The 48,706-nt window shown below is 58.2% G+C and carries 49 protein-coding genes (1 of these 49 running past the window's edge); 44 read left to right on the top strand and 5 right to left on the bottom strand.

The genetic code is table 11. The features are described from left to right. The 18 genes from EII11_RS10525 to EII11_RS07115 form a co-directional block, all read left to right on the top strand. A partial coding sequence (locus EII11_RS10525) for a hypothetical protein (protein ID WP_205649263.1) occupies positions 1-257 on the top strand: 257 nt, incomplete at its 5' end. 57 nt (positions 258-314) lie between these two features. Then, positions 315-830 carry a DUF6630 family protein gene (locus EII11_RS07195; RefSeq protein ID WP_420820447.1) on the top strand — a complete coding sequence of 172 codons (516 nt, stop codon included), beginning with the start codon at positions 315-317 and terminating at the stop codon, positions 828-830. 94 nt (positions 831-924) lie between these two features. Beyond that, positions 925-1,674: an SDR family oxidoreductase gene (locus EII11_RS07190; RefSeq protein ID WP_124870779.1), complete on the top strand. Its 750-nt coding sequence runs from the start codon at positions 925-927 to the stop codon at positions 1,672-1,674. Positions 1,675-1,803: 129 nt separating this feature from the next. Further along, positions 1,804-2,790, top strand: a complete 987-nt coding sequence (locus EII11_RS07185; RefSeq protein WP_124870776.1) for a DUF4349 domain-containing protein — start codon at positions 1,804-1,806, stop codon at positions 2,788-2,790. A gap of 401 nt (positions 2,791-3,191) precedes the next feature. Beyond that, on the top strand, positions 3,192-6,446 hold the full coding sequence (gene ileS / locus EII11_RS07180; protein ID WP_124870773.1) for an isoleucine--tRNA ligase: 3,255 nt from the start codon (positions 3,192-3,194) through the stop codon (positions 6,444-6,446). 261 nt (positions 6,447-6,707) lie between these two features. Continuing rightward, positions 6,708-8,387, top strand: a complete 1,680-nt coding sequence (locus EII11_RS07175; RefSeq protein ID WP_124870771.1) for a bifunctional folylpolyglutamate synthase/dihydrofolate synthase — start codon at positions 6,708-6,710, stop codon at positions 8,385-8,387. 101 nt (positions 8,388-8,488) lie between these two features. Next, the gene (gene dhaK / locus EII11_RS07170; protein WP_124870769.1) at positions 8,489-9,481 is read left to right on the top strand and encodes a dihydroxyacetone kinase subunit DhaK; all 993 of its coding nucleotides are present in this window, start codon (positions 8,489-8,491) and stop codon (positions 9,479-9,481) included. A gap of 8 nt (positions 9,482-9,489) precedes the next feature. Then, the gene (dhaL, locus tag EII11_RS07165; RefSeq protein ID WP_124870766.1) at positions 9,490-10,125 is read left to right on the top strand and encodes a dihydroxyacetone kinase subunit DhaL; all 636 of its coding nucleotides are present in this window, start codon (positions 9,490-9,492) and stop codon (positions 10,123-10,125) included. Then, positions 10,125-10,853 (top strand): dihydroxyacetone kinase phosphoryl donor subunit DhaM, encoded by a 729-nt coding sequence (gene dhaM, locus EII11_RS07160; protein ID WP_124870763.1) that lies wholly within the window; start codon positions 10,125-10,127, stop codon positions 10,851-10,853. The genes dhaL and dhaM overlap by 1 nt, the downstream gene beginning before the upstream one ends. 188 nt (positions 10,854-11,041) lie before the next feature. Continuing rightward, positions 11,042-11,500, top strand: a complete 459-nt coding sequence (gene ndk, locus EII11_RS07155) for a nucleoside-diphosphate kinase (protein ID WP_124870760.1) — start codon at positions 11,042-11,044, stop codon at positions 11,498-11,500. 109 nt (positions 11,501-11,609) lie between these two features. Next, positions 11,610-15,254, top strand: coding sequence for a chromosome segregation protein SMC (gene smc / locus EII11_RS07150; protein WP_124870756.1), 3,645 nt, complete (start codon positions 11,610-11,612; stop codon positions 15,252-15,254). A gap of 94 nt (positions 15,255-15,348) precedes the next feature. Then, entirely contained in the window at positions 15,349-15,669 is a 321-nt protein-coding gene (locus EII11_RS07145) for a hypothetical protein (RefSeq protein ID WP_124870753.1), read from the top strand. Between the two features lie 8 nt (positions 15,670-15,677). Then, positions 15,678-16,940, top strand: a complete 1,263-nt coding sequence (ftsY, locus tag EII11_RS07140) for a signal recognition particle-docking protein FtsY (protein ID WP_124870750.1) — start codon at positions 15,678-15,680, stop codon at positions 16,938-16,940. Between the two features lie 165 nt (positions 16,941-17,105). Further along, positions 17,106-18,698 carry a signal recognition particle protein gene (ffh, locus tag EII11_RS07135; protein WP_124870747.1) on the top strand — a complete coding sequence of 531 codons (1,593 nt, stop codon included), beginning with the start codon at positions 17,106-17,108 and terminating at the stop codon, positions 18,696-18,698. A gap of 6 nt (positions 18,699-18,704) precedes the next feature. Further along, positions 18,705-19,799, top strand: a complete 1,095-nt coding sequence (locus tag EII11_RS07130) for an amidohydrolase family protein (RefSeq protein WP_124870745.1) — start codon at positions 18,705-18,707, stop codon at positions 19,797-19,799. 383 nt (positions 19,800-20,182) lie between these two features. After that, positions 20,183-21,202: a helix-turn-helix domain-containing protein gene (locus tag EII11_RS07125; protein ID WP_124870742.1), complete on the top strand. Its 1,020-nt coding sequence runs from the start codon at positions 20,183-20,185 to the stop codon at positions 21,200-21,202. Between the two features lie 49 nt (positions 21,203-21,251). After that, positions 21,252-21,794 carry a ClbS/DfsB family four-helix bundle protein gene (locus tag EII11_RS07120; protein ID WP_124870739.1) on the top strand — a complete coding sequence of 181 codons (543 nt, stop codon included), beginning with the start codon at positions 21,252-21,254 and terminating at the stop codon, positions 21,792-21,794. Positions 21,795-21,919: 125 nt separating this feature from the next. Then, on the top strand, positions 21,920-22,312 hold the full coding sequence (locus EII11_RS07115; RefSeq protein ID WP_124870736.1) for a hypothetical protein: 393 nt from the start codon (positions 21,920-21,922) through the stop codon (positions 22,310-22,312). A 130-nt stretch (positions 22,313-22,442) separates the two neighbouring features. Here the strand turns inward: EII11_RS07115 and EII11_RS10520 are convergent, their stop codons facing one another. Beyond that, positions 22,443-22,610: a hypothetical protein gene (locus tag EII11_RS10520; RefSeq protein ID WP_165867096.1), complete on the bottom strand. Its 168-nt coding sequence runs from the start codon at positions 22,608-22,610 to the stop codon at positions 22,443-22,445. An 88-nt stretch (positions 22,611-22,698) separates the two neighbouring features. Between EII11_RS10520 and EII11_RS07110 the strand changes: the two genes are divergently transcribed. After that, the gene (locus EII11_RS07110; RefSeq protein ID WP_124870732.1) at positions 22,699-23,040 is read left to right on the top strand and encodes a hypothetical protein; all 342 of its coding nucleotides are present in this window, start codon (positions 22,699-22,701) and stop codon (positions 23,038-23,040) included. 45 nt (positions 23,041-23,085) lie between these two features. Here EII11_RS07110 and EII11_RS07105 read toward each other — a convergent pair whose 3' ends face one another. Together EII11_RS07105 and EII11_RS07100 are read right to left on the bottom strand one after the other, a co-directional pair. Beyond that, positions 23,086-23,766: a siderophore-interacting protein gene (locus EII11_RS07105; protein WP_165867095.1), complete on the bottom strand. Its 681-nt coding sequence runs from the start codon at positions 23,764-23,766 to the stop codon at positions 23,086-23,088. 441 nt (positions 23,767-24,207) lie between these two features. After that, the gene (locus EII11_RS07100) at positions 24,208-25,134 is read right to left on the bottom strand and encodes an inositol monophosphatase family protein (protein ID WP_124870726.1); all 927 of its coding nucleotides are present in this window, start codon (positions 25,132-25,134) and stop codon (positions 24,208-24,210) included. Positions 25,135-25,436: 302 nt separating this feature from the next. On the opposite strand from EII11_RS07100, the gene rpsP reads away from it, so the two are divergent. The 13 genes from rpsP (at position 25,437) to EII11_RS07040 (ending at position 35,176) form a co-directional block, all read left to right on the top strand. Further along, the gene (gene rpsP, locus EII11_RS07095; protein ID WP_124870723.1) at positions 25,437-25,913 is read left to right on the top strand and encodes a 30S ribosomal protein S16; all 477 of its coding nucleotides are present in this window, start codon (positions 25,437-25,439) and stop codon (positions 25,911-25,913) included. Between the two features lie 2 nt (positions 25,914-25,915). Next, the gene (locus tag EII11_RS07090) at positions 25,916-26,155 is read left to right on the top strand and encodes an RNA-binding protein (protein WP_124870720.1); all 240 of its coding nucleotides are present in this window, start codon (positions 25,916-25,918) and stop codon (positions 26,153-26,155) included. Positions 26,156-26,352: 197 nt separating this feature from the next. Continuing rightward, on the top strand, positions 26,353-26,862 hold the full coding sequence (rimM, locus tag EII11_RS07085) for a ribosome maturation factor RimM (RefSeq protein ID WP_124870716.1): 510 nt from the start codon (positions 26,353-26,355) through the stop codon (positions 26,860-26,862). 14 nt (positions 26,863-26,876) lie between these two features. Next, positions 26,877-28,292 carry a tRNA (guanosine(37)-N1)-methyltransferase TrmD gene (gene trmD / locus EII11_RS07080; protein WP_124870713.1) on the top strand — a complete coding sequence of 472 codons (1,416 nt, stop codon included), beginning with the start codon at positions 26,877-26,879 and terminating at the stop codon, positions 28,290-28,292. A gap of 35 nt (positions 28,293-28,327) precedes the next feature. After that, positions 28,328-28,459, top strand: coding sequence for a hypothetical protein (locus tag EII11_RS10905; protein ID WP_276310957.1), 132 nt, complete (start codon positions 28,328-28,330; stop codon positions 28,457-28,459). Between the two features lie 9 nt (positions 28,460-28,468). Further along, a complete protein-coding gene (gene rplS / locus EII11_RS07075) occupies positions 28,469-28,816 on the top strand; it encodes a 50S ribosomal protein L19 (RefSeq protein ID WP_124870710.1) in 348 nt (115 codons plus the stop codon). A gap of 110 nt (positions 28,817-28,926) precedes the next feature. Continuing rightward, positions 28,927-29,667: a signal peptidase I gene (gene lepB, locus EII11_RS07070; RefSeq protein ID WP_124870707.1), complete on the top strand. Its 741-nt coding sequence runs from the start codon at positions 28,927-28,929 to the stop codon at positions 29,665-29,667. Then, complete coding sequence (locus EII11_RS07065) at positions 29,664-30,365, top strand: ribonuclease HII (RefSeq protein WP_124870704.1); 702 nt, start codon at positions 29,664-29,666, stop codon at positions 30,363-30,365. The genes lepB and EII11_RS07065 overlap by 4 nt, the downstream gene beginning before the upstream one ends. A 103-nt stretch (positions 30,366-30,468) precedes the next feature. Beyond that, on the top strand, positions 30,469-30,771 hold the full coding sequence (locus tag EII11_RS07060; protein ID WP_124870701.1) for a DUF2469 domain-containing protein: 303 nt from the start codon (positions 30,469-30,471) through the stop codon (positions 30,769-30,771). Between the two features lie 129 nt (positions 30,772-30,900). Continuing rightward, a complete protein-coding gene (locus EII11_RS07055) occupies positions 30,901-31,380 on the top strand; it encodes a YraN family protein (RefSeq protein WP_124870698.1) in 480 nt (159 codons plus the stop codon). Beyond that, positions 31,377-32,936 carry a YifB family Mg chelatase-like AAA ATPase gene (locus EII11_RS07050; protein WP_124870695.1) on the top strand — a complete coding sequence of 520 codons (1,560 nt, stop codon included), beginning with the start codon at positions 31,377-31,379 and terminating at the stop codon, positions 32,934-32,936. The genes EII11_RS07055 and EII11_RS07050 overlap by 4 nt, the downstream gene beginning before the upstream one ends. Further along, positions 32,929-34,083 carry a DNA-processing protein DprA gene (gene dprA, locus EII11_RS07045; protein ID WP_124870692.1) on the top strand — a complete coding sequence of 385 codons (1,155 nt, stop codon included), beginning with the start codon at positions 32,929-32,931 and terminating at the stop codon, positions 34,081-34,083. Before EII11_RS07050 ends, dprA begins: the two co-directional genes overlap by 8 nt. Positions 34,084-34,111: 28 nt before the next feature. After that, positions 34,112-35,176 carry a tyrosine recombinase XerC gene (locus EII11_RS07040; RefSeq protein WP_240623097.1) on the top strand — a complete coding sequence of 355 codons (1,065 nt, stop codon included), beginning with the start codon at positions 34,112-34,114 and terminating at the stop codon, positions 35,174-35,176. A gap of 43 nt (positions 35,177-35,219) precedes the next feature. On the opposite strand, the gene EII11_RS07035 is transcribed toward EII11_RS07040, so the two are convergent. Further along, positions 35,220-35,759: a M23 family metallopeptidase gene (locus tag EII11_RS07035; protein WP_124870689.1), complete on the bottom strand. Its 540-nt coding sequence runs from the start codon at positions 35,757-35,759 to the stop codon at positions 35,220-35,222. Positions 35,760-36,170: 411 nt separating this feature from the next. On the opposite strand from EII11_RS07035, the gene rpsB reads away from it, so the two are divergent. The 9 genes from rpsB (at position 36,171) to EII11_RS06990 (ending at position 44,656) form a co-directional block, all read left to right on the top strand. After that, a complete protein-coding gene (gene rpsB, locus EII11_RS07030) occupies positions 36,171-36,995 on the top strand; it encodes a 30S ribosomal protein S2 (protein ID WP_124870686.1) in 825 nt (274 codons plus the stop codon). A gap of 29 nt (positions 36,996-37,024) precedes the next feature. Further along, a complete protein-coding gene (gene tsf, locus EII11_RS07025) occupies positions 37,025-37,855 on the top strand; it encodes a translation elongation factor Ts (protein ID WP_124870683.1) in 831 nt (276 codons plus the stop codon). Between the two features lie 177 nt (positions 37,856-38,032). Continuing rightward, entirely contained in the window at positions 38,033-38,776 is a 744-nt protein-coding gene (gene pyrH / locus EII11_RS07020) for a UMP kinase (protein ID WP_124870680.1), read from the top strand. Then, entirely contained in the window at positions 38,773-39,330 is a 558-nt protein-coding gene (frr, locus tag EII11_RS07015; protein ID WP_124870677.1) for a ribosome recycling factor, read from the top strand. The genes pyrH and frr overlap by 4 nt, the downstream gene beginning before the upstream one ends. Next, positions 39,330-40,220 (top strand): phosphatidate cytidylyltransferase, encoded by an 891-nt coding sequence (locus EII11_RS07010; RefSeq protein ID WP_124870675.1) that lies wholly within the window; start codon positions 39,330-39,332, stop codon positions 40,218-40,220. Before frr ends, EII11_RS07010 begins: the two co-directional genes overlap by 1 nt. Position 40,221: 1 nt before the next feature. Continuing rightward, on the top strand, positions 40,222-41,517 hold the full coding sequence (gene rlmN / locus EII11_RS07005) for a dual-specificity RNA methyltransferase RlmN (protein WP_124870672.1): 1,296 nt from the start codon (positions 40,222-40,224) through the stop codon (positions 41,515-41,517). Continuing rightward, positions 41,514-42,065: a DivIVA domain-containing protein gene (locus tag EII11_RS07000; protein WP_124870669.1), complete on the top strand. Its 552-nt coding sequence runs from the start codon at positions 41,514-41,516 to the stop codon at positions 42,063-42,065. Before rlmN ends, EII11_RS07000 begins: the two co-directional genes overlap by 4 nt. Position 42,066: 1 nt before the next feature. Then, complete coding sequence (dxr, locus tag EII11_RS06995; protein ID WP_124870665.1) at positions 42,067-43,308, top strand: 1-deoxy-D-xylulose-5-phosphate reductoisomerase; 1,242 nt, start codon at positions 42,067-42,069, stop codon at positions 43,306-43,308. Between the two features lie 109 nt (positions 43,309-43,417). After that, positions 43,418-44,656: a M50 family metallopeptidase gene (locus tag EII11_RS06990; RefSeq protein WP_124870662.1), complete on the top strand. Its 1,239-nt coding sequence runs from the start codon at positions 43,418-43,420 to the stop codon at positions 44,654-44,656. 94 nt (positions 44,657-44,750) lie between these two features. Here EII11_RS06990 and EII11_RS06985 read toward each other — a convergent pair whose 3' ends face one another. After that, entirely contained in the window at positions 44,751-45,743 is a 993-nt protein-coding gene (locus EII11_RS06985; RefSeq protein ID WP_124870659.1) for an aldo/keto reductase, read from the bottom strand. A 149-nt stretch (positions 45,744-45,892) separates the two neighbouring features. Between EII11_RS06985 and ispG the strand changes: the two genes are divergently transcribed. From ispG to EII11_RS06970, 3 genes are all read left to right on the top strand, one after another. Further along, the gene (gene ispG / locus EII11_RS06980) at positions 45,893-47,065 is read left to right on the top strand and encodes a flavodoxin-dependent (E)-4-hydroxy-3-methylbut-2-enyl-diphosphate synthase (protein ID WP_124870656.1); all 1,173 of its coding nucleotides are present in this window, start codon (positions 45,893-45,895) and stop codon (positions 47,063-47,065) included. Positions 47,066-47,113: 48 nt separating this feature from the next. Then, positions 47,114-47,632, top strand: coding sequence for a hypothetical protein (locus EII11_RS06975; RefSeq protein ID WP_124870653.1), 519 nt, complete (start codon positions 47,114-47,116; stop codon positions 47,630-47,632). A 216-nt stretch (positions 47,633-47,848) separates the two neighbouring features. Further along, positions 47,849-48,706, top strand: partial view of a proline--tRNA ligase gene (locus EII11_RS06970; protein ID WP_124870650.1) — the 5' end (the start) only. 957 nt of this gene lie beyond the right edge of the window; only the first 858 of its 1,815 coding nucleotides appear in the window; its start codon is at positions 47,849-47,851; the stop codon falls past the right edge of the window.

Raw genomic sequence — 48,706 nt, 5'->3', positions numbered from 1 at the left:
AGTTGTATGCCGATTTTGAGGATCGTGGGGCGTATGAGTCGCGTCGGGTGGTGGATCGTTTTACTCCGGCAATGTTGGTTGAGTATTGTGCCGCTCTTGGTTTACGTCCTTTTGATGAGGATTTTTATGCCGACGAGTGTTACCGGATTGTGAAGGTTGCGAAGGGGTGGGAGTCTCCCCGTCCTATTCGGCGGAGCTTCCATGAGGAGCAGTACCGCCGGGGCTTTACGGATGTGAAGCCTGACTCCATAATCTGAGGCTGCGCTTCCTTATTCGTTGTGAAGAACCGGGAAAAAGAAAGGGGAAAGGAAGAGATGGATCATAGTGGAAAGACAAATCCCTATCTCGCGATAGCTGCTGTTATCGCTGGGAAAGAAGCATCCGTTACCGACGAACTTAAGAGTTTTCTTAATGACAGGAAGTGTATGGGTGATCTTTTTACCCAGCGATACTGTGACGTACACTCCCTATCGGATAGTGAATACGCATGGTTTGCTCTGACCTACCTACTTGAACGACATGCGTTGCTCATCCGGGTTACGCCCACCATGTACATCTCCGATGCTAGGGCGAAACTTCGAACGCTCCCTCTACTCGCTGATGCTTCCGACCTTCCCACATTTGAGGACTACGGTGCTGACGAAGACGATTGCATTGATGAGTGGCTGAGCATATATAACGAAGGACTTGAAGAGCGCGGATACTCTCTTGTAGAGCTCGTTGACGATGAGACCGAAGAGATGCACCTTGTCTGTGTTCCCCTTTGTGTCACTGAAGAGCTTGCTTGTCTTGCACGCAGTGCTGGTCAGGAAATCTCACGCTACGAATGAGACAACACACATGTTGCTCAGCCCTTCAAAACGGACAATATGTACTGGGTAGCTGGGTCACTTCCTCCAGCCTCGCACCACGAAAGAGGAAAATATGAATGCATCTATTTCCCGCCGCGCTGTCGTCACTGGTGCTTCCACCGGCATTGGTGAGGCCACCGTCCGCCTCCTACGCGCACACGGCTGGCAGGTGGTTGCTCTGGCTAGGCGTGCTGACCGTTTGCAGGCGTTGGCTGAAGAAACTGGCTGCGAGTGGGCTTCCATTGACCTGCGTGACGAGGATGCCGTGCGCGCCCTAGCTGCACGCCTTGAAGAAAGTGGCCCCATTGATGCCCTCGTGAATAACGCGGGCGGTGCGCTGGGTGCAGAAAGTGTGGCTGACGCTGATCCTGACAAGTGGCTGGCCATGTTTGATCGCAATGTCATGACCGCCCTGCACACCACCCGCGCTTTCTTGCCCGCCATGCGTGAACGCGGCGGCGACCTCGTATTCCTTACCTCCACGGCGGCGCACGACACCTACCCTGGTGGAGGCGGATACGTGGCTGCCAAGCACGCCGAGCGCATTATCGCCAACACTTTGCGCCAAGAGCTTGTGGGTGAGCCTGTGCGCGTCATGGAGCTCGCTCCTGGCATGGTGAAAACCGAAGAATTTGCCCTCAATCGATTGGGGAGCAGTGAAGCTGCAGCAAAGGTGTACGAGGGTGTTGCAGAACCACTCGTTGCCGAAGACGTGGCCGAAGCGATCGTGTGGATGTTGGAGCGCCCGCGCCACGTCAATATTGACTCGATGATTATTCGGCCTCGGGCTCAGGCGACGAACACTCTCATCGCGCGCGGCTGAGTGAACGCTGAGTGAGCGTCATGCGTTGAAGTTACGCACGTATTGCGTGATGGTTACGACTTTATTGCTCTTTGAGGTGAATGTAGCGAAGCTGTTGCTAACGCATGACGCCTACTGCATGCTCGATATATGGCTACTCTCACCGCAATGAAGCGCCCCCGGTCGACCCTATCCGCACTGGCAGGAAGTGCGGTGGCCCTCGCCCTTGCACTGTCGTTGAGCGCATGTTCAAGCTCGCCAACAGCGGCTTCCCACTCAGAAGCAGAACCTGCTATCGGCAGGTTCATGGAGTCTCGAAACTCGGCCTCCGCACAAGACGCTGAGGCTGCTGCTCCCATGGCAGCGGACACGGCCAAAGAAGCGGGGCTGGAAGCGACAATTCACTCGGTGAAACAGTCGGTCATTAAGACCGGCACTGCTCGACTGGTGGCCGACAACCCCGAAGAAACTTTTGCCACGATGTCCGCTGATGTCATCGGGCTTGGCGGGAGTATCCAGGCATCAAGCATTAACCCGCTTGATTCAGGTCCCTCCGTCTGGGCAACCCTGCGCATCCCTTCAGCAAAATATGATGCCTTCGTTGGCACTCTTGCCACCTATGGTTCGCTGAAAGAAATCTCCACCTCAACCGAGGACGTTGGCGCTGCAATCGTCGACTTAGACGCGCGCACTCAAGCCCTAGAAAGCTCTATTGCCCGCCTGCGTGAGCTGATGAATAAGGCAGAGAGCACCGCTGACCTTCTTGAAGCTGAATCTCAGATGACCAGCCGTCAGGCAGAACTTGATGGGATCAAGGCGCAGCGCACTTGGTATGCCGATCAGGTAGAAATGTCGACCCTGGATGTGACGATCACCAGCCCGCTGTCCTTTAGAAGCGAGCCAGGGTCAGTGTGGGAGCAGTCCTGGCAGGGCTTTGTTGAGGGAGTGACAACCATCGTGGTGGGAATTGTCTGGCTGCTGCCGTGGGCAATCCTCCTGGCCCTCATCCTCACGCCCCTGCTTATCTGGCGAGGCCGTCGCCGCCGCGCAAAGCTGGCGCGTAGTGCCCAGTCAGAAGGGATCACCACCACTGAAGTACAGCCGCAGCACACCCCCGCGCCCTCCGAGAATCCCTGAGAGGCGTCGCCTTCGGCTCATCCCTAGGAATCTGCGCGGCCAGAAGGCTTGAAGGAACAGTTGTGGCGTGTTCAGGCTAACAGCATTTGACGTCGTAGTGTTGTGACAATATGAGCTAGCATGAACCATGCGTTGAACCAGCCCTTGTGCAGGGGTATCACTGGGGAGCATCCGGAAGAACAGAGAATGACGCATGGCAGACTCCCATTAGACCCGGACGGGTAAGCCCGACATAGCTGCAATGAGCGGCGAACGCTCGCCCCGCGTTGACCTCGTCAAATGCCCGTGAGGCTAAGGAACGAGGGATCAACTGGGGGAGTGGTCGCAAGCGGGGTGGTACCGCGGGAGTCAGCACACGCTGAACCTCGTCCCTGTGGACAATGAACGACGCAGAGGACACCATGACTAAGCACGGGTTCTACCCCCGCCACCGCGCCACCGAGGTTGAAGCATCCGTCTCCTTCCCTCAGCTTGAAGGCGAAACCCTCGCATACTGGCGCGAAAACGGGACTTTCCAAAAGTCCGTCGACATGCGCCCCGCAGGCGAAAACGGTAATAACGAGTTCGTTTTCTACGACGGCCCTCCCTTCGCTAACGGCCTGCCCCACTACGGCCACCTGCTGACCGGTTATGTGAAGGACGTTGTCGGCCGCTACCAGACCATGCGTGGACACCGCGTGGAGCGCCGCTTCGGGTGGGACACCCACGGTCTGCCCGCAGAACTTGAGGCGCAGCGCCTGCTCGGCATCGACGACATCTCCGAAGTCACGCGTGAAGGCGGCATCGGCATCGAAAAATTCAACGAGGAATGCCGCTCCTCCGTGCTGCGTTACACGAAGGAATGGGAAGACTACGTCACCTGCCAGGCACGCTGGGTCGACTTCGACAACGACTACAAGACCCTGGACATGACCTACATGGAGTCCGTCCTGTGGGCTTTCAAGACCCTCTATGACAAGGGCCTGGCCTACGAGGGACACCGCGTGCTGCCCTACTGCTGGAACGACCGCACGCCCCTGTCCAACCATGAGCTTAAGATGGACGACGAGGTCTACCAGACCCGCACCGACCAGACTGTGACCGTTGGTGTCCGCCTCGAAACAGGCGAACTGGCCCTTATCTGGACCACCACCCCGTGGACCCTACCCTCCAACCTTGCCATCGCCGTTGGCCCCACGGTCACCTACGTCACCGTGGAACCCACTGAAGGGGAGCTTGCAGGAGAAAAGGTCATCCTCGCTAAGGACTTGCTTGCCTCCTACGCGAAGGAATTGGGCGAAGAACCCACCGTTGTCGCTGAAACCCTGGGTGCTGACCTGCTGGGTCGCCGCTACACGCCGATCTTCGACTACTTCGACAATGACGAAGCCCGCTCAGAAAACGGCGCCCCCGGCCCCAACGCGTGGACGATCATCCCCGCCGACTTCGTCACCACCGAGGACGGTACCGGCCTTGTCCACATGGCCTCCGCTTTCGGTGAAGACGATATGATCGCAGCCCTCGCCGCGGGTATCCGCACCGTCATCCCCGTTGATGATGGCGGCTGCTTCACCTCCGAGGTGCACGACTATGAAGGCATGCAGGTTTTCGAGTCTAACCGTCACATCATCGCTGATCTGCGTGACGGCACCGGCCCCATGGCCCGCCGTGACAAGGCCGTGCGCGCCGTCCTCGTGCGCCAGGCCTCCTACGCGCACTCCTACCCTCACTGCTGGCGCTGCCGTCAGCCCCTCATCTACAAGGCTGTGTCGTCGTGGTTTGTGAAGGTGTCGGAGTTCCGTGATCGCATGGTGGAGCTCAACCAGCAGATCACCTGGGTGCCCGCCCACACCAAGGACGGCATCTTCGGTAACTGGCTGGCCAACGCTCGTGACTGGTCGATCTCGCGTAACCGCTTCTGGGGCGCCCCCATCCCCGTGTGGGTTTCGGATAACCCCGAATACCCGCGCGTGGATGTCTACGGCTCCATCGCGGATCTTGAGGCTGACTTTGGCGTGCCTGTCACCGACCTGCACCGCCCCTTCATCGACACTCTTGTGCGTCCCAACCCGGACGATCCCACGGGAGAGTCAATGATGCGCCGCATCCCCGATGTTCTTGACTGCTGGTTTGAATCCGGCTCGATGCCTTTCGCTCAGGTGCACTATCCCTTCGAGAACCGTGACTGGTTCGAGAACCACTACCCGGGCGATTTCATCGTCGAGTACATCGGCCAAACCCGCGGCTGGTTCTACACCCTGCACGTCCTGGCAACCGCGCTCTTTGACCGTCCTGCCTTCACCAACTGTGTCTCCCACGGCATCGTCCTCGGTGATGACGGACGCAAGATGTCCAAGTCGCTGCGTAACTACCCTGACGTGTCAACGGTGTTTGCCTCGCACGGTTCGGACGCTATGAGGTGGTTCCTCATGAGCTCACCCGTGGTGCGCGGCGGCAACCTCATGGTGGCTGAAGAAGGTATCCGTGACACGGTGCGTCAAACGCTCCTGCCCCTGTGGAATACCTACTACTTCTTCACCCTGTACGCTGGCGCTGCCAATAAGGGCGAAGGCTTTGAAGCCACCCGAGTGTCACTGGCTGACCCTGCTGGCGTTGCTGAACTGGGTGTCATGGACCGCTACTTGCTGGCGCACACTGCAACGCTGGCAGAGCAGGTTCGTGAGAACCTGGACGTGTACGACATTGTCTCGGCCACGGAGCGCGTGCGCGCCTACCTGGATGTGCTGACGAACTGGTACGTGCGCACCCAGCGCCAACGCTTCTGGGATGAGGATCCCGCTGCGTTCAATACCCTCTACACCGCTTTGGTGACCCTCTGCGAGGTGGCAGCGCCCTTGCTGCCGCTGCTGACGGAGGAAATCTGGCGAGGCCTGACCGGTGGCGAGTCCGTCCACCTGGCTGACTGGCCGACCGTTGACCTTGGCGTAGTGGACGCGGAACTGGTGGCGGCAATGGACGAGGTGCGCGATGTTGTCTCGGCTGCTCACGCCCTGCGTAAGACGAACTCCTTGCGTGTGCGTCAGCCGCTGGCTTCTCTGCGTGTCGTGTCGGATCAGGCTGCTGGCTTGATGCCCTTCGCTGACCTAGTGGGCTCTGAAGTGAACGTGAAGGACGTTATTGTCCAAATGCCGGTTGAGTGTGGCCTTGAGGTGAACACGGTTCTCAACCTCAATCCGCGCGCATTCTCCCCTGAAATCCGCAAGGTGACGTCTGGCCTGTTTGCAGCGCAGAAGGCAGGTGCCTGGGAACTGGTTGACGAGGGCGCTGCCGTCGTATTCCCTGGCGTTGAGGTTGAGGGTACTCCGGTGCGTCTGGAGGGCGATCAATTCTCGGTGACGACCTCAGTGAATGCTGCTGACGGTCAGGTGGCAACCGTCTTGGGCAATGGCACCTTCGTTGTGCTTGACACGGAGCTCACCGACGAACTGGTGGCAGAGGGCTACGCTCGTGACCTCATCCGTTCCATCCAGGATGAGCGCAAGAACGCTGGTCTGCACATCGCTGACCGCATCAACCTGACGCTGGCCGTTCCTGCTGATCGCGTGGAAGCCGCCCAGGCGTGGAGCGAGATGATCGCTCGTGAAACCTTGGCGACCTCTATCGAGATCTCAGCATCACAAGACGGTGCCGTCACTATCGAGTGCGTGAAGGCCTGATTAGCGCGGTGAAAGCACAGTTGGGGGTGTTTCCCGGTAGGGGAGCACCCCCAACATCGCTCAGGGATGAAGAAAATCGCCATGTGGACGAGGAGACATCGCCCATGAGCGAACACTCGCACCGTCTCAAGGCATGGTGACGCGCCTGTTCCTATACTTAAGAGCCGCAGGCGCGCGCCTGCGACAACATTTTTCGCTCTGCGGGGCTCCTGTCGAGCTACTGGTGGACGCTTTCCTTATTTACCTGTGGAGGTCACTTTCGTGGGCAATGATCATGCAGCATTCTTTGGTCACGACACTGAAGAAACGCGCGGAATCCCCGCCGACCTGTTGCCTTACTTGGAGGCAGCCGACGAAGTAGAGGCCGATAACATCACTACTGGAGTTGCCCTGGTTAATGAGGAAGAAGCCGCCGAGGAAGAACGTGCAGCAGTACTGCGCGCCCTCGTGGAAAACTCCCTTCTGCTTGGCCCTGATCCGTCGATCCTTGCCGAACTCGGTCTTGATGAGGACGATGACTACTGGGAGGGCGAGGAGGACTCAGCAGCGCAGACGGCCTCCCATGAAGATGCTCTTGACGCGGCAGAGCAAGATTTGCGTGAACGCGACAGCGTTGAGGCTATCTACCAGAGCATTATTGCCCGCGCACCCGAGCACGATATTCAGCCCTCTTTGGATCGCGTGCGCGCCGTCCTCGACATCCTGGGGGACCCACAACATACCTATCCCAGCGTGCATATCACCGGTACTAACGGAAAAACCTCGACAGCCCGCATGACTGATTCGCTGCTGAGCGCAATGGGGATGAGGGTTGGCCGTTTTACTTCGCCTCACCTGAGCGACGTGCGTGAGCGTATCAGCCTGGAGGGTGAGCCGATCTCACGCGCTGGATTCATCCGCGCCTGGGAGGATATCGCGCCCTACATACAGATGGTTGATGAGCGTTCAACCAGCGAGGGCGGCCCCGTATTGTCTTTCTTTGAGGTATTTACCGTCATGGCCCTGGCGGCGTTTGCTGACTATCCGGTGGATGCTGCAGTGGTTGAGGTGGGTCTGGGCGGTCGCTGGGATGCAACCAATGTCCTTGATGGAGACGTCGCCATTATTACCCCCATCGGTTTGGATCACACCGCATGGTTAGGGCCCACGCTCGAAGACATTGCCCGTGAAAAGACTGGCATCATTAAACCCCGTCAGACGGTGGTGATCGCCAAGCAACCCAGCGCTGAGGTGCTCGATATTCTGCTGGAACGTGCCCGTGAATGTGACGCGACAGTGCGCGTGGAAGGTAGGGATTGGGAGGTGCTCTCCGCTCAGATCGCAGTTGGGGGGCAGATGATCACCGTTCGCACCCCGTCGGCCATTTACGAAGATCTTTTTATTCCCCTGCATGGCGAGCACCAGGCCCACAATGCGGCTGCCGCTCTTGTTGCCGCTGAAGCGTTCATTGGTGGACGTGCCATTGATGGGCAGATCGTGGAATGTGGGTTTGCTTCCTCGTCGTCTCCGGGCCGACTGGAGGTTGTGCGCACATCTCCAACAATTATTGTTGATGCCGCACATAATCCCGCTGGGGCCCGCGTCCTCGCAGACGCCATCGGAGCAAGCTTCGACTTCACCCGCATTGTGGCAGTGTTCTCTGCCATGAAGGACAAGGATGTTGAATCAGTCCTTTCCGAGGTCGAACCGCATATTGACCACCTCGTGGTTACGGCAATGGACGGGCAACGAGCCATGTCCATAGGCGAACTTGAACGGCTTGCGAATGATGTCTTTGGTGAAGAGCGCGTGACGGTCGCAGAAAATCTTGCCGACGCGATCGAAGTGGCTGTTCATGACGCTGAGGCAACCAGTGATCCCACGACGTCGACAGGAGTCGTTGTCTTTGGATCGGTCGTTCTTGCCGGTCAGACTCGCGACCTGTTACGACCGGCGCGTTAAACGGCAAAAACTCTCGCAATCATGGCAGAGGAATGGCACCATTGAAGCGGGAATAGTTTCCATTCCGGATCAAACCCGCTCCCATGATGCAAGGAGGCACCATGAAAAAGCTTGTCAATGACGTTCATTCCGTTGTGCGTGAATCCCTTGAGGGGTTCGCCTTGGCACACGCTGACCTCATTGAGGTTCATTTTGACCCCGATTTCGTGACCCGTCGCACGCCGAAAGCTCACGGAAAAGTGGGGATCATCTCCGGTGGCGGATCAGGGCATGAACCCCTTCACGCCGGCTACGTCGGTGAAGGCATGTTGGATGCCGCCGTACCTGGTGCTGTCTTTACCTCGCCTACCCCAGACCCCATCCTTGAAGCAACTAAAGCGGCCGATCGCGGTGCAGGTGTGGTTCACATCGTCAAGAACTACACCGGCGACGTATTGAACTTCGAAACCGCCGCTGAAATGGCCGAAATGGAGGACATCGAGGTCACGACGGTTCTCATCAATGACGATGTCGCCGTTGAGGATTCCCTCTACACCGCTGGGCGACGAGGCGTGGCAGGCACTGTCCTTGTCGAAAAGATTGCGGGCGCTTCGGCAGAACGCGGGGACGACCTGGCCACCGTAACCGCCATCGCGACGACAGTGAATGAACAGATGCGTTCTATGGGCCTGGCTCTTGGCCCCTGCACGGTGCCCCACGCTGGAAAACCCTCCTTTGATCTTGGCGAGGATGAGATTGAACTGGGTATCGGTATCCACGGCGAACCCGGCTACCGGCGCGGTTCTATGGAAAGCGCAGACGCCCTCGTTGAAGAGCTCTACACCAAGGTGCGCGACGACCTTGCGCTCACTGCGGGCGAACGCGTCATCACCTTGGTCAATGGGATGGGCGGGACGCCGTCCGTTGAGTTGTACATCTGCCATCGTCGTCTGGCTCAACTTCTTGAGGCTGACGGCGTTGATATTGCTCGAAGCATGGTGGGTAACTACGTCACCAGCCTGGAAATGCCGGGTGTATCTATTACGCTGCTACGAGTAGACGACGACATGTTGGAGCTTTTTGACGCTCCTGCATGCACACCTGCATGGAAGTGAGAGACACAATGACATGTGACGTTGCATGGGCACTGGCCTGGATGGCATCAGCTCGACAGGTCATCGCAGACAACCGTGAACTGCTGATTGACCTTGACCGGCAGATTGGTGATGGCGATCACGGCGAGAACATGGATCGAGGCTTTGCTGCGGTTGTTGATGCCCTTGCAGGTCAGGAGTGTGCGACGGTTGCTGATGTCCTCAAGAGCGTTGCCAAGACGCTCATGTCGACAGTTGGCGGCGCGGCTGGCCCCCTCTACGGCACGGCCTTTTTGCGCGCAGCAAAAGCTGCGCCATCTGCGGAGCTGAGCAGCGCAGAGGTTGTTGCCCTTATCGCTGGAGCTCTGGAGGGTATTCAGGCCAGGGGCAAGGCAGAACGTGGTGAAAAAACCATGGTCGATGCGTGGGGGCCAGCGCTTGATGCTGCTCAGTCCGCGTGCGATGCGGGTGCTGACCCAGCCGCTGTGTATGAGGCTGCTGTTGCTGCCGCCTACGAGGGCGCTCTGGTAACTGAGCCCATGCAGGCGACGAAAGGTCGCGCCTCCTACCTTGGGGAGCGCTCCATCGGGCACATTGATCCGGGGGCATTATCCTCTGCCCTGATTCTCAAGGCTGGTTTGGATGCCATGGGAGAGGATCGTTAATGCCTGACGTTGCATTCGTCATTGTCTCCCATTCGGAGAGTCTTGCTCGGGGTGTGTGCGAGTTGGCCGCTCAAATGGCTCCCGATGTTCATTTTGAGGCAGCCGGTGGTACAGACCCGCTTCCGGGTGAGACTCATGCCGCTTTGGGCACTTCCTACGACAAGGTTGAGGCCGCCCTTGGTCGCGCTCTTGACGTAGCCCCCGGCGGCGCTGTCCTTGTCAGTGATCTTGGTTCGGCCACAATGACCATCGAGTCGGTGGTGGAATTCGCTGACGAGCCTGAACGAGTCCGCTTCGTTGATGCGCCTTTAGTTGAAGGCACCGTGGCTGCGGCGGTAAGGGCGCAGCTCGGGGATCCTCTTGAAGCTGTCGCCCAAGCCGCCATTGACGCTGGGCTTCGCTATGCGCAGGTTCATGCCCCCGCCCTTACAGGGGAGCAAGCATATGAACGCTCCGCTGGAGACAGCGTACTTCGCGTGAAGGGGATCGCCACTATTGCCGATCCTGTTGGACTGCATGCACGGCCAGCCGCAGTGCTGGCAAGGGTTGCTTCGCGTTTTGACGCAGAGGTAACGATCGAGGATGCGGATGCAACCTCCGTTTTGGAACTCATGGCTTTGGGTGTGTCCCAGGGGCAGGACGTGACGGTAGCTGCCGAGGGGCCTGAGGCTGTCGAGGCTCTTGCCGCTGTGATCGCCACCTTGGAGGATCCAGAACCGTCAGCGTAGTGCTGAGGTTTCAATTCGCGAAGGCGGCCGGTAATCCGTGAAACGCTCACTGGGTGAGTGTGAAGGGAAAACTGGCCGCCTTCGCTCGTAATGTAGAGAAATCTAGGCCTAAGGGCCTATTATTGTCTTCACATGTATTTGAGACTATTCCGCGTCCTGCGGATGGTGATGCCAACGAAGGATTACCTATGCCCAGTCCCGACCTGCTCAACCCCAACAAGCAGCACACGCTCGTTCTTATCAAGCCCGATGGTTACACCCGTGGTTTGACCGGCGAAGTTCTTCGCCGCATTGAAGCCAAGGGCTACAAGCTCGTTGGCTTGAAGATTAAGAAGGCTTCGCCGGAGCTTCTCGCTGAGCACTACATTGAGCATCAAGGTAAGCACTTCTTCAATGATCTTGTGGCCGTCATGTCTGCCGCGCCCCTGGTCGCTGTCGTCGTTGAAGGCGACCGGGTCATTGAAGGCGTCCGCACCATGATGGGTGCTACCAACCCCACTCTTGCCGCTCCTGGCACCATCCGCGGTGACCTCGGCCGCGACTGGGACACCCCTGCCGTTCAGAACATTGTCCACGGTTCTGACTCGCCGACTTCGGCTGATCGTGAGATCGCCCTGTGGTTCCCTGAACTGGTTTTCCACGACTGATCGTAGCGGGCATGATTCGCGGTAAAACCGCTGAAGTAACACGCTGACACGATTCCTCATACGGGCTGCAGGCGCCACGAAGCGCCTGCAGCCCGTATATTCTTAAAGCGTGCACCTTAAAACCCTGACTCTACGAGGCTTCAAGTCCTTCGCGAGCGCAACCACGCTCAGCCTTGAGCCAGGGATCACCTGTGTCGTTGGACCGAATGGCTCTGGCAAATCAAATGTCGTTGACGCCCTGGCATGGGTCATGGGGGAGCAGGGCGCGAAAAACCTGCGTGGCGGCCAAATGGCCGACGTCATCTTCGCGGGAACAACCGGCCGTGCAGCACTGGGACGAGCTCAAGTTGACCTCGTGATCGACAATAGCGACGCTGCGTTACCTATCGACTACTCCGAGGTGACCATCAGCCGTACCCTCTTTCGGGGCGGCGGCTCGGAATACTCCATTAACGGCGCTCCCGCCCGCCTTCTTGATGTGCAAGAACTGCTCTCTGACACCGGCATGGGGCGGCAAATGCACGTCATCGTTGGGCAGGGGCAACTGGACGCCATTTTGTCGTCAACACCAGAGGAACGCCGAGGCTTCATTGAAGAAGCAGCCGGCGTCCTGAAACATCGCAGACGTAAAGAACGCGCCCTGAAGAAACTGGCTGACATGGATGCGAACCTGGTGCGCGTCCTTGACCTTACGAATGAACTTCACCGCCAGCTCAAACCTCTTGCTCGCCAAGCGAAAGCCGCACGAAAAGCGGGCCTTATTCAAGCGAGGGTACGAGACGCGCAGGCGCGCTTGCTCGCTGATGACCTCGTGCGGGCGCGGGAGCGTCTGGCAGCACAGAGTGACAATGACGAGGCCTTAGCGAGGCGAAAGAGCGCCATTGAGGACACGATCGGACAACTACGCACCCACATTGCCGCCCTCGAAAGTGAATATGCGGCTGACTCTCCGCGAGTAGAGGCAGCCGCACAGGCGTGGAGAGAAGCCACCGCAATCACTGAACGTTTGCGCGCCACAATGATGACAGCGCAGGATCGGGCAGCCAGCTACGCGCAGCCTGCCCTCCCACCTACAGGTGAAGACCCCGACGAGCTCGAACGGCGGGCCCAAGAGGCAACAGCAGAAGATGCTGAACTCATCAAAGAAGTCGAGGCAGCCCACGCAAAACTCAATGAGCTCATCGACGCCAAACGCCACGCCGAAGAAAGTGATACCCAGGCAAGCAAAGAACTTGCGCGCGTCAACCGACTTTTAGCGGATTATCGTGAGAAAACAGCGAGGCTGAGCGGCGACGTCGGCTCAGCGCGATCCCGTTTGGAAGCCGCCCGCAATGAGGAACAACGCGCTGCGCAGGCCGTTATTGCGGCTGACGCCCGAGCTCAAGAAGCAGCCCGCGTGTACGAGCACGCAGTGAGTGAAAGCTCCCTCCCTGAACGCGCAGAAGAAAATCCCGCAGCCATCGCCCACGCGCAGGCTGTTGCTGCTCGCGACGCCGCCCGAGCTCGCCTGGATGAGCTACTCCGCGATGAAAGTGAAGCGCAGGCGGAGCGTGCCCGTTGGGAAGCACGCCGTGACACCCTCGCTGAACATCTCACTCCAGATGATGCAACTGGGACCATCACGGGTAAACCCGGCTTCCTTGCCACTGTCCCTGAGCTCTTGCATTCAGAAGAGGGATGGGAAGACGCTCTGGCCGCGCTTCTCACTCCCTTCGCTGATGCGGCAGTTGTGGATTCTGTTGACTCCGCCGTGGACCTGGTACGCGAAGCGCGAGCGAGTAACGCAGGCCGTATTCGCATGCTCCTAGCCGACGCTGGCAGAGACACAGAAGCCCAGACAGATGAGTCCCCAGCTCCCTCATCCCCCGATGGCAAAGCACTACCTGCAGGAACCCGCTGGGCCCGCACAAGCGTCACCATCGCCCCTGAACTCCAACACACCGCGCACGCCATACTGGACGGCTGCGTCCTCGCTGACTCCCTTGAGTCCGCCACTGAAGCACTCAAGGTCGCCGGGGTACGCCTCGTTGCCACCCGAGAAGGAGACCTGCTCAGCTCTACAGCGCTTACGAGCGCCGGCCACGCTCATTCGTCAGTTCTGACCCTTCACGCGCAATACGAGCGGGCACGTGCCGCTGCTCGTGACGCCGGCGCGCGTGAAACCCAGGCACGCGAAAAACTCGCTGAAGCCACTGCCACCTTGGATGCTGCAATCAAAACCGCGAACGAGGCACTGAAAGCCCTCCGCGAGCAGGACGCTGAGCACGCGCGAATCGCGCAAGAACACGCCCGTCTCAGTTCGGCAGCGCAGGCTGCCATCGCCGAGGCTGAACGCACCAGAACCGTCGCTCAACGAGCCCACGAACAAACAGCATGGGCCAGTGAACACCTAGCGCAGGTGGAGGCTCGACTTGAGGAAAATAGCGGAGAGGCTCCCGCAGAGAACCTCGATACCGCGCAGCGCGCCGCTGACCTCGCCGCAGCTCAGGCTCGTGAAGCCCGCGAGCAGGAAACAGCAGCACGCCTTGAGCTGCGTGCGCTTGAAGAACGCGCACGCCAGGCCCAATCCCGCGCTCGCACCCTCCGTCAAAACGCGGCGCGCGAACGTGAGGAACGCCAGCGCTACCTACGTGCCGAGGAAGGCCGCAAGCAACGTTACGCCATTGCCAGCGCCGTCCTCGTCCAATGTGAGCATGCTCTTGAAGCAGCACGATCCGTGCTGGAACGTGTCGATGCTGAACGTCAGGCTGCAGAGGCAGCGCGACTTGAACATCTTGAGGCGACGTCGCAGGCGCGCAAAAACATTGACGCCCTCACTCAAGAACTCGCTGAGGTCACCAGTGCCGTCCACCGTGACGAAGTGGCTCGCGCTGAAATGACCCTGCGATACGAGCAGCTCCGCGAGAAGGCGCTGGCTGAGGTCAAACTCGAAGAAGAACAACTCATCCAAGAGTACGGCCCACATAATCTTGTACCAGAACTCCCTCTCGACCTGTCCTCGGAGTTTCCTGATACTGCTGAACAGGCCCAGGAGGACCCCTCCGCACAGGGAAAGGATGCTGACGCGGAGGAACCTCTCCCAACGCGGCCGTATGTCCGCTCAGAACAAGAGCACGCTCTTGCACAAGCTCAGCGGGAATTGGAACGTCTTGGACGGGTGAATCCGTTGGCCTTGGAGGAGCATGCCGCACTTGCTTCCCGGCATGAATTCCTGGTGACTCAGGTGCAGGATCTCAAGAAATCCAAGGCGGATCTGCTCAAGATTATTGACGACGTTGACGCCTTGGTGGAGGAGGCGTTTACCTCGGCTTTTGAGGACACTGCCGAGCAATTTGCCCATACTTTCGAGGTGTTGTTCCCCGGGGGTGAAGGAAAATTGCTTCTGACAGATCCCGATGACATGCTCACCACCGGCATTGAGATTGAGGCGCGACCGGCAGGGAAGAAAGTGAAGCGTCTGTCCCTACTGTCTGGCGGTGAGCGTTCCTTGGCTGCGGTGGCGTTCCTCGTGGCAATTTTTAAGGCTCGTCCTTCACCGTTCTACGTCATGGACGAGGTTGAGGCCGCTTTGGATGATGTGAATCTATCGCGACTACTGACGATTTTTTCTGAACTGCGCGAATCGAGTCAGCTCATCATTATCACTCACCAGAAACGCACGATGGAGATTGCGGATGCGCTGTATGGAGTGACGATGCGTGATGGTGTGACGCGTGTAATTTCCCAGCGTTTGAAGGAGGCCGGGAAAGACTGAAATGGCGTGTGACGTGCGCGACTGCACGTTCAGAACGTGGACGTGTCATGTCATTCACTGAGCGAAGCCTCGTCGAGAGTGCGACCCTAGAATTATGGTTTCTGTGCTTTTGACGATGATCCTCACCGGTTTTTTGGTGATTGGTTTAGCTATTGCTGTGGTCATTATTCTTGCGGTGAGTCGGCGTTCGGCTGCTGATTGGCAGCAGCACATCAAAGAGCAGACTCAGCAGATGACTGAGCCCACGCCAGAAGGACCACGAGAACAAGCAATCCAACCTCAGACGGTCTCGTTACAAACGATGATTGCAGAGGGCAGTCAGGCTGGAAACGCCTACTTTGATCCCCAGGTGTTGCCCGGTTATCAGCGGCTCGAGGAGGCCACTGAGCGTATTGAAGACCGTTTTAAGGGATGATTGACCCTATGGATGTCTTAGTTAATTTCTTATCGACCACTGAGGGCATTGTCTCTGCCCTTGCGGTTGGCGTTGCCTTCGTCAGTATGATCGGTGTCGCTGTTGGACGTCGAAGCTCGAAGTCTTCTGACACAACGACCTCGCCAGACACGACCGCTGAGGAACCCGTCGTTGCTGCGGACAGTTCGAGCATGGAGTCTGGTTCGACTCCTCATCCCCAAGAAGGAGCAGGGCCGCCTGCGCTTGGCGAGGCTGACGCTACCGGCGAGCATGATCGTGAAAGTGCGGTCGAGCCCATCGTTGTTGACGAGGCTCCTGCTCTTGACGTACCCGAATCACTGCCGTCCCGCATGGAGCGCCTGCGCTCACGTCTTGCTCGTTCGGGCAGTATTGGTGCCGCACTGCTGTCGGTTCTCAGCCGCGGTGATCTTTCGGCCGCAGACTGGGAGGAGATGGAAGACTCCCTGCTCATGGCCGACCTTGGTTTAGAAGCTACCGAGGAATTGATGTCCGCACTGCGCACCCGCGTCAAAGTCACTGGCACTCAGGACCCCCAGCAGGTCAAGACCTATCTTGCGGAAGAGCTTCTTACCCTCGTTAATCCTGACATGGACCGTAGCTTGAATCTTTCGCGTCCCGTTGCTGAGGACGGAAACCCTGTGCCCGCCAGTGTGCTCATGGTGGGCGTCAACGGCACAGGTAAGACCACCACTGTTGGCAAACTTGCCCGAATCCTCGTCGCGGAGAACAAGACTGTTCTGCTGGGGGCTGCTGATACTTTCCGCGCAGCAGCCGCTGACCAGCTTGCTACCTGGGGTGAGCGCGTGGGTGTTGACGTGGTTCGTTCCGATCGTGAGGGCGCAGACCCTGCTTCGGTCGCCTTTGATGCTGTGCGTGAGGGCGTGAGCCGAGGCGTTGACGTGGTTTTGGTTGATACGGCTGGTCGTTTGCAGAATAAGTCCACCCTTATGGATGAACTCGGTAAGGTCAAGCGCGTGATGGAGCGTCAGGCTCCCGTGAACGAGGTTTTGCTGGTTCTTGATGCGACAACCGGCCAAAATGGTATGCGTCAGGCTCAGGTTTTTGCTGAAGCAGTGGGTATTACCGGCATCGTGCTGACCAAGCTTGATGGTTCGGCTAAAGGTGGCATTGTCGTGTCGGTCCAGCGTGAACTGGGTGTGCCTGTGAAGTTTGTTGGTTTGGGTGAAGGCGTTGATGACCTCGCACCCTTCGATCCTGCAGCTTTTGTGGATGCCATCGTGAATGCCTGATTGTGTGATGCTGAGGGCCCGCGCCTCCCACATGGAGACGCGGGCCCTGCTGTATCCGCTGGGGGTCTGCCTGCACAGGGTGGGGTGCGCTAATCTAGGAGTCTGTAGTTTGCTGCCGTGTGTCGGTGGCGCTGACGGTAAGCAGCATTGAGGAAGTGGGCACGCGTGTTCGGTAACCTTTCAGATCGTCTGAGTGAGTCTTTCAAACAGCTTCGTGGCCGAGGCGTATTGTCAGAGGCAGACGTTGATCAGACTATTGGCGAAATCCGCCGTGCCCTCCTTGACGCCGACGTTGCTTTGCCCGTCGTTCGTGAGTTCACCTCGAAGGTGCGTGAGAAGGCCTATGGTGCTACCCGTTCGAAGGCGCTCAACCCCGGCCAGCAGGTCGTTCGCATCGTTCATGACGAACTCGTAGAAATCCTTGGTGGTGAAACCCGCGAGCTGAACTTCGCTCAGCGTGGCCCGACAGTCTTTATGCTCGCTGGCCTTCAGGGTGCTGGTAAGACCACGCTGGCCGGTAAACTTGGCCGCTGGCTGCGTGAGGAAGGTAAGTCCGTCCTTCTGGTGGCCTCTGACCTTCAGCGTCCTAATGCTGTCCAGCAACTCCAGGTTGTGGGGGAGCGCGCTGGCGTGCAGGTGTGGGCACCTGAACCCGGCAATGGTGTGGGCGATCCGGTGCAGGTGGCCCGCTCCGGCCTTGACCATGCGATTACCAACGGCATTAACGTTGTCATCGTTGACACCGCAGGTCGCCTAGGTGTTGACGAAGAGATGATGGATCAAGCCATTGCCATCCGCCAGGCCGTCAACCCCCATGAAGTCATGTTCGTTCTTGACGCCATGATCGGTCAGGATGCTGTGCACACGGCCACCGCATTCCGTGACGGTGTTGGCTTTACCGGCGTGGTCTTGTCCAAGCTTGACGGTGATGCTCGCGGTGGTGCAGCACTATCGGTGCGTGGCGTCACCGGCGCGCCTATCCTTTTTGCCTCCACCGGTGAAGGCTTGGATGACTTTGAACGCTTCCACGCTGACCGTATGGCAGGCCGCATCCTCGATATGGGTGACATTCTCACCCTCATTGAGCAGGCTGAAAAGCGCATGGACCAGGAGGAAGCCGCCAAGGTCGCTCAGCGGGCCATGACGGGCGAGCTCACCTTGGATGACTTCCTCAATCAGCTTCAGCAGATTCGCAAGCTTGGTTCCATGAAGAAGGTGCTGGGCATGATCCCCGGCATGGCGCAGATGCGTGACCAGCTTGCTAACTTCGATGAGCGGGAGGTCAACCGTGTCGAGGCTATTGTCCGCTCCATGACTCCCGCTGAACGCGCTGACGTCTCTCTTCTGAATGGTTCGCGCCGTGCCCGTATTGCCAAGGGTTCAGGTACCACTGTCGCGGAAGTGAACTCTCTGGTGAAGCGTTTTGAAGGCGCTAAGGCCATGATGAGCCAGATGGGTCAAATGGGTGGCGGTATGCCGGGGCTGGGTGGGATGCCAGCAATGGGTGGCAAGGCGAAGCAGAAGGCTAATGCCCGTGCGGAAGCTCAGCGGAAAGCCCGCATTAAGAAGAAGGCGCGCTCGGGTAATCCTGCTAAGCGCCGCCAGCAGGAACTTGAAGCGATGCTGCCGCGCGAGCAGCGCGGTGGAGGGGCAGTCGCCGGTTCTGCCTTCGGTGTCACTGGCTCGCAGGCGGAGATGCCTCGTCCCACGATGGACGACCTTCCTGAGGATATTCGCCGTATGCTCTCGGGGATGTGATGACCCATGCTGTTGCGCGGTGAGCTTCTCTGGCAGGATGCCCCTGAACAGGCGGCAGCCTGGAAAACAGGGGAGTGGTTGATCGGGGGCGAGGTAGTCTTTGCCTCCGAAGAGACCTCCTGTGCTGCGCAGTGGGAAGGTTACGTCATTCCCGGCATGGTGGACGTTCACTGTCACCTTGCCATTGGCCCTGAAGGCCCGGTTGACGAGGCTGAACAGCTCCGTTTCGCGCAGGCCACACGTGACAGTGGTGTGCTCCTTGTCCGCGACTGCGGGGCTCCGCGTTCCCAAGAGTGGCTGACGAAGCGCTCTGATTTGCTCCGCCTGATCCGCTGCGGTCAGCACATTGCCCGCCCAAAGCGTTACATTCGTGGCCTGCCGGTTGATGTTGAGGACGTTGCCGCTTTGCCGGAGGTTGTCGCGCAGCAGGCAGCCCTTGGGGACGGTTGGGTGAAACTGGTGGGGGATTGGATTGACCGCTCGAAAGGGGCGGACGCGGACCTGGACCCACTGTGGCCACGCGAGGTACTGATTGATGCGGTGGCTGCCGCTCACGAGGCAGGCGCGCGCGTTGCCGTCCATGCCTTCTCTCACAGGGCGATTGATGACCTGTTGGAAGCGGGCGTTGACGACATTGAGCATGGTTCGGGTATGGATGCCGACCAGCTTGCGCAGGCCCGCGCTCAGGGAACCCTGGTGACGCCCACGTTTTTACAGGTCGAGCTTTTCCACGAGTTCGCAGCCCAGGCTGGGCCAAAGTATCCGGTGTATGCGGCGACTATGCAGGCCATGTATGACAACCGCAGGGAACACGCCGAGCTGATGATCGAGTCGGGTGTCCAGTTACTGCCTGGTACTGATGCCGGCGGCTACCAGGAGCATGGCTGCCTGGTGGATGAACTTAGGCTGTGGGAGCGAGCAGGCATGTCTGTGCCTGACATTATCGACGCTGTCACCTGGAAAGCCCGCAGGGCTTTGGGAGTTCCGAGCCTATCTGAAGGTGCCTTGGCTGACTTTGTGGTGTACGAGACCGACCCCCGTCAGGATCTCTCTGTTTTGGCCCGCCCCAGCGCAGTGGTGCTGGGTGGCGTCGCCGTGTAACACATTTCGTTGTTCACAACTTGCTTCACGGTCAACAGGCCGCTTTCTGTCGAAAATGGCCCAAAACGACATTATGGGCTTCAGAAAGGCGCGTGAAGTTGTCGATTTTGACCTCTTATGGACTTTAAGCCATCTGTTGAGGGGGAGTAATGCGTCGCTGTGGTCAATGAGGGCACTTATGCGGCAGGTGTTGAAGGAGGTAGGTGGCGACTGTGCCTGATGAAAGAGGGATCCATCCCAAGCACGTTGCCCTTGAAAAACGGCGAAATATCAACGATGCAACCAACGGTTGCGGGATTATCAAGCACACTTGATAGCATGCAACTAGCCTCCTCCATAGCGTCGTAGGTGACAGCAAACCTACGGATGGGAAGGACAGAGCTATGATCCTCGCCGATAAGATTTTGAACCTCCGCAAAAAGAACGGCTGGTCCCAAGAAGAGCTTGCCCAACAGCTTGGAGTGTCGCGCCAATCCGTTTCAAAGTGGGAGGGTGCGCAAGCGATCCCTGACATTGAACGGATCATTGATCTTAGCCGACTCTTCGGCGTCTCCACAGACTTCCTTATAAGGGATGAACTGGAGTTTGAGGAACCAACTATGACGACCGCGGCACAGCTACCGGTGGAGACTGGCCGCCCTCTGCGTCATGTCAGCATGGAAGAAGCAAACGAGTTTCTTACCATGAAAGCGCGGGCAGCAGGCCGCGTAGCTGGAGGTGTTTCCCTCTGCATTCTTTCCTCAGTTCTTCTTCTTGTGCTCCTTGGACTCACTGCTACGTCAGCCTCTACCTCTCCTTTGATAACAGAGGAAGCGGCAGTCGCTATTGGTGTGACTACCCTCCTGCTGATGGTGACCGCAGGTGTTGCCGTGATCCTCATGGCGACTATGCCTCTGAAACGCTTTGAGTTTCTCGAAACGGAGCGGATTGAGACCGAATATGGTGTTCGCGGAATGGTCCGAGCGCGTTTCGACCAGTATCAAGAGTCGCACACGCGTCATATCGTGCTGGGTGTGGGTTTGTGTATCCTCTCCGCAGTCCCGATCATCGTTGTGACGGTGAACTGGGCTGAAAGTAGTGGTGGAGTAATCAGCATTTTCGCCACAGCATTGACCCTTGCCCTTGTTGCACTCGGTGTGAATCTGCTTGTCCGAACCAGCATCGTCAACGGCTCCTACCAGCAGCTCCTTGAGGAGGGCGACTACACGCCTGAACAAAAGGCAGAAAGGCCTATCTTGTCTCGTATCAGCGGCATCTACTGGCTGCTTGTTGTCGCAGGCTACCTGGCATACTCTTTCGGGTGGAACGCTTGGGAAAGCTCGTGGATCATCTGGCCGGTGGCGGCTGTCATCTACGGTGCACTCATTGGCTTGGCCTCGCTTGTTATCAAACGAGGTAAATGATTTTCCTCGAGTGCCCGGCAGCGAGGCGCAGGGTGTGCGACCCTAGAGTATGGCCAGACCACAGACTCGCAGTGAGATTCTTGCAGCAGCGTCACTTAACTTCGCAAGGCTGAAGGATTGTGTGAGTTCACTGGACGAGGACGAACAGCGAGCAACTTTCCCCCACAGCGTTCGCCTGACGGGAAGGGAAGCTCACTGGGCGCGGGATCTTAATGTGCGCGACGTCCTCGTCCACCTGTATGAGTGGCACCAACTGCTCCTACGCTGGGTTGACGCAAACCAAGCGGGTCACGAGCAGCCCTTCTTGCCCTCCCCGTACAACTGGCGGAACTATGGTGCGCTCAATGAAACATTTTGGCGCCAGCATCAGCAGACGTCCTACGAGGAGGCGTGGCACCTCCTTGATGAGACTCACCGGCAAGTGCTGGCTCTGATCTACTCCTTCTCAGACGACGAGTTATCAATCAAGGCCTACTTTCCGTGGACTGGCACGACTTCACTAGGGTCCTACTGCGTGTCCGCGACCTCCAGCCACTATGAGTGGGCCTTGAAGAAGATCAAGGCGTACTCCAAGGCTTTGGGGAAGAAATGACAGGAGAGTTACCAGGCAACACCCGTTAGCTAATGTCGGATCTGTCGTGATAGTGAGGGCGTCGTCACTGAAAGAACCTGTCCGAAGTCCTGTCGAAGCTCCGATGCAGGACTATTGTGGAGAGCATGATCAAAACACGTATCGCCGCAATCGTAGCCGCTTTCTCCATGGGCGCTATCGCCCTCGCTGGGTGCTCGTCCCCCGCAGCGCCCGAAGCTGAGCCCACGACTCCTACCGAGGTCGCCACCGAAGCTCAGCCCCAATCTGAGGCTCAGCCTGAAGCCCAGCCTGCAGACGGTGCATGGAGCGAGCCCATGCGTGACCAGTTCATGAACAGCTGTGTGTCGGTCTCTGGCCAGCAAGAATACTGCGAATGCAGCCTCGCTGTGATGGAAGAAAAGTACACCGCAGATCAGATGCGTGAAGAAGAGAAGAAGATGCTCTCGGGTGAGTCGACCGTACTTGCTGACATCCAAGAGGAACTCGTTTCTCGCTGTGGAGACAAGATCAAGCAGTAATCGCTCAAGCGAGCTGTCACTGCTACAGCAAGCATGCTTCCCAAGCGGGCTGGTCACGTTGATGACCAGCCCGCTCCTATGGTTATGACCTTTATTCTGCGCACTCGTTTTCTGCGCACTCGCGCGCGCCTCAACGGTGTTCAGCGACGGGTGGGCCAGCCTGCTCCTCCCGCAACACAGCCTCAATCGTCACCGCATCAAAAGACCCCACAGAGGCCGCCACACCTGGCGCATAGCCATCGGCACAATCAGTGCGTAGCGGAAGGTTGAGTGGCGTGCGTTTAGCTACGCACGCCACAGAAGGACTTCACTCGACTACATTGATCTGATTGAGCTCTCAGGAAAAATCAAGGACAGCCTCCTGCGAAACCTCTAGCCTGGTGAGCATGATGAAATACCGTAGTGGTCTTGTCGTCCTGACCCTTGCCGTAGCCACTGTGCTCACAGGCTGCTCGTTCTTTACGAGCTCTTCCGAATCAGCCGGCGGCCAATCTGAGGCTGCCGCCATCGGCTGGCCCCAAGAGATTAAGGACCAGTTCATGACAACCTGCAGTGCACAAACCCATGGCCAGGATGCTCTTTGTGAGTGCGGTATGGGAATTCTGGAAGAGAAATACACCGCTGAGGAGATCCTCAAAGAGGAAGAGAACCTCAAGAACGGCACCTCACAGATCCTGACCGAGATTCAGCCCGAGCTCATTCTTAACTGCGCTGACAAACTGAAGTAAGTAGCACTGATAGTGTACGTAGCTTGAGATCAGTAGGTTAATGCCTCACCCAAAGCGCTTTCCTTCGATCCAGTAAAACTGGCTGTAGTACTGCGTTTTGGCTAGGCCAAGATCTTCTCGCGCAACTTCACGAATCCTCTTGATGAGACCTTTTTCGCCAGCCGCCCAGAGAAAAAGATCGGTGCCGCCCTCAACTTTTGATACTGCCTGCGACAAGGCTTGTCCGCGAGGGCCACCTGGGGTGAGCCAGTGCCATTGAGTACCAGGGTGATGCACCTGAGGCAAGAGGTGAATGTCCGAATGCTCATCCTCGAGGAAGACATCAATCGTCATGGAGTCAGGCAGTGCCAGCAGCCAAGAGTTGATCGCCGGTAAGGCAGTGAGATCACCAGCAAGAACAAGGCGAGTGACATGGGGTGGAAGCTTTACTTCTTTTGGTGTGAGGGACACTTCGCAGATATCTCCAACTGCCACCTTCCGGGCCCAATCCATCGCTGGCCCCTCGGTGTCGTGCATAACAAGCTCAAGGGCAAAAGTTCCGGCGTCAACGTTGACCTCAGTGAAGGTATAGCCACGCTGAACTAAGGTGCCTCCACGCGCGGCATCCTCAACCCACAGGCGTAGCCAGTGAGTGGGAAAGAAAGAGGTAGAGGCCATTAGCTCGGGTGCAGAGAAGGTGACTCTTCTGTAGTGCGAGGTCACGTCTTCAACGCCGCACACGGTCACTTTGTGGGATGGTATGCGTAGAGCTCGCATAATGCCACGTTGCCATTGGGGCATCATTCTTCTCCAATCACAGATGGTGGGGTCTTGAGAGCAGTAATGACGTCAAAGACGGAAATAGGTTCGGATAGGTGTGGAAGAATCCTCGAATGGCAGTGAATCCTCGTAGATATCCCATTTCTGATTGGGGAACAACGCTACTGTGTTCAGCGAGAACCCTATTGTTTGTTGGGACCGCAGAGACTGCGGTGATGGGAAAGCCAAGAAGCGAACTAAAGGCACCCGTACGTTAAGAGCAAGGCTGGGTTCAACTAAGACTGTGTGGACGGCGATACGCTCCCGACGGTGGGAGGTGATCGCCCTCAGAGAATGCCTGGTTTCCACAGAGGTAGTTAGGCTCATCTAATTTATATTAGGGATAGTGTCTTTCGCTGGCAAGGAGTGTCAGTAAATAGGATCTATGAACGCTTGCTCCTCCCGCAACACAGCCTCAATCGTCACCGCATCAAAAGACCCCACAGAGGCCGCCACACCTGGCGCATAGCCATCGGCACAATCGGTGCGCAGCGGAAGGTTGAGCACCGTGCCTCCAGCAACGCGCACCATGTGAATACCCGCGGCCACATCCCAGGGCTTAAAAGCAGTACCAATCATGGCGCCCAGCCAACCTGCGGCAATATGAGCCAGATCAAGAGCGCAGGCTCCAGAGCGCCTGGTCGCCATATAAGCATCAACGAGGCGTTGCTCCCGTTGAGCAGCAAGAAGAGGATCTTGATGCAAGAGCCTGCGGGTGGGGTAGTAGCTAATAAGGACAGCTTCGCTTTCAGAACGTGGCCCTTGTGAGCGAAGCTCTGTAGTCCCTGAAGGACCCTCATGCCAGGCGCGCGTCGCGTTGGCAACGAAAACCTCGTGCAATAAAGGAACACTCACTGCTCCGGCAATAATCTGCCCGTCAAGCTCAGCAGCAATCGAGGTGCCGAAGTAGGCCATACCGCAGGCGAAATTAGCGGTGCCATCAATGGGGTCGACAATCCACCTCAGTCGGTCGCCTAATTCGTGAACCTCAGCGGCGTCGCCCAACTGTGCCAAGGCTGCGGCCTCGCCAGACAGAGCAGTGTCCTCTGTCGAGGAAGTAAGAGTGACCTCGCCTTGCTCTTCACCTAACACCCGCGAGCCCGGCGCAAAGAATCCCAGAATCTCGTGAAGCACACCCTCAACGTAACGATCGTGGACGGTCACAGGATCGTGGCTGTCCATCTTCGTGTCGAAAGATGTCACGGTGCGCGCAACCGACCGCAGATATGGTGCAACACTGAGGGCGGCGGCGCGAGCAACAAGAGCGCATTGGTGATCGATAGAATAAGAGCTCATGCGGTCATTGTTTCGTGTTGCCAGGTCATCGACAAGGCGTGGAGCGTTCTATGAAGATGGGGACTTATGTGCCCTTTCGTTGGTTCATCAGCAGAAAAGTGACCGATTCCACCATAAAAGGTGGGGTGGATAGAGAGGGCGGACTATGGGAAACACGCCAAAACATGGCAGAATATCCCAGTACCCGACTGCCGAGGGCCCTCTCACCGAGGACAGTCGCGTCCCGGAAAGACCACTGAACCGTGTTCCCACCGGAGCGGTGCATCTTTCCAAACCAATCTGAAACAGGAGTGACCACTCAAGTGGCAGTTCGCATTCGTCTCAAGCGCATGGGCAAGATCCATGCACCTTTCTACCGTGTCGTCGTCGTGGACTCGCGCAAGAAGCGCGATGGCCGCGTCATCGAAGAGGTCGGCATTTACGATCCCACTCGCAACCCCTCGGTTATCAAGATTGATTCCGAGCGTGCGCAGTACTGGCTCGGCGTTGGCGCTCAGCCCTCCGACCAGGTTCGTAACCTGCTCGTCCTCACCGGCGATATCGCCAAGTTCAAGGGCAAGGCTGATGCCGTGTCCCGCGTGAAGGTCGCCGAAACCGACAAGGCTGCCGAAGCCGTTGAGGCTGTCAAGGCCGCTGAGTCTGCTGCTGAAAAGCGCAAGGCTGACGCTTCCGCTAAGAAGGCTGAAGAAGCCGCTGCTAAGGCTGCCGAAGAGGCCGCCGCCGCTGAGGAAGCTGCTGAGGAGCCCGCCGAGGCTACCGAGGCGACTGAGGAAGCCTGATCATGCTCGCTGACGCGTTGGAACACCTGGTAAGCGGCATCGTTGACAATCCTGATGACGTGCGCGTCTCCAAGCGCTCCATGCGTAAGGGACAGCTCCTTGAGGTTCGGGTCAACCCCGATGACCTCGGGCGCGTTATCGGACGCAACGGCCGTACGGCACGCGCGCTGCGCACTGTCATGGGTGCGCTTTCAACGCGCGGACCGATTCGCGTTGACGTCGTCGACACCGATCGTGAGTGACTCGAGCATCTCAGACTGATCACAATCAGACATGCCTGTGGGCTGGAGGAATACCTCCAGCCCACAGGCATGTCTGGGATATGTTGTTTCTACTTTTCCTGCAGTGTCAAAGTGCCCAAGTACACTTGATGTTGATGACAGCGCACGTTGCGTTCTTTTCACATAGGCCAGCGTCACCATAACTAGGGGAGTCCCACATGAACCTGACCGCCGCCATCATTGGTCCTGCTCATGGACTACGCGGAGAGGTCCTACTTGATATTCGTACCGATGCCGCTGACCTGGTTGTCCCCGGAGCAGTCTTCGACACGGATTCTTCTGACTTACCGACGCTGACCATTGTCGGACTTCGCCAACACAAGGGACGCACCTTGGCGCTTTTTGATGAAATCCTTTCCCGCGAAGATGCCGAGTCAGCCCGTGGCGTCATCCTCCTGACCGAAGAACATGAGGAGGACAACGCGTGGTATCCGCATCAGCTTGTCGGTTTAGCTGCGCAAACCCCCGAGGGTGAATCCCTTGGGGAAGTCTCGGGCCTTCAAACGGGAAGCGCACAAGACCTTCTTCTCGTTCGTTACGAGGGGCGAACAGTGATGGTGCCCTTTGTTCACCAGATTGTCCCCGTTGTTGATATTGAGTCGGGCATTGTTGTCATTGACGCACCCGGAGGGCTCTTTGACGACGACTTCGTCAGCACCCGCGACTGACAGGATCACTGACGATGCGATTTGATCTTCTGACGATCTTCCCTGACTTTTTCGCCCCCCTTGACCTGTCGCTAATGGGGAAGGCCCGTGATGCTGGCCTTATTGACGTCCACGTGCACGACCTTCGGAACTGGACGGAGGATAAGCACCGCAGCGTCGATGACACTCCATATGGTGGCGGCGCGGGCATGGTCATGCGTCCTGATGTGTGGGGCAAAGCCTTGGACGATGTCCTTGCTGCTCCGCTTCCACATGCGGATGCTTTCGCCGCTCACGATGCTGATTTCCTTGACGATGATGGCCTCAATCATGCGCGCAGCCTCCATCATGAGCGCCGTGTTCTTGCTATTCCGACGCCTTCGGGTGTGCCGGTTACACAGAAAATGGCCGAGGATTTGGCGCGCGCTGACCAGATTGTCTTTGCGTGCGGCCGCTACGAAGGAATTGATCAACGAGTTGCCGACCACTATCGCGCCGAGGAATACGAGGTGTGTGAGTTCTCCATCGGGGATTACGTTCTCAACGGTGGGGAAGTAGCCGCGATGGTCCTCATTGAAGCTGTGGGCCGCCTGCTTGACGGTTTCATGGGCAATCAAGAATCCATCGTAGAAGAGTCACATTCAGAGTTGGGCTTACTGGAATATCCGGCTTATACCCGCCCAAAGACCTGGCGAGGATCCGAGGTGCCCGCGGTTCTTCTGGGTGGCGATCACGCTGCCATTGAACGGTGGAGGCGTGAGCGCGCTCTTATCCGCACAGCGACCCGCCGCCCCGATATGGTGCGTGCGCTAGACCCGGATACTCTTTCGATAGTTGACCGTGAGGTCCTTGCGGGAGCCGGAACGGTGCTTTACCCGCGCTATGCTCAGATTCGTTTGCGTCTGGCGCGTGCCACGGAAGCCGAAGAATTATCGAGGTTTGCTGCGCGAACCTTCCCCTTGGCCTGCCCTGAGCATCTGGGGCAGGAGGCGATCGATGCTTTCATTGCAGAGAATCTCAACGTCGCTGAGTTCACTCGTATGCTCGACAATCCTGCCGACTACCGCATTTGGGTGGCCCGCGCGAAGGAGGACAATCAGCTTTTGGGCTACACCTTGACCATTCTGGGAGGCCCAGATGGCACCCCAAATGACATGGTGCGTCCGGGAAAGATTGAACGCGGCGCGGCTTACCTCTCGAAGTGCTATGTCGCTCCTGAGTGGCATGGTTCGGGCATTGCTGGTGCTCTCCTTGAGCGGGCCGTGGCGGATGTTTCCTCGTGTGCCCGCAACTCTCAAGTTGTGCTGGGCACGAATATTGCCAATAAGCGCGCGCGAGCTTTTTACCGCAGGCATGGCTTTAAGGTAGCTGGCAGACGAACCTTTATGGTGGGCGAAGTTGCCAATATTGACGATGTCTTCGTGCGTAATATCACGGTGGCGAAGCCCTAAATTTCTTCCCACCTCTTGGGGGGTGTAGGGGAGATGTGGCAGACTGGGAAACTGGTGTGACGGGGCGTTACCTGCCGCAGGGGGCCGCCATGGCGTCACACCGTCAGTACACCGCAGGCATAGACCTGCCGTATTTTGACGTAACTGACCTGCGGCAGGTGCGTTAAGGAGTAGACATGCAGAAGCTGGATGCCGTCGATGCAGCATCGCTGCGCGAGGACCTCCCGTCTTTCCGCGCCGGTGACACCGTTAAGGTGCACGTGAAGGTTATTGAAGGTTCCCGTTCCCGTATTCAGGTGTTCCAGGGTGTTGTCCTGGCTCGCCGCGGCCACGGCGTTTCCGAGACCTTCACCGTTCGTAAGATCTCCTTCGGTGTTGGCGTCGAGCGTACTTTCCCGCTGCACGCCCCCACCATCGATCACATCGAGATCGTCACCCGTGGTGACGTTCGCCGCGCGAAGCTGTACTACCTGCGTGATCGTCACGGCAAGGCAGCCAAGATCAAGGAGCGTCGCTTCAACTGAGCTGCGTAGTGGCAATCTGCGTATAGCGGCAAGGCCCGGTATCCTTTCGGGATGCCGGGCCTTCACCCTATGCGTAGCCGTCTGCAGTTGGTCGAAGAAGGGAAACCACTATGAGCGCACAACTTCCGGGACGAGCTCCGATGCATCTGCCGTCACGGCGGGAAGCAATCGCACGCGAACGCGCCGCCCGACGTAGCCCCCTGGCATGGTTACGGGAAATCGGCATTATTCTGCTCGTTGCCTTTTGCGTCTCGGCTTTGCTACGCGCTTTTATCATTCAGGTTTTCTGGATTCCTTCCCCTTCAATGGCAGACACCTTAAGCGTGAACGACCGTATTTCTGTTTCCCGTATCTCTGCATGGGTGGGGGATGTTCAACGCGGAGATGTGGTGGTCTTTGACGATGCCAATGGCTGGCTTGCACCAGATGGCTCCACGGGCGTTGCCGCTTTCATTCGCAAAATCGGTGAGTTCTCTGGTTTTGTTCCCGCTGATGGCAAGCAAATCCTCGTCAAGCGTGTCATCGGTATGCCAGGAGACCGCGTGGAGTGTTGTTCAGCCTCGAATAAGATCTCAGTCAATGGCGTTGAGGTGACAGAACCCTACCTGCCTCCGGGCACTCTTCCATCGACAGTGTCCTTTGATGTTGTTGTTCCTGAGGGACATGTATGGGTGATGGGTGACAATCGTTCGAACTCCTCGGATTCGCGCTACCACATGGAAAATGCACAGAATCCGTTTATTCCTCTGAGTGCGATTGTTGGTCGTGCGAACGCTGTCATATGGCCTTCTGACCATTGGCGTGGCCTGGGGGATCGTGATGTCTTTGCCCATATTCCCGATCCGCAATGACTGTCCTCGCTACGCGTGAACTGGAACTTTCTCTGCTGAATGGGCGCCGTTTTGTTGCGGGGATGGACGAGGTCGGTCGCGGCGCCCTCGCAGGTCCCGTCAGTGTCGGTGTCGCCCTCGTTGATACTGACTGTGGGGAACCACCTGTTGGTTTGACTGACTCCAAGCTGTTGACACCAGCCAAACGTGTGGCCCTGTGTGAGCCGATTCGCCAATGGGTGCGCGCCTCAGGTGTCGGGCATGCCTTTCCTGGAGAGATTGATGCTTTCGGCATTGTCGGCGGGCTTCGTCTGGCTGGCCAGAGGGCACTTTTACAGGCCATCGGGGGAGAGCATGTTGCGCTGCCTGATGTGATTATTTTGGATGGCATCCATGATTGGCTGACCGAACCTCACGCCGACCTTATTTCGCTAGCCTCTGAAATGCCAGCGGATCAGCAATGGCGGGCTAAAGGGTATGCCACTCCGCCTGTGAGAACACAGGTAAAAGCCGACATGACGTGTGCCGTGGTGGCGGCTGCCTCTGTTCTGGCTAAGGTGGAACGGGATGCTCTGATGGTTGCGCAAGAGGATCCCGGCTACGGGTGGGCGTCGAATAAGGGGTATGCCGCTGCCGCGCATGTGGACGGTCTTCGCCGCTTGGGGGCGAGCACCTTTCACCGGCGCTCATGGAAGCTTCCCGGAATCGAACCCCGCTGACGTAGCCGCAGAGTAGACGCCGACTTGAGTACGCACGGAGGCGACACCTCTCTCACAGGGGTGAAAAGCCCGCGGAAGGTTCCGCAGAAAGGATGGAACAGCGATGAGTAGTGACGATATTGAGAACTACGAGAACACGCTTGAGCTTGATCTTTTCCGTGAATATCGCGATGTGATCGGCTTATTTAGCTACGTTGTCGAAACCGAACGACGCTTCTACTTGTGCAACAAGGTCGATATTCAGGCCCGACCCATGGGCAGTGATGTCTTCTATGAGCTGACATTGACAGATGCGTGGGTGTGGGACATCTACCGTTCATCTCGGTTTGTGAAGTCTGTTCGGGTGATTACCTACAAGGATGTCAACGTCGAAGAACTCTCCAAACCTGACTACGACGCCTTGTAACCTCCAAGAGCCCCTTACTTTACGGGCGTTATCCACAGGTTATACGCTGCCGGACCTCTATCCACAGGTAGAGGTCCGGCCTTTTTGTCTGCTCTCACCTTCCTGAAACAGTAGGGATGGGAGGACGACATGAACATAGAACACGTCAGGACACAACAGGCCAACTCAGACAATGTAAGCGCAGCGTCTGCGGGCTCATCGCATAAGACGCGCCTAGGCGCGATCGGCGAGGCCATCGCCGTTGATCTTTTAAGCACGCAGGGGCTGCATATTCTGGAACAAAATTGGCGCGATGGGCGGCGCGGCGAGCTTGACATTATTGCAGCCGATCCCGCTGCGGGATGCTACGTCGTTGTTGAAGTACGCACGCGGATCGGCAATTCACATGGTTCAGCCTTTGCCTCTATTGACGCTCGAAAGTACGCTCGACTTCGCCGCCTTGCTGCGGCGTGGCTCGCCACGCAGGAGCACAAACGGCACGTACGTATTGACGTCATCGCTTTGACTTTGCCTGAAAGCATGCGTGAGCTTATCTCCGCTGGCGAGATGGCGTGTGATCTTGTTTCCTCCCAGGCAAGTATTCACTGGGAAAAGGCGGTGGCAGCGTGAGCTCAACTATCGCGACGACCTTAGCGGTTGCTCTGGTGGGTATTGACGGTCACGTCGTGGAAGTCGAATCGCATGTTGGCAGGGGCCTCGTGGCCTTCACCCTAGTGGGCTTGCCTGACGCCTCCCTACGTGAATCGAAGGAACGCGTGCGCTCAGCACTCCAATCATGCAGCCTGGACGTTCCTGATCGACGTGTAACCGTGAACCTTTCACCGGCAGGGCTTCCGAAATCCGGCTCAGGTTTTGATCTCGCGATTGCCTTATCGGTGCTTATCGCGAACAGGCAGGTCGATGCCTCTCCCTTCGAAGGATGCGTACTTGTTGGGGAATTAGGTCTTGATGGTTCGATTCGACCGGTGACGGGTATTCTCCCAGCACTCATGGCAGCCGCAGACCGAGGGATCACGCGAGCGATTGTTCCGGTGGCAAATGCGCGTGAGGCTGAACTTGTTCCAGGTATTGACATCATGTCCTTTTCTCACGTGGCTGAGGTCATCATCTGGGCGGGTGGGAAAGCAGAAGTCCCCGCACTTCTTGGAGGGGAGACGGCACTTTCGCGTGCCACAGGAGCAGGCGTCCACGCTGAGCAGGGTCCTCTTGATCTAGCAGATGTTCGCGGTCAAAGCCGAGGCCGACGCGCCCTCGAAGTCGCGGCAGCAGGCGGCCACCACATTCATTTCCTCGGAGAACCTGGCGCGGGTAAAACCATGCTGGGACTTAGGCTGCCCAGTATTTTGCCGGACTTGGATGATCGAACGGCGCTGACCACCACAGCTATTCATTCAGTAGCGGGCATACTCGGTGGCGACGGAGGCCTCATCCGCAGACCTCCCATCTGTACACCCCACCACTCGATGACCATGCCAGCAATGATTGGGGGCGGGGCACAGGTGCCACGGCCCGGCGCTGTTTCTCTTGCTCACGGGGGAGTGCTCCTGCTTGACGAAGCTCCAGAATTTGCTCCCTCAGTGTTGGACGCTCTGCGGCAGCCTCTCGAAGAAGGACGCGTGTCAATTCACCGAGCCCGGGGACACACCTCTTACCCTGCTCGCTTCCAACTCGTTCTTGCCTCGAACCCCTGCCCATGCGGTAATAGCGGCGCGCGAGTCAAACAATGCACCTGCTCATCCATTGAACGACGCCGCTACCACGCGCGCCTATCCGGCCCTCTCCGGGACCGCATTGACATTACCGTCCCCATGCGCACTCCCACACGCGCCGATCTCGCTGAAGGCACCATCGAAGAATCCGCACGCGTTAAAGAACGTGTCATGCAAGCCCGCGAACGTATGGGGGTGCGCCTTCGAGACACTCCCTGGCGCCTCAATACTGAACTGCCCGGCACATGGATCCGACAACACACGCCTCTCCCAAAGGAACTTTTAGGCAATCTTGATGACTCCATCGAACGAGGGATTCTCTCGATGCGCGGAGCCGACAGAGTACTACGCCTCATGTGGACCCTCGCTGATCTCGACGGCAGAGCCCACCCCGATATGGCAGACATGGGTGAAGCCCTGGCACTACGAAGCGGAGGAGGACACGAATATGCCTGAACGCCCACACTGGTGGTATGCCGCATGGTGGAGCGCCATCATCGAACCGGGGGACGCACACGCTTCCGCGTTACGCAACGCATTAGGCGACGATGAAGCCTACCAGTGGGTCATGGCCGACCAGCCGCTCCCCCTACCGGCTCACATCGCAGGAGAGACAGCACGGCAAGCCTCCTGGCAGCAATGCTGGGAACGGTGGAAACCTCGCGCGCTCCAAGCTCGCCCCGATGAAGACCTGGGAATACTCGAAGGACTTGGCGGGCACCTCCTCACCCCGAGCATGGAACAATGGCCCCAAGGATTGCGCCGCCTGGGACCGGAAGAACCAGTCGCATTATGGGTTCTTGGATCACTCCCTGCTCAACCCGGCGTTGCCATTGTCGGAGCGCGAGCCAGTACCCATTACGGAACCCGCGTCGCCTCAGACCTTGCTTGTGACCTCGGACAAGACACCCTCACCGTGATCTCCGGCGGTGCCTACGGCATCGATATCGCAGCCCACAGCGGCGCACTCGCTGCCGATGGACGAACCGTCGCCGTCATGGCCGGGGGAGTGGCCGAGCTTTACCCCAAAGCCCATGAGCAGATCTTTAGCCGAATCCTCGCAGGCCGAGGGGCCATCATCTCCGAATCTCCTCCGCAGTGGAGACCCGCGAAATGGCGCTTTCTCGCCCGCAATCGCCTTATCGCAGCGCTGAGCGAAGCAACCATCGTCGTCGAAGCAGGCAGACGGTCAGGAGCACTCGCCACCGCCCGCCGCGCCATGGAACTTGGCCTGCCCGTCGGTGCTGTCCCCGGCCCTGTCGGCGCTGAGATGGCAGCAGGCAGTAACGAGCTCATCCGCAACGGAGCCACACTCATCCGGCATGCCCAAGACGTCCAAGAACTCATTGGCCCACTCGCCCCCACACTCAGCGATGAACTCTTCGGAGCACCCGTCGCCCGCGACGAAGGTAGCAACGCCCTTCCGCCCGCGCAGCGTCGCGTCTGGGAAGCACTCCCACAGCGAAGTAGCGCCAGCCTCGAACGACTCACACGAGCCTGCGGACTGTCAGAACGCGAAACGCTCGCCGCGCTCGCGGGCCTCGAACTAGCAGGATGGGTGACTTCCAGTGCTTCTGGCTGGCGTCGAAGGGCGGTGAGCTAACACTATAGGGGGCAGCTACACTGGCGACATGTCACGACAGCCTCGTACAGCGGGTGGTTATGCTTTGCCGACGTCCCACGCGCGCATGGACAAGAAAGCGGGCGCGCCAAAAACCCTATTAGCCGATGAAGATGAACGTCTCCTTCAACAGTGGCTGGCTTTCCTCGCTGATAGTAAGGGGCTTTCACCGCAGACTCTGCGCGCGTACGAGGCTGACCTGCGGGCATGTCTAAGTTTCATCCGAGAACGGGGAGGGAAAGAAAGCCCGCTAGAGGACCTTTTGACAACTCGCGCGCTGCGTTCTTGGCTTTCCTCCACTCTTGCTCAGGGGGCAACCCGCTCTACTGCAGCTCGCAAGACCTCATCCTTACGATCTTTCTGCGCTTGGGCTCACCACCGTGGCTTCCTCACCAGCGATCCATCGGCCCTGCTGATTTCCCCTCGCCCTGATCAACGCCTCCCTGAGGTTGTTGATGTTGAGAGTGCTGCCCGACTTCTTGATCATGCGGCCGCTCTTGTTGACCAGCCCGATGAGAGCGGACAGAATCCTGAGCAACAGCAGGTCGGGAAAGAGCAAGAGAAGCTGCTTGCGATTGCTTTAAGAGACTGGGCAATGCTCGAACTCATCTACAGCGCTGGTGTGCGTGTCAGTGAACTTTGCGCCCTGAATACGACCGCGCTTAATCAGTCGACGAGCACTGTTCGTGTCATCGGTAAGGGAAATAAAGAGCGCGTTGTGCCGATCGGAGACGTTGCCCTTCGAGCGTGGCAGGCGTGGCTGACACGAGGACGCCCACACCTTCAGGTCGAGCACTCTGGTCAGGCCCTCTTCCTTGGGAAACGAGGGGGCCGCATCGACCCTCGTACAGTGCGTGCCGTTGTCCATGACATGACTGCCAAGGCCGGAGTAAAAGATCTTGCCCCTCACGCGCTTCGACACACTGCTGCCACGCATCTTCTTCAAGGAGGTGCCGATTTACGGGCGGTTCAAGAAATCCTCGGACACGCCTCCCTGGCGACAACGCAGCGCTACACCCACGTCGATGCCAAACGCCTGTCAGAGATCTACTTACAAGCACATCCACGAGCCTGAAAGGCAAGTAGCCTGCGGGCCAGCAACCCTGGTCGGATTGTGCTCACCACGGCTTGAGCACAATAGGAGAGAGCAGTTGCCGTAGCGGATCGAGGTACTTTTTTGCTCCAACCTTCACGCCCCAATGCAAAGGGCCGGGCACATGGCCATCCTCTACCGTGCCAATAACTTGACCGGCCGCTACTGATTCTCCCAAAGAGACAAGAGGCGCTACTGGTTCAAAGGTTGATCTTCGATGATCGTGCTCAATGACTACCACATTGCGATCCACTAGACGCCCAGCAAAGGTGATCGTGCCAGCAGCAGGGGAGTGCACCTCGGAAGCGACAGGGAGTGCCAGATCTACACCGCGGTGTCCTGCGAGCCAATCCTGTGAAGGTGGTTCAAAAGGGCGTGTGACTGCGACAGGGATGCCACTGGGCCAACGCCAGGGAGTACGCGAAGGACCCTCCGCAGTGGCCTCGTCAACGGAAAAGAGCGCTGCGGCAGCGGGGGAGAAGACTGCAAGAAAGAACAGCGTTGCACAGAGAATCATGCCCACGCGGTGGAGAGGCGAACGAAAGTAAGAGTGCTGAGTGTCCATACCTTCACTGTGCGTGGTGCGCGGACAATGCCCGAAAGATGACAGCAGGGCTGTGGATATCCCAAATCCCACGATGAAGCTGTGGATAGGGAAGGGAGAGTGGGAGCCGTGTCACAAGAAGCGTGCTCGAAGCAGGCCATAGCATCGACTAGACTAGATCGAGCGTCTGGACTGTCCGAATCGTACAAATAGGGCAGAACAGATGACTTCGCGTGTCATTACCGCGTCTACACCACCGGCACCGTGCCGACTGGCTTGAGTAGGACGGAGCACGACTGCCTCAGGTCCCTTCGGGGTGGTGGTCGGCTGTGGCACCAGGGCTCTTACCGGGACTTCCGGAACGAGCAAAAAACCGAAAGACGGGCTTTACAGCCCCCAAACCTGTGCTATGCGCAGGGGAAAGGACGATTCATGGCAGTCGTCACCATGCGCCAGCTCCTGGACTCTGGCGTCCACTTCGGTCACCAGACCCGTCGTTGGAACCCCAAGATGAAGCGCTTCATTCTGACCGAGCGCAATGGCATCTACATCATTGACCTGCAGCAGACCATCGCTGACATCGACATTGCGTTCGACTTCGTCAAGCAGACCGTCGCTCACGGCGGCACCATTCTTTTCGTTGGTACCAAGAAGCAGGCTCAGGAAACTGTCGCTGAGCAGGCATCCCGCGTTGGCATGCCCTACGTGAACCACCGCTGGCTGGGGGGTATGCTCACCAACTTCTCCACCGTTGCTAAGCGTCTCCAGCGCCTCAAGGAGCTCGAGCAGATCGACTTCGAAGATGTTGCCTCTTCCGGCCACACCAAGAAGGAACTGCTCATGATGAGCCGCGAGAAGGACAAGCTCGCTCGCACCCTCGGCGGCATCCGCGACATGGCTAAGGTTCCCTCCGCCGTGTGGATCGTTGACCCCAAGAAGGAACACCTCGCTGTTTCCGAAGCTCGTAAGCTCAACATCCCCATCGTCGCCATCCTCGACACCAACGCCGATCCTGACGAGGTCGACTACCGTATCCCCGGCAACGACGACGCTATCCGCGCCGTCGCCCTGCTGACCCGCGTGATTGCTGACGCTGTTGCTGAGGGCCTCCTGGCTCGCTCCGCAACCCGCAAGCCCACCGGTGAAGAAGCTGCACCCGCAGCTGAGCCTCTGGCTGAGTGGGAGCGCGAGCTCCTCGAAGGCGAGACCACCGAAGCTCCCGCTGCTGAAGAAGCAGCTGAAGCACCCCAGGCCTGACCAGAACTTTCCTGAAAGGATCGACACCAATGGCGAACTTCACCGCTGCTGATGTCAAGGCGCTGCGCGAGCAGACCGGCGCCGGCATGATGGACGTCAAGAACGCTCTTACCGAGGCTGACGGCGACGCTGAGAAGGCGCTCGAAATCATCCGCCTCAAGGGCCTCAAGTCCCTCTCCAAGCGCGAAGGCCGCGTTGCCTCCGCAGGCCTGCTGGCCGCCACCGTCGTTGACGGCAAGGTTGGCTACATGGTTGAGCTCAACTCCGAGACCGACTTCGTTGCCAAGAACCAGAAGTTCATCGACTTCGCTCAGAGCGTTCTCGAAGCCGCTGTTGCCGCCGAAGCAGCAGACCTCGACGCTCTCTTGGCTGCTCCCCTGAATGGCGAGACCGTTCAGGACGGCATCAACGGTATGGCCGCCGTCATCGGCGAAAAGATCGAGGCTCGCCGCCTCGTGCGCGTTGAGGGCGAAAACGTTGACCTCTACCTGCACCAGACCAGCCCCGACCTGCCCCCGCAGGTTGGCGTGTTCGTCGTGACCGATGCCAACGGCGCTTCCGTCGCCCACGACATCGCTATGCACGTGGCCGCCTACATGCCCGCTTACCTTGACCGTGACTCCGTCCCCGCTGACGTCCTGGAGAAGGAACGCGCTACCCTCGAGAAGATTACCCTCGAAGAGGGGAAGCCCGAGGCTATCGTTCCTAAGATCGTTGAGGGCCGCCTCAACGCCTACTTCAAGGACAACTGCCTGGTGGACCAGGACTACGCTCGTGATCCTTCCAAGACCGTTGGCAAGGTTCTCACTGAGGTAAACGGCACCGTCACCGAGTTCGTTCGCGTACACGTCGGCGCCTGATCACTCCACATGAAGGCCCCGCCTTTTGGCGGGGCCTTCATTGGCACCCAGGATATTCACACAGTATTTTTATCTCTAGGGGTTCGCCTCTTACGCAGCGGGAACCCCAATGGCCTTTGGTGAAAACCCTCCACGGCCAGTCTCCATCTAGCGTCGAGCATGCACAAAGGAGTACATATGTCCGCCCCCACGCCGCGTCGCGTGCTGCTGAAAGTCTCTGGTGAGGCTTTCGGCGGTGGCTCTATCGGCCTTGACCCTTCCGTTGTTCGTAATATTGCCCAGCAGATCGCTGAGGCCGTCCGCAAAGGTATTCAGGTCGCTGTCGTGGTGGGTGGAGGCAACTTCTTCCGCGGCGCAGAGCTTTCACGCTCAGGCCTTGACCGTTCTCGCGCCGACTACATGGGTATGCTCGGCACCGTCATGAATGCTCTTGCCCTCCAAGACTTCATTGAACAGGCGGGTGTGCCATGCCGCGTGCAGAGTGCCATTGGGATGCAGCAGGTTGCTGAGCCCTACATTCCCTTGCGAGCAATTCGTCACATGGAGAAGGGCCGTGTCGTTGTATTCGGTGCCGGTGCTGGTATGCCGTTCTTCTCGACGGATACGGTTTCGGCTCAACGAGCGTTGGAAACACACTGCACGGAGCTGTTAGTGGCGAAGAACGGTGTGGATGGTGTTTACACCGATGATCCACGCACTAACCCTGATGCCCGTAAACTCACCTACGTCTCTTATAGTGACGCGCTGGCTCAAGGCCTTAAAGTAGTTGATGCCGCTGCATTCGCTCTGAGTCAGGAAAACGGCCTCAATATGCGAATCTTTGGTATGAATGAACCAGGAAACGTGACCGCAGCCCTTATGGGCGAAGAAATCGGTACGCTTGTTTCCGTCGCACCTGACAAACAGAAGGAGCAGCAGTGATCGACGATATTCTGCTTGAAGCAGAGGACAAGATGGATCGAGCCGTTGAGGTGGCTCGTAACGACTTTGGTAACATCCGCACCGGCCGCGCAAACCCGGGCATGTTCCAGCAGATCATGGTCGACTACTACGGCGCTCCGACGCCAATGCAGCAGCTTGCTTCCTTCCAGATTCCCGAGGCACGCACCGTTTTGATCTCTCCTTTCGATCGCGGTGCTGTTGCTGAGATCATCCGCGCACTGCGCGAGTCTGACCTTGGCGTGAACCCCACTGATGACGGCAATGTTGTGCGTGTTGTGCTTCCTGCTCTGACTGAGGAACGCCGCCGTGACTACGTGAAGCAGGCCAAGTCCAAGGCTGAGGATGCCCGTGTGTCTGTGCGCGGCGTGCGTCGTAAGGCGAAGGAACAGCTCGATCGCCTGAAGAAGGATGGCGAGGCTGGCGAGGACGAAGTCGAACGCGCCGAAAAATCCCTCGAATCCCTCACTAAGGCACGCGTGGAGCAGATCGACGAACTGCTCTCCGCCAAGGAGACTGAGCTTCTCACCATCTGATGAGTGATTCTTCTGTTACTCGCGTTGTAGGGAAGGTTCTCTCCCCGGCTCCTACCGTGGAGAGACCTCCTCTTCCCGCGACGGGCCGCGCCGGGCGTAATCTTCCCGCTGCTGTAGGAACAGCAGCGGTGTTAATTGTTGCTGTTGCGGGCTCACTGATTTTCTTCCCACCACTTTTTGTTGTTTTCGCCGCACTCATGTGCGTGGCAGGAGTGTGGGAACTGGCGGGCGCTTTCGCGCGGGTGGGTATTCACCTGTCGATGCCGCCGATTTACCTCGGTACCGTTGGTATCCTTACCTGCGCGTGGATGCTTGGTGTGGAAGCAACATTGGTTGCCACGTATCTGACGGTATTTGCTGCAACTGCCTGGCGTTTGGTTGATTCTTCTCAGCAGAATCGCATCCACGACATCGTGGCTTCGGTGTTTGCCATCGTCTATGTCCCCTTCTTCGCCGCGTTTCTTTTGCTGATGCTGCGAGAGTTTAACTCAGCCTGGCTGGTTGGTTTGCTTGTCCTTTTAGCGACAGCCAATGATTTGGGCGGTTGGGGCGCAGGCATTCTTTTCGGTAAGCATCCTATGGCGCCGCGTTTATCGCCGAAAAAATCTTGGGAGGGATTTGCCGGTTCCGTGACGGCGGCTGTCACCGCTGGCATTATCTGTTTTATTCTGCTGGGCGCCCAGTGGTGGTGGGGTGTTATCGCTGGTATTGCTGCAGCTTTTATTGGCACTCTGGGGGATTTGCTTGAGTCGCTCATTAAGCGTGAGGTCGGTCTGAAAGATATGTCTTCCCTCCTTCCAGGGCACGGCGGAGTTCTTGATCGCATTGACGCGCTGCTGATGTTCGCGCCCGTTTTCTATTTCATTGTGCGAAACGCGTTGGGAGGCTGATGTGACAACTTCTCTACCGACTCCCAAGGTCCCTAGCAAGCGTCGTGAGGTTCGCCCGACAGATCAGCCACCTGAGGGCGCGCTCACACCCGATGCGAAGCCTATTCTTTCCTTTACCGCGAAGCGCCGTGGGAAGGCTCCTGCGCATATCGCTGATCTGAGCCAGGCTGAGCGTCGTGCCCTTGTTAAGGATGCTGGTTTCCCTGCTTTCCGAGCTGACCAGCTTTCGCGCCACTACTTTGAGCACTTCACTGCCGATCCTGCGTTGATGAGCGATATCCCGGCCTCAATGCATGAGGCCATCCGCTCGACCTTCATGCCTGATTTGGTGAACGAGGTCGTTGCCCAGCGCGCAGATGGCGGTTTGACGATTAAGCACTTGTGGGAGCTCTACGATGGTGCTCGCGTTGAATCGGTGCTGATGCGCTACACCGAGCGCACGACCTTGTGTATTTCCTCCCAGGCTGGATGCGGTATGGCCTGCCCCTTCTGTGCGACCGGGCAGATGGGTTTGACACGCAACCTGTCGACAGCCGAGATCATTGATCAGGTGCGTATGGCTCAAAGAGCCTGCGAGGACGGACTGCTTGAGGGCGGCCCCACCCGACTGTCGAATATTGTGTTCATGGGGATGGGTGAGCCCATGGCCAATTACCGGGCTGTCGTTAATGCCCTGCATCGTTTGATTGACCCCAGCCCTGAGGGCTTTGGAATGTCTGCCCGTAATGTCACAGTTTCGACAGTGGGCTTGGTTCCGGCGATCGACAAGTTGGCTGCTGAGGGGCTACCCGTGACCTTGGCGGTGTCTTTGCATGCGCCTGATGATGACTTGCGTGATGACCTCATCCCGATTAACTCGCGGTGGAAGGTGGGCGAGCTCCTTGATGCTGCTCGCCGCTATTTCGTGGCCACGGGACGACGTGTATCTATTGAGTATGCGCTCATCAAGGATATGAACGATCAGCCTTATCGTGCCCAGCTCCTCGCTGATGAGCTCAACAAGCGTGGGAAGGGCTGGGTGCATGTCAACCCTATTCCCCTGAATCCCACTCCGGGTTCGATCTGGACGGCTTCAACACGACGCACACAAGACGAATTTGTCGCCATTTTGCGTAACAATGGAATCTCGACGACGATTCGCGATACCCGCGGATCTGACATCGATGGTGCATGTGGTCAGCTGGCCACGGCAGTACAAGAAGGCGGGCGCAAAGGATCCTCCTCCGATGCCCCGGCAGTAAAGCCCCAATTAGCAGCATCCCAGCAACAGGGCACCAACACACAGGAGAATCGATGAGCGACTCTTTCCCTCGGGTAAGTATTTTCACCTACGGTTACGACCCTGCATCGGTCGATTCCTTCTTTGAAGATGCCCGCCGAGCCTACGAAGGCGGCGTGCCCGCAGAGCACTTTAGTGCTGAGCAAGTCCGCCAGGCGACCTTCCTCCTAAAGCGCCGCGGTTACAGTATCCAAGCTATCGACGCCGCTTTGAACCGCTTGGAGGCAGCGTTCGTGCAGCGCGATCGTGCGGACCACATTGCTGTTAATGGCGAGGCCGCGTGGTACCAGCGCGTCGCTGACCGTGCAACCACGCTCTACCCCCGTCTGCTGCGTCCCCGAGGTGAGCGTTTTGCGCGTCCGGGGCGCGAGCCTGGCTACAACGCTGAAGAGGTGGACGCCCTGCTTGACCGTTTGGAAGGCTTCTTTAACGACAACACAGAGCTGACCGCTGATGATATTCGTCAAGCAGTCTTCAAGCCGGCCCGCGGTAAGAAGGCCTACGCTGAAGGTCCGGTTGACGCCTATTTGGGCCGCGCCATTGAAATCCTCCTTGCAGTGAACTGATATGCCCCTGCTCTCTCACACTCCAGCACACCAGTCCTCCGCAGTCATTGATGTTGTCATCCTCGGATCCACTGGCTCCATTGGAACCCAGGCGTGCGAGGTGATTGACGCTCACCCCGGGCGTTTCCGGGTGCGTGCGCTGGCGGCTGGGGGAGCAAATGTGGGTGTCCTCGCCAAACAGATTGTTGCCTATTCTGTTGAGGTTGTTGCCGTTGCTCGTGACTGCGTGGCTGAGCTGCGTGAGGCTGTGTCAGCGTTGGATGCGTCTGCACGGTTGCCGCAGATTCTTGTAGGCCCTGACGCTGCCGCGCAGGTTGCGGGGGCTTTCCCGGATGCTGTTGTCCTTAATGGCATTACGGGCGGTGTGGGGCTTGGCCCGACTTTGGCCGCTTTGCAGGCTGGGTGCACGCTGGCACTGGCGAATAAGGAGTCACTTGTCGTGGGTGGCGCCCTCGTGAAGCAGGCCATGACGCGCCCCGGGCAGATCGTCCCCGTCGATTCTGAGCACTCGGCGATCGCTCAGGCTCTTGCTTCTGGCGTCCACGAAAAAGGTATGACTTCGCCGGTGGTCACGGGGCGCAGCGAAGTTGCTGATGTGATTTTGACGGCTTCGGGCGGCCCTTTCCGTGGGAGGACTCGCGCTGATCTTGGGGACGTGACCCCCGAGCAAGCCTTTGCGCATCCGACCTGGGATATGGGGCCGGTGGTGACGATTAACTCGTCTACTTTGATGAATAAGGGTTTAGAGCTGATCGAGGCTCACCTGCTTTTTGACGTCGCGCCAGAACATATCGTGACGGTCGTTCATCCCCAGTCCATCGTCCATTCGGGTGTGACATGGATGGATGGGGCAACGACCCTGCAAGCCTCGCCGCCAGATATGCGCCTCCCGATTGCCCTGGGGATGACATGGCCAGAACGCCTGGTGGATGTGGAGAACCCCCTGCGGTGGAGCGCGGCACAGGCCTGGACCTTCGAGCCAGTCGATGACGTGACTTTCCCGGCGATCATGTGCGCCCGCCATGCTGTATCAGCTTCGGCTACCCACCCTGCCGTCTTCAACGCGGCAAATGAAGTGTGTGTTGACGCTTTCATTCATGGCCGACTCAGCTACCTGGGAATTGTTGACACGGTTCGTGAGGTCGTTGAAGAACATGTTGGTGTTGTCGAACCAACGCTGGATGACGTCTTGGGCGCTGAAGAATGGGCGCGAGCACGTGCGGCGGAGCGGATTGCCTCCTAGTAGCGCGCGCTCAGGGCAGGTCATGTGGAATGACGTGTAAGGCGGCATCGGCGACTTCGGGGAGCTGTTCCGTCTAATGTGGTAGTCGTTGTTGAGGGGGAGTGGTGATATGTCGTATGTGATCGGCATTCTTGTCATCGTGGTTGGACTGCTGATCTCGGTGGCGATTCACGAGTTGGGCCATATGCTACCTGCGAAGCGTTTCGGGGTGCCTGTCCCGGTATTCTCAGTCGGCTTCGGCCCTCTTTTATGGGAGAAAGAGTGGCGAGGAACCCGCTATGGCCTCCGCGCGATCCCGCTGGGCGGCTATGTGCGCATTGTCGGCATGTACGCACCAGCCCGCCCCGGCACTCCACTTCTGAATAAGAAGGGTGAACTGACACTGGCAGAAGAGGCGCGCCGCGAAAGCGCTGCCGAGATCCCTGAAGGTATGGAGGACAGGGCCTTTTATCGTCTGAGCGCACCCAAGAAGTTCGCTGTCATGTTTGGCGGCCCGGTCACGAACCTCATCTTGTCGGCTGTGCTTTTTGCTGTGGTTCTCATGGGTATTGGCGTGCCCGCAGCTTCACCGACTCTTGCAGCAGTTCCCGCGACTGTGACCGCAGTATCAGGCGAGGTACCCGGTCCTGCAGCAGCAGCGGGGATTGAAGCCGGTGACCGTATCACAGCCGTCGGTGAGACCCCCGTGGAACGCTGGAGCGACCTGACTTCTGCTCTCAATAACTCTGCTGGTGAGCCCTTGTCGGTAACTATTGATCGCAATGGCGAGCCTCAGACCGTCACCGTCACGCCTGTCAAACTTGAAGACGGACGCTGGGTGATTGGCGTTGGCGCAGGCGTCGAGTATGTCTCGGCCACTCCTCGCAGGGTGCTTGAGGTCACGTGGGCAACCTTCACCGGCACAGCGAGTGTTGTGACACGTTTGCCTGTGGCCGTTTGGGAGGTTCTCACTTCGTTGGTGACGGGAAGTGAACGAGATCCTGCTGGTGTGATGTCGGTGGTGGGTGTGAGCCGTATTGCTGGCGAGGTTGCCTCCGGCGAAGGCGTTTTTGCTACGACCGACTACCGTGCAACCGTGGCAACCTTGTTGTCATTGTTGGCATCGCTCAATATGGCGCTCTTCGTCTTTAACTTGTTGCCTGTTCCGCCCCTGGATGGTGGGCACATTGTTGGTGCAATCTTCGAGGGCGTTCGCCGCACTGTGGCTCGCCTGCGTGGTCGCCCTGATCCGGGTCCTGCCGATACTGCTCGCCTGGTGGTCGTCACCTATGTCATGGGTGCGCTGCTGATTGGCATGTCGGTGATCCTCATGGTGGCTGACATCGTCAAGCCGGTAACAATCGGGTAACACCACGGGCGTAACGTCTCTGTGTGAGCTGTCTAATGCATGGGTGCCCTCGCTCGATAGAGCGAGGGCACCCGTGTTGAAGCAGTAGGGGGTTTTACCAGCGGCCGTGAACGTGTTCGCGGATCATGCGGTTGTAGAGATCTTCCAGCGCAGCATTGAGATCAGCAGAGAGAGGGGGAAGTGTGGCAGCGGCAGCGTTTGCAGCGGCTTGATCTGCATTGCGAGCACCGGGAATAACAGTCGTGACACCGACCTGTTCGGTGACCCACTTGAGGGCAATCTGAGCAGGAGTGGCATTCTGTGGGCCGTAGTTGGAGCAGAGGCGGGTGAACTCGGAGGCCGCGGCAACACCGACCTCGTAGGGCACGCCAGAGAAGGTTTCGCCAATGTCAAAGGCAGCGCCCTCACGGTTGTAGTTGCGGTGATCACCTGCGGCAAACACAGTATCCGTCGTGTACTTGCCCGACAACAGGCCAGAAGCCAGCGGCACACGCACAATGACACCTACGCCACGCTCGGCTGCTTCGGGCAGAACCTCTTCAAGGGGCTTGCGACGGAAGATGTTGAGAATAATCTGCAGGGTTTGAGCCCCACCCTCCATTGCTAGGCGTGCTTGCTCGCAGGTTTCCACCGATGCTCCAAAGTTGGCAATCAGCCCGGCTTCGACCATGCGACGTAGTTCATCCCACGTTGCGGGATCAGCCAGAACTTCGGTGGGTGGGCAATGAAGCTGGACCAAATCCAAGCACTCCACGCCAAGGTTACGGCGAGAACGCTCATTCCACGCGGCAAAAGCCTCGGGCGTGTAATTCTCAGGACGTTGCTCCACGCGGCGGCCCATCTTCGTTGCAACGAACAGGCCACGATCGGGGTTGTCTGCACGGAAGGATCCAACAAAACGTTCGGAACGTCCGTCTCCGTAAACGTCAGCGGTATCGATAAAAGTCACGCCAGAAGAAAGGGAGGCATCAAGGGTGGCACGTGCGGCAGCCTCGTCAACCTCACCCCAGTCGGCACCCAACTGCCACGTTCCTAAACCAATGATGGAGACCTGTGTGCCTGTTGAACCTAATGGGCGACTTTCCATGACGGCACCTTATCTTTCACATCGATGTGATTCACGTTCCCCTCAATCATAGAGGGAACAGGTCTGAGAGCCCGGGGATCGTGCGGCAAGCGAAGGCCAAGGAGAAGCGTTAGCTATCTCAACTGCGCGATGCCGCAAATGCTCCCACCATGGGCGATAATGGAATGGTGACTGAAATTGCTTTAGGCATGCCCACCGTGAAGGACACGCCATTCCCGCGTAAGAACACCCGTCGACTCATGGTCGGAAGCGTGCCAGTTGGTGGAGGCGCGCCTATCTCGGTGCAGTCCATGACGACCACCAAGACACACGACATCGGCTCAACCTTGCAGCAAATTGCCGAACTCACAGCATCGGGCTGCGACATTGTCCGAGTCGCCTGCCCGACCGATAAGGATGCCGAGGCGCTGCCCATCATCGCCCGTAAATCCAACATCCCGGTCATTGCCGACATCCACTTCCAGCCGAAATACGTCTTTGCAGCGATTGAGGCAGGCTGCGGCGCGGTGCGCGTCAACCCCGGTAATATCCGCAAGTTCGATGACCAGATCGCTGAGATCACCCGCGCAGCCCGCGATCACGGCACCTCGCTGCGTATTGGCGTCAATGCTGGCTCTCTCGATAAGCGCATGTACTCCAAGTACGGTGGCCCCACTCCCGAGGCTCTCGCCGAGTCGGCCATGTGGGAAGCCTCCCTCTTTGAAGAGCACGACTTCCATGACTTTAAAATCTCGGTCAAGCATCACGATCCTGTCACGATGATTCGCGCCTATGAGATCCTGGCTGAAAGCGGTAACTGGCCTCTCCACCTGGGTGTGACCGAGGCTGGCCCAGCTTTCCAAGGCACCATTAAGTCCGCCACCGCTTTTGGCGCGCTCCTACGGCAGGGTATTGGTGACACTATCCGTGTGTCTCTTTCTGCACCGCCGGTGGAGGAAGTGAAGGTGGGTATCCAGATCCTTCAATCCATGGGCCTGCGTGAGCGCACCCTTGAGATTGTGTCCTGCCCGTCGTGCGGCCGCGCTCAAGTTGATGTGTACACCTTGGCTGAAGAAGTCACTGAAGGTCTGAAGGACCTCACTGTGCCACTGCGCGTGGCCGTGATGGGCTGCGTCGTGAACGGCCCGGGTGAAGCCCGTGAAGCTGACCTGGGGGTTGCTTCAGGTAACGGTAAGGGCCAGATTTTTATTCGCGGTGAGGTTGTTGACACCGTCCCCGAAGATCAGATCGTCGAGACGTTGATCCGCCGAGCCAATATGCTTGCAGAAGAGATGGGGCTTGAGGCCGGCGAAGGCAGCGTCGAGGTGATCGCCGCCAAGTAGCCCTGCCCGCAACCATACTCACATCTGGCCACACTTTAAGGAGCTCCCATGGGACTGCGTACAATTCTGACCCTAGCCGGCGTAGCAGGCGCGGCCGCCATCGTTGCTACCGGCTTTCCGAAGCGCATTGGCGTTACCCGCAGCGAGGCTGAGGCCGTCCTGCCCGGCGACGATATTCTGCCAGGCGCTTCCTTTGTTACCGACCGCGCTGTGTCGATCGAGGCATCCCCCGAGGTCGTGTGGTCGGTTCTGAAGAATGTCGTCCAGGAAGACGATGACATGGGCATTGTCGTTGATGATGAGAATGCAGCTCTTGTCTTGGCTTCAGCCGAGGTTGCTGTCGATGAGCATGGCACCGCGAAGGACGTGGACGCCACATGGGCCTTCGTTCTGATCCCTGAGGACATTAACCGCACCCGCCTGCATCTACGCGAGCGTCATCAGCCTCATTGTGTTGCCGCTCAGGCAGCGTGCTGGGCGGATGCCACCTTCATGTCGCTGATGACGATGAACATCCTGCGCGATATTAAGCTCCTTGCCGAGTCAGGTGGCAATACCGAAGAATAATCGGTCTGAAACTCGGCTGGTAGCGCCGCTCGTGCCAATGAACGTATGAGGGCCTGCCACTTCGCCATTGACTGAGCCTGTGGGCGTGCTTCATGCTGCGCCCACAGGCATTTTTATTGCCCTTCGCTGCTGTGAAAGATTGCTGTGCAACACAATGCGCAGAGCCACGCTTAGCAGGCTCGAAAACGAGCGGGGGAGTGGACTACGCTAGAGGGCGTGCTGAGAAACGTATCTTCTTTCTTCCTGCGCACTTTGCGCGAGGACCCCGCCGACGCGGAGGTCATGTCCCACAAGCTTCTGGTCCGCGCCGGGTACATCCGTCGTACCGCCCCCGGCATCTACACCTGGATGCCTCTAGGGTTGCGCGTGCTACGCAAAGTCGAGGACATCGTCCGCGAGGAAATGGACCGCATGGGCGCTCAGGAAGTTCACTTCCCCGCCCTGATTCCCGCAGAGCCCTACAAGGCCACCAACCGCTGGGACGAGTACGGCCCGACTCTCTTCAAATTGCGTGACCGCAAGGAAGGTGACTACCTGCTTGCCCCCACGCACGAAGAGATGTTCACCTTGCTGGTCAAGGATCTCTACTCCTCGTACAAGGACCTTCCCCTGGCCTTGTACCAGATTCAGACCAAGTACCGCGATGAGGCTCGCCCTCGTGCAGGTCTGATCCGCGGTCGTGAGTTCGTCATGAAAGACGCCTACTCCTTCGACATTGACGAAGAAGGCCTCGAAGCGTCCTACATGGCTGAACGCAAGGCCTACCAGGCGATCTTCGACCGCCTGGGACTGGAATACGTCATCGTTTCAGCGATGTCGGGCGCGATGGGTGGCTCCCGCTCAGAGGAGTTCCTCCATCCCAGCCCCATTGGTGAGGACACATTCGTGCGTTCCCCCGGTGGCTACGCTGCTAATGCGGAGGCTGTCACCACGCCTGTTCCAGACGCACTGCCGATTGATGGTTTGCCTGAGCCTGCGGTCTTGCCTACCCCTGATGCCACCACGATTGAGGCCCTGGTGGACTACGCTAACGCGAACTACCCGCGTGAGGACCGTCCCTGGCAGGCCTCGGAT

The organism is Schaalia canis (assembly GCF_003858455.1).
GTDB lineage: Bacteria > Actinomycetota > Actinomycetes > Actinomycetales > Actinomycetaceae > Pauljensenia > Pauljensenia canis.
Note: the sequence above shows the minus strand (reverse complement) of the source record. Positions and strands in the feature narration are given on the sequence as shown.

Bases quoted from the DNA above. Each gene is read 5' to 3' on its own strand.
- EII11_RS07195 (WP_420820447.1), top strand. From the start codon at position 315: ATGGATCATAGTGGAAAGACAAATCCCTATCTCGCGATAGCTGCTGTT.
- EII11_RS07190 (WP_124870779.1), top strand. From the start codon at position 925: ATGAATGCATCTATTTCCCGCCGCGCTGTCGTCACTGGTGCTTCCACC.
- EII11_RS07185 (WP_124870776.1), top strand. From the start codon at position 1,804: ATGGCTACTCTCACCGCAATGAAGCGCCCCCGGTCGACCCTATCCGCA.
- ileS (WP_124870773.1), top strand. From the start codon at position 3,192: ATGACTAAGCACGGGTTCTACCCCCGCCACCGCGCCACCGAGGTTGAA.
- dhaK (WP_124870769.1), top strand. From the start codon at position 8,489: ATGAAAAAGCTTGTCAATGACGTTCATTCCGTTGTGCGTGAATCCCTT.
- dhaL (WP_124870766.1), top strand. From the start codon at position 9,490: ATGACATGTGACGTTGCATGGGCACTGGCCTGGATGGCATCAGCTCGA.
- dhaM (WP_124870763.1), top strand. From the start codon at position 10,125: ATGCCTGACGTTGCATTCGTCATTGTCTCCCATTCGGAGAGTCTTGCT.
- ndk (WP_124870760.1), top strand. From the start codon at position 11,042: ATGCCCAGTCCCGACCTGCTCAACCCCAACAAGCAGCACACGCTCGTT.
- EII11_RS07145 (WP_124870753.1), top strand. From the start codon at position 15,349: ATGGTTTCTGTGCTTTTGACGATGATCCTCACCGGTTTTTTGGTGATT.
- ftsY (WP_124870750.1), top strand. From the start codon at position 15,678: ATGGATGTCTTAGTTAATTTCTTATCGACCACTGAGGGCATTGTCTCT.
- EII11_RS07130 (WP_124870745.1), top strand. From the start codon at position 18,705: ATGCTGTTGCGCGGTGAGCTTCTCTGGCAGGATGCCCCTGAACAGGCG.
- EII11_RS07125 (WP_124870742.1), top strand. From the start codon at position 20,183: ATGATCCTCGCCGATAAGATTTTGAACCTCCGCAAAAAGAACGGCTGG.
- EII11_RS07120 (WP_124870739.1), top strand. From the start codon at position 21,252: ATGGCCAGACCACAGACTCGCAGTGAGATTCTTGCAGCAGCGTCACTT.
- EII11_RS07115 (WP_124870736.1), top strand. From the start codon at position 21,920: ATGATCAAAACACGTATCGCCGCAATCGTAGCCGCTTTCTCCATGGGC.
- EII11_RS07110 (WP_124870732.1), top strand. From the start codon at position 22,699: ATGATGAAATACCGTAGTGGTCTTGTCGTCCTGACCCTTGCCGTAGCC.
- EII11_RS07100 (WP_124870726.1), bottom strand. From the start codon at position 25,134: ATGAGCTCTTATTCTATCGATCACCAATGCGCTCTTGTTGCTCGCGCC.
- EII11_RS07090 (WP_124870720.1), top strand. From the start codon at position 25,916: ATGCTCGCTGACGCGTTGGAACACCTGGTAAGCGGCATCGTTGACAAT.
- rimM (WP_124870716.1), top strand. From the start codon at position 26,353: ATGAACCTGACCGCCGCCATCATTGGTCCTGCTCATGGACTACGCGGA.
- trmD (WP_124870713.1), top strand. From the start codon at position 26,877: ATGCGATTTGATCTTCTGACGATCTTCCCTGACTTTTTCGCCCCCCTT.
- rplS (WP_124870710.1), top strand. From the start codon at position 28,469: ATGCAGAAGCTGGATGCCGTCGATGCAGCATCGCTGCGCGAGGACCTC.
- lepB (WP_124870707.1), top strand. From the start codon at position 28,927: ATGAGCGCACAACTTCCGGGACGAGCTCCGATGCATCTGCCGTCACGG.
- EII11_RS07065 (WP_124870704.1), top strand. From the start codon at position 29,664: ATGACTGTCCTCGCTACGCGTGAACTGGAACTTTCTCTGCTGAATGGG.
- EII11_RS07060 (WP_124870701.1), top strand. From the start codon at position 30,469: ATGAGTAGTGACGATATTGAGAACTACGAGAACACGCTTGAGCTTGAT.
- EII11_RS07055 (WP_124870698.1), top strand. From the start codon at position 30,901: ATGAACATAGAACACGTCAGGACACAACAGGCCAACTCAGACAATGTA.
- dprA (WP_124870692.1), top strand. From the start codon at position 32,929: ATGCCTGAACGCCCACACTGGTGGTATGCCGCATGGTGGAGCGCCATC.
- EII11_RS07040 (WP_240623097.1), top strand. From the start codon at position 34,112: ATGTCACGACAGCCTCGTACAGCGGGTGGTTATGCTTTGCCGACGTCC.
- EII11_RS07035 (WP_124870689.1), bottom strand. From the start codon at position 35,759: ATGGACACTCAGCACTCTTACTTTCGTTCGCCTCTCCACCGCGTGGGC.
- rpsB (WP_124870686.1), top strand. From the start codon at position 36,171: ATGGCAGTCGTCACCATGCGCCAGCTCCTGGACTCTGGCGTCCACTTC.
- tsf (WP_124870683.1), top strand. From the start codon at position 37,025: ATGGCGAACTTCACCGCTGCTGATGTCAAGGCGCTGCGCGAGCAGACC.
- pyrH (WP_124870680.1), top strand. From the start codon at position 38,033: ATGTCCGCCCCCACGCCGCGTCGCGTGCTGCTGAAAGTCTCTGGTGAG.
- EII11_RS07010 (WP_124870675.1), top strand. From the start codon at position 39,330: ATGAGTGATTCTTCTGTTACTCGCGTTGTAGGGAAGGTTCTCTCCCCG.
- EII11_RS07000 (WP_124870669.1), top strand. From the start codon at position 41,514: ATGAGCGACTCTTTCCCTCGGGTAAGTATTTTCACCTACGGTTACGAC.
- dxr (WP_124870665.1), top strand. From the start codon at position 42,067: ATGCCCCTGCTCTCTCACACTCCAGCACACCAGTCCTCCGCAGTCATT.
- EII11_RS06990 (WP_124870662.1), top strand. From the start codon at position 43,418: ATGTCGTATGTGATCGGCATTCTTGTCATCGTGGTTGGACTGCTGATC.
- EII11_RS06985 (WP_124870659.1), bottom strand. From the start codon at position 45,743: ATGGAAAGTCGCCCATTAGGTTCAACAGGCACACAGGTCTCCATCATT.
- ispG (WP_124870656.1), top strand. From the start codon at position 45,893: ATGGGCGATAATGGAATGGTGACTGAAATTGCTTTAGGCATGCCCACC.
- EII11_RS06975 (WP_124870653.1), top strand. From the start codon at position 47,114: ATGGGACTGCGTACAATTCTGACCCTAGCCGGCGTAGCAGGCGCGGCC.